Annotated in this window: 60 protein-coding genes (2 of these 60 cut by a window edge); 34 read left to right on the top strand and 26 right to left on the bottom strand. The window is 70.2% G+C overall.

Annotated elements, in window-relative coordinates; genetic code table 11:
* Positions 1-319, top strand: the 3' portion of a protein-coding gene (locus tag NB3_RS24050; protein ID WP_067807742.1) for an aspartate aminotransferase family protein. The gene continues 992 nt to the left of window position 1, outside the view; 319 of the gene's 1,311 nt are visible here — the last part of the coding sequence; its start codon lies beyond the left edge, outside the window; the stop codon is at positions 317-319.
* Here NB3_RS24050 and NB3_RS24045 read toward each other — a convergent pair.
* Positions 304-828 (bottom strand): nitroreductase/quinone reductase family protein, encoded by a 525-nt coding sequence (locus tag NB3_RS24045; protein WP_169810740.1) that lies wholly within the window; start codon positions 826-828, stop codon positions 304-306. The genes NB3_RS24050 and NB3_RS24045 overlap by 16 nt on opposite strands.
* Positions 829-931: 103 nt before the next feature.
* On the opposite strand from NB3_RS24045, the gene NB3_RS24040 reads away from it, so the two are divergent.
* A complete protein-coding gene (locus NB3_RS24040; RefSeq protein WP_067807846.1) occupies positions 932-1,300 on the top strand; it encodes an arsenate reductase family protein in 369 nt (122 codons plus the stop codon).
* A gap of 45 nt (positions 1,301-1,345) precedes the next feature.
* Entirely contained in the window at positions 1,346-2,026 is a 681-nt protein-coding gene (locus tag NB3_RS24035) for a TIGR00266 family protein (protein ID WP_067807741.1), read from the top strand.
* Here the strand turns inward: NB3_RS24035 and NB3_RS24030 are convergent, their stop codons facing one another.
* Complete coding sequence (locus NB3_RS24030; RefSeq protein WP_067807739.1) at positions 2,027-2,629, bottom strand: NUDIX hydrolase; 603 nt, start codon at positions 2,627-2,629, stop codon at positions 2,027-2,029.
* Positions 2,630-2,682: 53 nt separating this feature from the next.
* Here NB3_RS24030 and NB3_RS24025 point away from each other — a divergent pair, with 53 nt between their 5' ends.
* Complete coding sequence (locus tag NB3_RS24025; protein WP_067807736.1) at positions 2,683-3,063, top strand: nitroreductase family deazaflavin-dependent oxidoreductase; 381 nt, start codon at positions 2,683-2,685, stop codon at positions 3,061-3,063.
* A 72-nt stretch (positions 3,064-3,135) separates the two neighbouring features.
* Here NB3_RS24025 and NB3_RS24020 read toward each other — a convergent pair whose 3' ends face one another.
* The 4 genes from NB3_RS24020 to NB3_RS24005 all read right to left on the bottom strand — a co-directional run bounded on the left by NB3_RS24020 (position 3,136) and on the right by NB3_RS24005 (position 6,228).
* Positions 3,136-3,912 carry an AraC family transcriptional regulator gene (locus tag NB3_RS24020; RefSeq protein ID WP_244892049.1) on the bottom strand — a complete coding sequence of 259 codons (777 nt, stop codon included), beginning with the start codon at positions 3,910-3,912 and terminating at the stop codon, positions 3,136-3,138.
* A 91-nt stretch (positions 3,913-4,003) separates the two neighbouring features.
* Positions 4,004-4,291, bottom strand: a complete 288-nt coding sequence (locus NB3_RS24015) for a DUF427 domain-containing protein (protein WP_067807733.1) — start codon at positions 4,289-4,291, stop codon at positions 4,004-4,006.
* Positions 4,292-4,354: 63 nt separating this feature from the next.
* Positions 4,355-4,894, bottom strand: a complete 540-nt coding sequence (locus NB3_RS24010; protein ID WP_067807730.1) for an NUDIX hydrolase — start codon at positions 4,892-4,894, stop codon at positions 4,355-4,357.
* A 122-nt stretch (positions 4,895-5,016) separates the two neighbouring features.
* A complete protein-coding gene (locus NB3_RS24005; RefSeq protein WP_084823612.1) occupies positions 5,017-6,228 on the bottom strand; it encodes a DUF418 domain-containing protein in 1,212 nt (403 codons plus the stop codon).
* Between the two features lie 121 nt (positions 6,229-6,349).
* On the opposite strand from NB3_RS24005, the gene dop reads away from it, so the two are divergent.
* From dop to NB3_RS23940, 13 genes are all read left to right on the top strand, one after another.
* Positions 6,350-7,849: a depupylase/deamidase Dop gene (gene dop / locus NB3_RS24000; protein ID WP_063018112.1), complete on the top strand. Its 1,500-nt coding sequence runs from the start codon at positions 6,350-6,352 to the stop codon at positions 7,847-7,849.
* A gap of 195 nt (positions 7,850-8,044) precedes the next feature.
* Positions 8,045-8,239 (top strand): ubiquitin-like protein Pup, encoded by a 195-nt coding sequence (locus NB3_RS23995; protein ID WP_014986166.1) that lies wholly within the window; start codon positions 8,045-8,047, stop codon positions 8,237-8,239.
* The gene (gene prcB, locus NB3_RS23990) at positions 8,236-9,090 is read left to right on the top strand and encodes a proteasome subunit beta (protein ID WP_067807728.1); all 855 of its coding nucleotides are present in this window, start codon (positions 8,236-8,238) and stop codon (positions 9,088-9,090) included. The genes NB3_RS23995 and prcB overlap by 4 nt, the downstream gene beginning before the upstream one ends.
* 2 nt (positions 9,091-9,092) lie before the next feature.
* Positions 9,093-9,878, top strand: a complete 786-nt coding sequence (gene prcA, locus NB3_RS23985; protein WP_067807725.1) for a proteasome subunit alpha — start codon at positions 9,093-9,095, stop codon at positions 9,876-9,878.
* Between the two features lie 231 nt (positions 9,879-10,109).
* Positions 10,110-11,468: a Pup--protein ligase gene (gene pafA / locus NB3_RS23980; protein ID WP_174186519.1), complete on the top strand. Its 1,359-nt coding sequence runs from the start codon at positions 10,110-10,112 to the stop codon at positions 11,466-11,468.
* 433 nt (positions 11,469-11,901) lie between these two features.
* Positions 11,902-12,198: an MTH1187 family thiamine-binding protein gene (locus NB3_RS23975; protein WP_067807723.1), complete on the top strand. Its 297-nt coding sequence runs from the start codon at positions 11,902-11,904 to the stop codon at positions 12,196-12,198.
* A 397-nt stretch (positions 12,199-12,595) separates the two neighbouring features.
* Positions 12,596-13,591: a helix-turn-helix transcriptional regulator gene (locus tag NB3_RS23970; RefSeq protein ID WP_157111980.1), complete on the top strand. Its 996-nt coding sequence runs from the start codon at positions 12,596-12,598 to the stop codon at positions 13,589-13,591.
* Positions 13,588-14,565 (top strand): helix-turn-helix transcriptional regulator, encoded by a 978-nt coding sequence (locus NB3_RS23965; protein WP_067807720.1) that lies wholly within the window; start codon positions 13,588-13,590, stop codon positions 14,563-14,565. Before NB3_RS23970 ends, NB3_RS23965 begins: the two co-directional genes overlap by 4 nt.
* 22 nt (positions 14,566-14,587) lie before the next feature.
* A complete protein-coding gene (locus NB3_RS23960) occupies positions 14,588-15,637 on the top strand; it encodes a 2-dehydropantoate 2-reductase (RefSeq protein WP_067807717.1) in 1,050 nt (349 codons plus the stop codon).
* A gap of 64 nt (positions 15,638-15,701) precedes the next feature.
* Positions 15,702-15,959 (top strand): Sec-independent protein translocase subunit TatA, encoded by a 258-nt coding sequence (tatA, locus tag NB3_RS23955; protein ID WP_067807715.1) that lies wholly within the window; start codon positions 15,702-15,704, stop codon positions 15,957-15,959.
* Positions 15,960-16,057: 98 nt separating this feature from the next.
* Positions 16,058-17,011 carry a twin-arginine translocase subunit TatC gene (gene tatC / locus NB3_RS23950; RefSeq protein ID WP_067807713.1) on the top strand — a complete coding sequence of 318 codons (954 nt, stop codon included), beginning with the start codon at positions 16,058-16,060 and terminating at the stop codon, positions 17,009-17,011.
* A gap of 3 nt (positions 17,012-17,014) precedes the next feature.
* Entirely contained in the window at positions 17,015-19,717 is a 2,703-nt protein-coding gene (locus NB3_RS23945; protein WP_067807710.1) for a DEAD/DEAH box helicase, read from the top strand.
* Between the two features lie 164 nt (positions 19,718-19,881).
* Positions 19,882-20,571, top strand: coding sequence for a DUF4333 domain-containing protein (locus tag NB3_RS23940; RefSeq protein WP_067807707.1), 690 nt, complete (start codon positions 19,882-19,884; stop codon positions 20,569-20,571).
* 570 nt (positions 20,572-21,141) lie between these two features.
* Here the strand turns inward: NB3_RS23940 and NB3_RS23935 are convergent.
* Positions 21,142-22,107: a 5'-3' exonuclease gene (locus NB3_RS23935; protein WP_067807705.1), complete on the bottom strand. Its 966-nt coding sequence runs from the start codon at positions 22,105-22,107 to the stop codon at positions 21,142-21,144.
* An 83-nt stretch (positions 22,108-22,190) separates the two neighbouring features.
* Here NB3_RS23935 and NB3_RS23930 point away from each other — a divergent pair, with 83 nt between their 5' ends.
* A complete protein-coding gene (locus NB3_RS23930; protein WP_067807703.1) occupies positions 22,191-23,321 on the top strand; it encodes a M24 family metallopeptidase in 1,131 nt (376 codons plus the stop codon).
* Positions 23,322-23,366: 45 nt separating this feature from the next.
* Here the strand turns inward: NB3_RS23930 and NB3_RS23925 are convergent, their stop codons facing one another.
* A complete protein-coding gene (locus NB3_RS23925; RefSeq protein ID WP_067807701.1) occupies positions 23,367-23,798 on the bottom strand; it encodes a PPOX class F420-dependent oxidoreductase in 432 nt (143 codons plus the stop codon).
* A gap of 113 nt (positions 23,799-23,911) precedes the next feature.
* Here NB3_RS23925 and dprE2 point away from each other — a divergent pair, with 113 nt between their 5' ends.
* The 4 genes from dprE2 to NB3_RS23905 all read left to right on the top strand — a co-directional run bounded on the left by dprE2 (position 23,912) and on the right by NB3_RS23905 (position 27,372).
* Entirely contained in the window at positions 23,912-24,667 is a 756-nt protein-coding gene (dprE2, locus tag NB3_RS23920; RefSeq protein WP_067807699.1) for a decaprenylphospho-beta-D-erythro-pentofuranosid-2-ulose 2-reductase, read from the top strand.
* The gene (locus tag NB3_RS23915) at positions 24,664-25,929 is read left to right on the top strand and encodes a bifunctional cobalt-precorrin-7 (C(5))-methyltransferase/cobalt-precorrin-6B (C(15))-methyltransferase (protein WP_067807696.1); all 1,266 of its coding nucleotides are present in this window, start codon (positions 24,664-24,666) and stop codon (positions 25,927-25,929) included. The genes dprE2 and NB3_RS23915 overlap by 4 nt, the downstream gene beginning before the upstream one ends.
* Before the next feature lie 79 nt (positions 25,930-26,008).
* Positions 26,009-26,626, top strand: a complete 618-nt coding sequence (locus NB3_RS36370) for a DUF8020 domain-containing protein (protein ID WP_067807693.1) — start codon at positions 26,009-26,011, stop codon at positions 26,624-26,626.
* A gap of 2 nt (positions 26,627-26,628) precedes the next feature.
* Entirely contained in the window at positions 26,629-27,372 is a 744-nt protein-coding gene (locus NB3_RS23905) for a cobalt-precorrin-6A reductase (RefSeq protein WP_244892054.1), read from the top strand.
* Positions 27,373-27,402: 30 nt separating this feature from the next.
* Here NB3_RS23905 and NB3_RS23900 read toward each other — a convergent pair whose 3' ends face one another.
* The 5 genes from NB3_RS23900 to NB3_RS23880 all read right to left on the bottom strand — a co-directional run bounded on the left by NB3_RS23900 (position 27,403) and on the right by NB3_RS23880 (position 31,149).
* Complete coding sequence (locus NB3_RS23900; protein WP_067807690.1) at positions 27,403-27,933, bottom strand: PadR family transcriptional regulator; 531 nt, start codon at positions 27,931-27,933, stop codon at positions 27,403-27,405.
* 57 nt (positions 27,934-27,990) lie between these two features.
* A complete protein-coding gene (locus NB3_RS23895; protein ID WP_067807687.1) occupies positions 27,991-28,386 on the bottom strand; it encodes a hypothetical protein in 396 nt (131 codons plus the stop codon).
* A 32-nt stretch (positions 28,387-28,418) separates the two neighbouring features.
* Positions 28,419-29,978, bottom strand: a complete 1,560-nt coding sequence (cobJ, locus tag NB3_RS23890; RefSeq protein ID WP_067807684.1) for a precorrin-3B C(17)-methyltransferase — start codon at positions 29,976-29,978, stop codon at positions 28,419-28,421.
* A complete protein-coding gene (locus tag NB3_RS23885) occupies positions 29,975-30,610 on the bottom strand; it encodes a precorrin-8X methylmutase (RefSeq protein WP_067807831.1) in 636 nt (211 codons plus the stop codon). The genes cobJ and NB3_RS23885 overlap by 4 nt, the downstream gene beginning before the upstream one ends.
* A gap of 101 nt (positions 30,611-30,711) precedes the next feature.
* Positions 30,712-31,149, bottom strand: a complete 438-nt coding sequence (locus NB3_RS23880) for an Lrp/AsnC family transcriptional regulator (protein ID WP_043726335.1) — start codon at positions 31,147-31,149, stop codon at positions 30,712-30,714.
* A gap of 135 nt (positions 31,150-31,284) precedes the next feature.
* On the opposite strand from NB3_RS23880, the gene ddaH reads away from it, so the two are divergent.
* The gene (ddaH, locus tag NB3_RS23875; RefSeq protein WP_244892056.1) at positions 31,285-32,130 is read left to right on the top strand and encodes a dimethylargininase; all 846 of its coding nucleotides are present in this window, start codon (positions 31,285-31,287) and stop codon (positions 32,128-32,130) included.
* 13 nt (positions 32,131-32,143) lie between these two features.
* Here ddaH and cobG read toward each other — a convergent pair whose 3' ends face one another.
* Both cobG and NB3_RS23865 read right to left on the bottom strand, forming a co-directional pair.
* Entirely contained in the window at positions 32,144-33,346 is a 1,203-nt protein-coding gene (cobG, locus tag NB3_RS23870) for a precorrin-3B synthase (RefSeq protein WP_067807678.1), read from the bottom strand.
* Between the two features lie 26 nt (positions 33,347-33,372).
* A complete protein-coding gene (locus tag NB3_RS23865) occupies positions 33,373-34,392 on the bottom strand; it encodes an alpha/beta hydrolase (protein ID WP_067807675.1) in 1,020 nt (339 codons plus the stop codon).
* 293 nt (positions 34,393-34,685) lie between these two features.
* Here NB3_RS23865 and NB3_RS23860 point away from each other — a divergent pair, with 293 nt between their 5' ends.
* The 5 genes from NB3_RS23860 to NB3_RS23840 all read left to right on the top strand — a co-directional run bounded on the left by NB3_RS23860 (position 34,686) and on the right by NB3_RS23840 (position 41,967).
* Positions 34,686-35,759, top strand: coding sequence for a hypothetical protein (locus NB3_RS23860; protein ID WP_244892048.1), 1,074 nt, complete (start codon positions 34,686-34,688; stop codon positions 35,757-35,759).
* Positions 35,760-35,907: 148 nt separating this feature from the next.
* Positions 35,908-36,708, top strand: a complete 801-nt coding sequence (locus tag NB3_RS23855) for an SAM-dependent methyltransferase (RefSeq protein WP_067807672.1) — start codon at positions 35,908-35,910, stop codon at positions 36,706-36,708.
* Positions 36,709-36,717: 9 nt separating this feature from the next.
* Positions 36,718-37,158 (top strand): nuclear transport factor 2 family protein, encoded by a 441-nt coding sequence (locus tag NB3_RS23850; RefSeq protein ID WP_067807669.1) that lies wholly within the window; start codon positions 36,718-36,720, stop codon positions 37,156-37,158.
* Between the two features lie 538 nt (positions 37,159-37,696).
* The gene (cobN, locus tag NB3_RS23845) at positions 37,697-41,272 is read left to right on the top strand and encodes a cobaltochelatase subunit CobN (protein ID WP_067807666.1); all 3,576 of its coding nucleotides are present in this window, start codon (positions 37,697-37,699) and stop codon (positions 41,270-41,272) included.
* A gap of 170 nt (positions 41,273-41,442) precedes the next feature.
* Complete coding sequence (locus tag NB3_RS23840) at positions 41,443-41,967, top strand: DUF8020 domain-containing protein (RefSeq protein WP_067807663.1); 525 nt, start codon at positions 41,443-41,445, stop codon at positions 41,965-41,967.
* Between the two features lie 69 nt (positions 41,968-42,036).
* Here the strand turns inward: NB3_RS23840 and NB3_RS23835 are convergent, their stop codons facing one another.
* The 6 genes from NB3_RS23835 to NB3_RS23810 all read right to left on the bottom strand — a co-directional run bounded on the left by NB3_RS23835 (position 42,037) and on the right by NB3_RS23810 (position 46,038).
* Positions 42,037-43,389, bottom strand: a complete 1,353-nt coding sequence (locus NB3_RS23835; protein WP_067807661.1) for a cytochrome P450 — start codon at positions 43,387-43,389, stop codon at positions 42,037-42,039.
* A 118-nt stretch (positions 43,390-43,507) separates the two neighbouring features.
* A complete protein-coding gene (locus NB3_RS23830; RefSeq protein WP_067807659.1) occupies positions 43,508-43,876 on the bottom strand; it encodes an STAS domain-containing protein in 369 nt (122 codons plus the stop codon).
* A 382-nt stretch (positions 43,877-44,258) separates the two neighbouring features.
* On the bottom strand, positions 44,259-44,516 hold the full coding sequence (locus NB3_RS23825) for a DUF4235 domain-containing protein (protein ID WP_067807656.1): 258 nt from the start codon (positions 44,514-44,516) through the stop codon (positions 44,259-44,261).
* Positions 44,513-44,908: a DUF3618 domain-containing protein gene (locus NB3_RS23820; RefSeq protein WP_067807652.1), complete on the bottom strand. Its 396-nt coding sequence runs from the start codon at positions 44,906-44,908 to the stop codon at positions 44,513-44,515. Before NB3_RS23820 ends, NB3_RS23825 begins: the two co-directional genes overlap by 4 nt.
* Entirely contained in the window at positions 44,905-45,321 is a 417-nt protein-coding gene (locus tag NB3_RS23815) for a phage holin family protein (protein ID WP_067807646.1), read from the bottom strand. The genes NB3_RS23820 and NB3_RS23815 overlap by 4 nt, the downstream gene beginning before the upstream one ends.
* Positions 45,322-45,489: 168 nt before the next feature.
* Positions 45,490-46,038 (bottom strand): TerD family protein, encoded by a 549-nt coding sequence (locus NB3_RS23810; protein ID WP_067807643.1) that lies wholly within the window; start codon positions 46,036-46,038, stop codon positions 45,490-45,492.
* Between the two features lie 284 nt (positions 46,039-46,322).
* Between NB3_RS23810 and NB3_RS23805 the strand changes: the two genes are divergently transcribed.
* Positions 46,323-46,748, top strand: a complete 426-nt coding sequence (locus NB3_RS23805) for an RskA family anti-sigma factor (protein WP_157111978.1) — start codon at positions 46,323-46,325, stop codon at positions 46,746-46,748.
* Between the two features lie 141 nt (positions 46,749-46,889).
* Here NB3_RS23805 and NB3_RS23800 read toward each other — a convergent pair whose 3' ends face one another.
* A complete protein-coding gene (locus tag NB3_RS23800) occupies positions 46,890-48,041 on the bottom strand; it encodes a carboxylate-amine ligase (protein WP_067807637.1) in 1,152 nt (383 codons plus the stop codon).
* A gap of 139 nt (positions 48,042-48,180) precedes the next feature.
* Between NB3_RS23800 and NB3_RS23795 the strand changes: the two genes are divergently transcribed.
* Positions 48,181-48,513: a hypothetical protein gene (locus NB3_RS23795; RefSeq protein ID WP_067807634.1), complete on the top strand. Its 333-nt coding sequence runs from the start codon at positions 48,181-48,183 to the stop codon at positions 48,511-48,513.
* A gap of 67 nt (positions 48,514-48,580) precedes the next feature.
* The gene (locus NB3_RS23790; RefSeq protein WP_067807632.1) at positions 48,581-49,531 is read left to right on the top strand and encodes an FAD-dependent oxidoreductase; all 951 of its coding nucleotides are present in this window, start codon (positions 48,581-48,583) and stop codon (positions 49,529-49,531) included.
* 22 nt (positions 49,532-49,553) lie between these two features.
* Here the strand turns inward: NB3_RS23790 and NB3_RS23785 are convergent, their stop codons facing one another.
* Positions 49,554-49,931, bottom strand: a complete 378-nt coding sequence (locus NB3_RS23785) for a hypothetical protein (RefSeq protein WP_067807628.1) — start codon at positions 49,929-49,931, stop codon at positions 49,554-49,556.
* A gap of 208 nt (positions 49,932-50,139) precedes the next feature.
* Between NB3_RS23785 and NB3_RS23780 the strand changes: the two genes are divergently transcribed.
* The gene (locus NB3_RS23780; RefSeq protein ID WP_067807623.1) at positions 50,140-51,411 is read left to right on the top strand and encodes a PucR family transcriptional regulator; all 1,272 of its coding nucleotides are present in this window, start codon (positions 50,140-50,142) and stop codon (positions 51,409-51,411) included.
* Here the strand turns inward: NB3_RS23780 and NB3_RS23775 are convergent.
* Together NB3_RS23775 and NB3_RS23770 are read right to left on the bottom strand one after the other, a co-directional pair.
* Entirely contained in the window at positions 51,406-52,122 is a 717-nt protein-coding gene (locus tag NB3_RS23775) for a histone deacetylase (RefSeq protein WP_244892047.1), read from the bottom strand. The genes NB3_RS23780 and NB3_RS23775 overlap by 6 nt on opposite strands.
* 274 nt (positions 52,123-52,396) lie before the next feature.
* Positions 52,397-53,323 carry a LysR substrate-binding domain-containing protein gene (locus NB3_RS23770; RefSeq protein ID WP_067807620.1) on the bottom strand — a complete coding sequence of 309 codons (927 nt, stop codon included), beginning with the start codon at positions 53,321-53,323 and terminating at the stop codon, positions 52,397-52,399.
* A 117-nt stretch (positions 53,324-53,440) separates the two neighbouring features.
* On the opposite strand from NB3_RS23770, the gene NB3_RS23765 reads away from it, so the two are divergent.
* Together NB3_RS23765 and NB3_RS23760 are read left to right on the top strand one after the other, a co-directional pair.
* Positions 53,441-54,427: a YeiH family protein gene (locus NB3_RS23765; RefSeq protein ID WP_067807617.1), complete on the top strand. Its 987-nt coding sequence runs from the start codon at positions 53,441-53,443 to the stop codon at positions 54,425-54,427.
* 161 nt (positions 54,428-54,588) lie between these two features.
* Positions 54,589-54,984 carry a PPOX class F420-dependent oxidoreductase gene (locus NB3_RS23760; RefSeq protein ID WP_067807614.1) on the top strand — a complete coding sequence of 132 codons (396 nt, stop codon included), beginning with the start codon at positions 54,589-54,591 and terminating at the stop codon, positions 54,982-54,984.
* On the opposite strand, the gene NB3_RS23755 is transcribed toward NB3_RS23760, so the two are convergent.
* Positions 54,981-55,220: the 3' portion of a helix-turn-helix transcriptional regulator gene (locus NB3_RS23755; protein WP_067807610.1), read on the bottom strand. 24 nt of this gene lie beyond the right edge of the window; only the last 240 of its 264 coding nucleotides appear in the window; the start codon falls outside the window, past its right edge; the stop codon is at positions 54,981-54,983. The genes NB3_RS23760 and NB3_RS23755 overlap by 4 nt on opposite strands.

Here is a 55,220-nt window from a genome sequence, read left to right as displayed (position 1 = left end):
CGGCAAAGGTCTGCGCGAGCTGGCCGGTCGTCATCCGAGCGTCGGGGAGGTGCGCGGGCTCGGCTTCTTCTGGGCGCTGGAGCTGGTCCGGGATCACCGCGACCGGCAGCCGCTGATCCCGTTCGCGGCGACGGGCGCGGACGCCGAACCGATGGCCGCCGTCACCGCCGCGGCCAAGGCGCGCGGGCTGTGGCCGTTCAACGCAGGCAACCGCTTCCAGATCGCGCCGCCGCTGACCACGACGGCCGACGAACTGCGCACCGGCCTGGAGATCGTGGACGAAGTGCTCGACGTCGCCGACGGTTACGTCGACGGCTGAGCCGCCCGGTGCGGCGTCAGTTCCACCACCACGCCGCCCTGCTGCCAGGTCTGGTAGATGTCGGCCTTGGAGGGTGAACCGTCGGCCGTGAAGCCGATGCCGTTGTACTCGGCGTTCTGCTTGTTGTCCCGCGCGACGATCTCGTACAGCCGGAGCACCTCCGCCTCGGAGGTGTGGACCACCGGGTCGAACGTGCGAGGCGCGCCGCCTAAGGAGGCCCGCACCGGATCGCCCGCCTTCAGGTTCTTCACCCACGGACGCAGGGCGGTGCCGATCAGCAGACTGTCACCGTGCCGGGTGTAGGCCACCGGCACGTCGTACACCTTCCCCGACTTGCGCCCGACGACGTGCAGGATCATCAGCCGCTTGCCGACGATGCCCGACAAGCCTGGCACGCGCAGCAGCGTGCGCACGACCCGGTTCAGCACGCTCTGATACGCGGGGATGCGTTCGGGACCGGAGGTGGTCGGTGTGCCGTAGGGGTTCTCGGGCGACGGGTGCTCAGTCATGACTTCCAGTATCGGAGCAGGCGCCGCGGTCGGCGCTGTGAAGTCCGAGATCCGCCAGTGGGCGCGCGGCGAACCGGGCGCGCGCTCTCGGTACTCTGCGTGCATGACTTCCGGGCAGACCGAGATCTGGCACAACCCGCGGTGCAGCAAGAGCCGCAACGCCACCGCGTTCCTGAACGAGGCCGGTGTCGACTACACCGTGCGCAAGTATCTGGACCAGCCGCCGACGGCCGCCGAACTGCGTGAGGTGTTGCGGCGGCTGGACGCCGAACCGTGGGACATCACCCGCACGGGCGAGCAGGTCGCCAAGGATCTCGGCATGGCGAGCTGGCCGCGGACCGCCGCCGACCGGGACCGCTGGATCGACGCCTTGGTCGAACATCCGGGGCTGATCCAACGGCCGATCGTGCTCACCGCCGACGGCGGCGCGGTGGTGGCCCGCGACGACACCGCACTGCGCGATCTGCTCTGACAAGCGTTCCCGCCGTGTGGAACCCGGCCGGTAGGGTCGGCGGACATGAAAGTACAACTGCGCCACAGTCCCGCCGCCGCCGTCGCACGGTGCTTTCTCGCCGGAGGCGAGCCGATGCGGGTCGAGAGCGGCGCCATGGTGGCGCACTCGGCGGGAGTCACGTTGCAGGCCAAGGCAGAGGGCGGCATCCTGGCCGGGCTGAAGCGGTCGGTGCTGGCCGGCGAATCGTTCTTCGTCTCGACGTTCACCGCGCCACCGCAGGGCGGCTGGGTCGACGTGGCGCCCGCGCTTCCCGGCGACATGCTCAACTTGCAGATCACGCCGGATCGGCCTTTCTTCATCAGCCGAGGGGGCTGGATCGCCAACTCGCACGGCGTGCAGGTGGAGAGCAAGTGGGGCGGTTTCGCCAATCTGTTCGGCGGCGAAGGCGGGTTCGGTCTGCGCGCGCACGGCGATGGCGAGATCGTGGTGGGCGTGTTCGGCGCGATCGATGTGATCGATCTGCAACCGGGCGAGCCCATCACGATCGACACCGGGCACGTGGTCGCCTACGACCTGGCGATGAATTTCAGTATCCGCCGAGCGGTTTCGGGCCGATCGATCCAGTCGCTGAAATCCGGCGAGGGCTTCGTCTTCGACTTCACCGGTCCCGGCAGGCTGCTGTTGCAGACCCGCAATCCCGGTGCGTTCGCCGCCTGGGCGGCATCCGTCGCGTCGTCCAGCTGATCAGGGTCGCGTCCCGGCGTCCTCCGGTGGCCGGGCGCAGGTCAGCAGGTCGGTGATGAGCAGGCGAGTGTCCGGGACGAACGGCCAGTCCGGATCGGCCAGACGCGCCAGCAGCTCGGCGTCGTTCCACCACCATCCCGCGGCGATTTCGTCGGGTTGGTGGCGGATCGGCCCGTCGTAGCGCGCCTCGTACGCGAACAGATGGCAGCGCATCGGCCGACCGGCCCACTCGCCGTCCCAGGAGACGGTCGCCAGCGGTCGTCGGGAGACGGCGGCGAGGTCGGGCGTGACGCCCAGTTCTTCGGCCAGTTCGCGCACGGCCGTCCCGCGTGGCGCTTCGCCCGGCGCGACCACACCACCGGCGAGGCAGTCGTGCATACCGGCGAAAACCAGCTTGGTGTCGGTGCGGCGGTGCACGTAGACGCGTTCGCCGTCACCGGACCGCAGGAGCACGCCCGCGCTGGCGTGCCACAATCCGTCGCGGTAGACCGCTGACCGCTCCGCGGCGCCCACCGGGTTGCCCGCCGCATCGTAGACCGCGATCGTTTCGCCGCCCGGCTCTCCGGGGTGGGGCGGCTCGCGATGACGCGGCGGAGCGGACATGGGTCGAGAGTAACGTGAACACCGCACGCCACAGGGAGAGAGGATCGCCGCCCATGGTGCTTCCGCACGCACTGGCGAATTTCAACCGGCATGTCACCAACCCCACCGCGGGCCTGGTCGCGGGACGCGCGCCCGGCTTCGGCATCGTGCTGCACAAGGGCAGGAAGTCGGGACGGGCCTACCGCACCCCGGTCATGGTCTTCGACCAGGACGGCGCCTACCGGATCGCGCTGACCTACGGCCGGGATGTGGACTGGGTCAAGAACATTCGCGCGGCGGGCGGTTTCGCCCTGGAAACCCGCGGCCATGTCGTCGAGCTGACCGATCCGGTCGTGCGGCACGACCCGGCCGCGGCGTGGGCGCCGCTCGGCGTGCGGCAGGTACTGAAGACGATCTCGGCGGACTACTACGTCGAGGCCCGTCCGGCGGACTGATCGGCCCCGATCGCCCGCCGTCCACCGGCAACAGCGTCGTCGCCGGACCGTGCTCCCATCGCGCGGGTGCGGCTATTCGCCGGTGTGGCTCAGCACCGCGGGCGACAACCCGAACGTCCGGCGGCAGGTGCGGGTCAGGTCGGCGCCGTCGGAGAAACCCGCCGCGTGCGCGGCCGCTGTGAGATCGTCTCCGGCCAGCGCGCGGGTCCGCGCGATGTGCAGCCGCAGCCAAAGGATGTAGCGCCGCAAGGGGATTCCCATCTGCTCGGTGAACAGGTGGGACAGCCGGGGCGCGGGAATCCCCAGTTGTCGTGCGACGTCCGCGCCGCGCACCGACCCGGTGCGCACCAGAGCGGGCAGCAGTTGCAGGGCCGCCGTGATCACCGCGTGCCGCTCGCCCGATCCGGAGGCGTCGTCCTGGGGCAGCAGATCGTCGACGACCGCGGCGACCTGCGCGGTCAGATCGCCGCCACCGGCGGTGATGCCGAGGGTGTCGGCATCGTCGACCCATCCGTTGAGGTGGGCTCTGCGATCTGCCGCCGCGCCCGCGGCCGTCTCCGGGTCGAGGTAGACGGCCGTGCCGTGCGCGGCGCCCACGTCGATCCGGTGCGGTGCGTCGGTCGGCACGATGACGTGGGTGCCCTGCCTGCGGACACCGCTACCGTCCACCAGCACGATCGGCGTGCTCGCGGCGACGATCTGCACCGCGTGATGCGCGTGCAACTCCGTGGGACCGATCGATCCGGCGAAGGCGAGCACTCCCGGCCGCAGCAGCGCGAGGCCCGCTGGTTCGTCCGCCGCGCTTCCAGGCGCCATCGAGAAGCCGTTGGTGACCAGAGCCTTGATCATGGGATGCTCCCGGCTGAGACACTCGCGCTGAATCCTGGGATGAGCGTATCGGTTTCAGCCGGGCGGTATTCCCGATTCCTCCGATTACCGGTCAGCTCTCGGTCACCTCGACGCCGCGCCAGAACGCGACGTAGTCCTTGATCTGTGCCGCCTTGGTCTTCGGCTCCGGGTAGTACCAGGCGGCATCGGTGTTGCTGTCTCCGTCGACCACCACGGTGTAGTAGCTGGCGGTGCCCTTCCACGGGCAGTAGGTGTGCGTGTCGGAGGGCTGGAAGAACTCCGGCCGGATCGAGTCCGGCGGGAAGTAGTGATTGCCCTCGACGATGATGGTGTCATTGCTGGTCGCGAGGACGCGGCCGTGCCAAGTTGCCGTTGCCATCCTTCGATTCTGCCCCTGTTCCATCAGTGGGCGGCGGCCGAGCAGGTACGGCGGCAGGCGGGATCACTCGCGATACTCGGGCCGGTGGAGTTCGACGGCCAATGCCACGAGTTCGCTCAGGTACGCGCCGTCCGATCCGGCCCGCCGCATCGCTTCGGCCACGGGGAAGGCGCGCACCTCGAGGATCCGCTCGGCATCGTCCGGATTGGTCGGGGCGGAGTCGAGCACCACATCCGCGGTGCACCACAGCCACGCCTTGTGCGGATGGGGCTGCCACTCGCGATGCGGTGCGGAGCTGTTGCTCGTCGCGTGATGCGCGCCGAGCCATCGGATCGGCCCGACCGGCCGTGCTCCCGCCTCCTCCCGCAGTTCACGGCGCACGCAGGCGTCGATCGACTCGCCGCGTTCCCTCGTGCCGCCCGGAATCAGCCAGACGTCGCGGTCGTCACGGCACAGCACGATCTCGTCGCCGACGAAACAGACCACGTGGATATTGGTGACCAGTTCGTCGGACGGGAGCGCGGTGGAGAACCGCACATCCAGATCGCCCCACGCCCAGTGGGCCGGTGTGTGCAGCAAAGGGTAGCGATCGGCGAGCGTCACAGCACGACGGTAGCGGGCGCCGAGTGCCGTGTCCGCCGGATCGCCGCGGCGTGTGCGGCTGCGACAAGCGCAGGGCCGCAATGGAAATCGTGCTGCCCGCATCCCGGTGGTCGGCTCGGCGGTCAGTGTTCCCTGGCCAGTGTTCGGTAACTCACGTTCCAGAACCACTCCACCGGCCCCCGCTCGAAGCGTCGTAGCCACAGGTGCGCTCCGCACGCGATGATCAGCGACACGAGCAGGTAGACACCGATGGTGAAGGGGACGCGGTCGTCGGGCGAGACCCGCGCGGCGAGTCCGAAACCCCAGCCGTAGCAGAGCATCGATGCCACCAGGTTCTGCAGGATGTAGCAGCTGAGCGCGGTGCGGCCGATCTCGGCGAAACGCCGTCCGGCGAAACCGGGGCGGGGACGCCGCAGGTACCACTCGGCGACCGCGGCCAGAATGCCGAGAGCGACGAACGGGGCGCTGCCGTACCGAGTGAACAGGATGAGGTCGCCACCGCCCAGAATGCCGACGCCGAGGTCGATCGGCGCGGCTATCGCGAAACCGATGACCATCAGCCGCTTGCGCAGCCGCGCGCCCTCCGGCGCGAACACACCCGCACGGAACAGCCGGGCGCCGGTCAGGAACAGCGCGACCGACATCGCGAAGACGAAGATCGTCTCCGTCCGGAACAGCCCGGCGTTGCCGAGGCGGAACAGCGCCAGCTCCCAGAACGAGCCGTCAGCGTAGGGATTCGGGTCCAGGGCGCGACGCGACGCGGCGTCCGGTCCCGGCGCGAACGCCAGAGCCAGCGCGATCAGCGTCAACAGCGATACATGCGCGGCCGCCGCGCCGACCAGCCAGCGCCGCCTCGTCCGCGGCCCGGTGGCCAGCACGAAGGCGACCACGAGCCCGGTCACGGCGTAACCCATCAGGACGTCGTACTCGGCGACGAAGACGAAATTGACCAGACCGTCCAGGAAGAGCAGTCCCGCGCGCCAGGGATACTTCCCCGGCCAGCGGCGCCCTGCCTTCGTGGCGGAGCGTTGCTGGATGGCGAGGCCGATGCCGAACATGACGGTGAGCAGCCCGAGGAACTTGCCCTGCGCCAGCTGCTGGAGCACGCGCTCGGCCCAGGTCCAGCCACCGGCCTGCCCACCGAGGTCGTGCAGATAGCCGACCAGCCCCTCCGGGTTCGTGACGATCCAGATGTTGGTGGCGAGCGTGCCGAGGATCGCGATCCCGCGCAGCACGTCCAACGCGACGAGCCGGGCGGGTGCGGGCGGCGGCTCGGGCGCCTCGCGGTGCTGCTCGGTGGTCTCCACGGGGCGGGCGGCGATCGGCTCGGACATGTCCCGACTATCGCGCCGACCTGCGCCGCGAGGAGTCCTCCGGAAGTACCACCTGCGGTATGACATTGGACTCCGCCGGTCGCGGCGGGTCCGGCGGGGTGCGTGACCTAGGCTCGATGCCATGCAGCGCATCATCGGAATAGAGGTCGAATACGGCATCTCGACCCCGACCGAGCCGTCGGCCAACCCGATCCTCACCTCGACCCAGGCGGTCCTGGCCTACGCCGCGGCCGAGGGCGTGCCGCGCGCCAAGCGCACCCGATGGGACTACGAGGTGGAGTCGCCGCTGCGCGACGCGCGCGGATTCGACCTGAGCCGGATGAACGGGCCCGCGCCGGTGATCGACGCCGACGAGGTGGGCGCGGCGAACATGATCCTCACCAACGGCGCCCGGCTCTACGTCGACCACGCCCACCCGGAGTACTCCGCGCCCGAGGTCACCGACCCGCTGGACGCGGTGATCTGGGACAAGGCGGGCGAGCGGGTGATGGAGGCCGCCGCGCGGCACGCCTCCAGCGTGCCGGGAGCCCCGCGCCTGCAGCTGTACAAGAACAACGTGGACGGCAAGGGCGCCTCGTACGGCACCCACGAGAACTACCTGATGAGCCGGGACACCCCGTTCAACCAGATCATCGTCGGGCTCACGCCGTTCTTCGTGTCCCGCCAGGTGGTGTGCGGGTCCGGCCGGGTCGGCATCGGCCAGTCCGGCGACCACGCCGGCTTCCAGCTGTCCCAGCGCTCGGACTACATCGAGGTCGAGGTCGGCCTGGAGACCACGCTCAAGCGGGGCATCATCAACACCCGCGACGAGCCGCACGCCGACGCCGACAAATACCGCAGGCTGCACGTCATCATCGGCGACGCCAACCTGGCCGAGATGTCGACCTACCTGAAGGTCGGCACCACCGCCCTGGTCCTCGACCTGATCGAAGCGGGCGAGGATCTGTCGGACCTGCAGCTGGCGCGCCCGGTCACCGCGGTGCACACGATCAGCCACGACCCCACGCTGCGGGCGACCGTCGCGCTCGCCGACGGCCGCGAGCTCACCGGCCTGGCGTTGCAGCGGGTGTACCTGGACCGGGTGATCAAGTTCGTCGACCGCACCGGCAACGACGACAAGCGCGTGCAGGACATCATCGAGAACTGGGCCATGGTGCTGGACCTGCTCGAACGCGACCCGATGGAGTGCGCGAACCTGCTCGACTGGCCCGCCAAGCTGCGCCTGCTCGAGGGCATGCGCAGCCGCGAGGGCCTCGGCTGGGCGGCCCCGAAGCTGCACTTGATGGACCTGCAGTACTCCGACGTGCGCCTGGACAAGGGCCTCTACAACCGCCTGGTCGCGCGCGGTTCGATGAAGCGGCTGATCAGCGAGCAGCAGGTCCTCGACGCCATGACCAATCCGCCCACCGACACCCGCGCCTACTTCCGCGGCGAGTGCCTGCGCCGCTTCGGCGCCGACATCGCGGCGGCCAGCTGGGACTCGGTGATCTTCGACCTCGGCGGCGATTCCCTGGTCCGCATCCCCACCCTCGAACCCCGCCGCGGCACCAAGGCCCACGTCGGCAAACTTCTCGACGGCGTGACCACGGCCGCCGACCTGGTGGAGCAGCTGACGACATGACCTGCGGCATCGCCCACCGGCCGGACCACGGGTTTCGCGCGAGGCGAGACGGGGCGAGACGAACACCGCGCACAAAATAAGCACGCTGTCGGGGCTGGTAGGTAGTGTTGAGGGACGAGCACGGACAATGCTCATGATCGGGATCGTGCTCACCATGTGTCCCGGTCATGATGAGGACAGAGGAGGTCGGCTGCCATGGCACAAGAGCAGACCAAGCGCGCCGGGGGTGGCGACGAGGACGAGGGTCCCGACGGTGTAGACGCCGCCGGTCAGGAGCGCCGCGAGAAGCTGGCGGAGGAAACCGACGACCTGCTCGACGAGATCGATGACGTGCTAGAGGAGAACGCCGAGGACTTCGTCCGCGCGTACGTGCAGAAAGGTGGCCAGTGACAGTCGGTGACCCCTCGCGTCTCCACCTGGGGTACGCCCTTTCTTCCTTCTCCGACTATCTCCGTATGCATGCACCGGATCTGTTGCCAGGCAACAGGTTCGCCCAGGGTGCCGCCGGAATCCCCGGCGGCACTTCCGCGAAGGAGATCGCTCCGCACGGCACCACCATCGTCGCGGTGAGTTATCGCGGCGGTGTGCTGATCGCGGGCGACCGGCGAGCCACGCAGGGGAACCTGCTGGCCAGCCGGGATATCGAGAAGGTGTACATCACCGACAGCTATTCCGCGGCAGGCATCGCAGGCACCGCGGGCATGGCGGTGGAGATGGTGCGGATCTTCGCGGTGGAGCTGGAGCACTACGAGAAGTTGGAGGGCGTGCCCCTGACCTTCGACGGCAAGGCGAACAAGCTGTCGAAGATGGTGCGCGAGAACTTGCCCGCGGCCCTGCAAGGCCTGGCGGTGGTGCCGATGCTGGTCGGCTACGACCTGGACGCCACCGACCAGGACAAGGCGGGCCGCATCGTTTCGTTCGATGTGGTGGGTGGACGTAGCGAGGAGCGTTTCGGGTACGCCGCGGTCGGTTCCGGCTCGATGTTCGCGAAGTCTTCGCTGAAGAAGTTGTACGCCAAGGGAATCGATCAGGATCGCGCGTTGCGCATCGCCGTCGAGTCGCTGTTCGACGCGGCCGACGACGACACCGCGACGGGCGGCCCGGATCTGGTGCGCGGCATCTTCCCCACGGCGATCGTGATCGACGAGGAGGGCGCGGTCGAGGTGACCGAGTCGCGGCTGGCCGAGATCACCCGCGGCATCGTCGCCGACCGCGAGGCCGCCGAAGAAGGGAGCGCCTGATCATGACGTTGCCGTACTACGCGTCGGCCGAGCAGATCATGCGCGACAAGACCGAGCTCGCGCGCAAGGGCATCGCCCGAGGGCGCAGCGTCGTGGTCTTGACGTATGACAAGGGTGTGCTGTTCGTCGCGGAGAACCCCTCCGCGACGCTGCACAAGGTGAGTGAGCTCTACGACCGCATCGGATTCGCCGCGGTCGGCAAGTACAACGAGTTCGAGAATCTGCGCAGGGGCGGCATCCTGCAGGCCGACATCCGCGGGTATCAGTACGACCGCCGCGATGTCACCGGCCGCGCGCTGGCCAACGCCTACGCGCAGACGCTCGGCACGATTTTCACCGATCAGCTCAAGCCGTACGAGGTGGAGATCTGTGTGGCGGAGGTCGGCTACCCGGAACAGACCGCCCAATCGGTGCTGTACCGGATCACCTTCGACGGGTCGATCGTGGACGAGCGGGAGTTCGTGGTGATGGGCGGCACGACCGAGCCGATCGTCACCGCGTTGAAGTCGTCCTACCAGCCGGGTCTCGACCTGGCGTCGGCGGTCGGCGTGGCGGTGCGCGCGCTGCAGGCGGGCGTTCCGGAAGGCGCGGAGAAGGAGAAGCGAGTGCTGGGCGTCAGCTCGCTCGAGGTCGCGACCTTGGAGCAGGCGCGGCCGCGCCGGGCGTTCCGGCGGGTGCCCAACGCGGCGCTGGAGCGTCTGCTGAGCCCGGCGGAAGCCGCCGCGGAGGAGTCCGGCTCCGAGCCGGAGGAAAAGCCGTCGGCGAAGGAGACTCCGTCGGCGGAGTGATCCGGCGGGAGTGATCTCAGCGGCCGACGAACTCGACGGCCCGCGAACGACGCCAGGTTCGCGGGCCGTATCGGCACGTCCGAGACGGGCGCGAACTGTCCATCCTCCGGCGAAACCGGCCTCTCACCGGGGTAAATTCCGACAAAGCGGGCCAAATCGTTGTGAAGACGTATGCATCCGGGTTGTTCGGTGCCCCACGCAACACGCCGACATGGCTGTAATGTCGATGGTGTGCAGCGACGAATTATGGGGATCGAGACCGAGTTCGGTGTGACATGCACCTTCCACGGTCACCGTCGACTGTCCCCCGACGAGGTGGCCCGGTATCTGTTCCGCCGGGTGGTGTCCTGGGGCCGTAGCTCGAACGTGTTCCTCCGCAACGGTGCTCGGCTCTACCTCGATGTCGGGTCCCATCCGGAGTACGCGACCGCGGAATGCGACAACCTGGCGCAATTGGTGACCCACGACCGTGCGGGCGAGCGGGTCCTCGAAGAGTTGCTGATCGACGCCGAGCAGCGTCTGGCCGAAGAAGGCATCGGCGGCGACATCTATCTGTTCAAGAACAACACCGACTCCGCGGGCAACTCCTACGGCTGCCACGAGAACTTCCTCGTGGTGCGGGCGGGGGAGTTTTCCCGGATCTCCGACGTGCTGCTGCCGTTCCTGGTCACCCGTCAGCTGATCTGCGGCGCGGGCAAGGTGCTGCAGACGCCGAAGGCCGCTACGTTCTGCCTGTCCCAGCGTGCCGAGCACATCTGGGAGGGCGTCTCCTCGGCGACCACGCGCTCGCGGCCGATCATCAACACCCGCGACGAGCCGCATGCCGACGCGGAGAAGTACCGCCGCCTGCACGTGATCGTCGGCGACTCGAACATGTCCGAGACCACCACCATGCTCAAGGTCGGCACGGCCGCCTTGGTGCTGGAGATGATCGAGGCGGGCGTCTCGTTCCGCGACTTCGCGCTGGACAATCCGATCCGCGCGATCCGCGAGGTCAGCCACGACCTGACCGGTCGTCGTCCGGTGCGCCTCGCGGGCGGCCGGCAGGCCAGCGCCCTGGACATCCAGCGCGAGTACTACGCCCGCGCCGTGGAGCACCTGCGCAATCGGGACCGCGATCCGCAGATCGACCAGGTGGTGGATCTGTGGGGCCGCACCCTGGACGCGGTCGAGGCACAGGACTTCGCGAAGGTCGACACCGAGATCGACTGGGTGATCAAGCGCAAGCTGTTCCAGCGCTACCAGGACCGGTACGGCATGGAGCTGTCCGACCCCAAGATCGCCCAGCTGGATCTGGCCTATCACGACATCAAGCGTGGACGCGGCGTCTTCGACCTGCTGCAGCGTAAGGGTCTGGCCAAGCGCGTCACCGAGGACGAGGCCGTGGACGCCGCGGTCGACACCCCGCCGCAGACCACCAGGGCGAAGCTGCGCGGTGACTTCATCACCGCGGCCCAGGAGGCCGGGCGCGACTTCACCGTCGACTGGGTGCACCTCAAGCTGAACGACCAAGCGCAGCGCACCGTGCTGTGCAAGGACCCGTTCCGCTCGGTCGACGAGCGCGTCGACCGCCTGATCGCGTCCATGTGATTGCTGTGTTTGTTTTTCCAGCGCCTTCGGCGCTGGGTGTTCGCGGCCCCTTCATGGCTCGCGTGTGCGCGACCGCCGCTTGCTCCTTCGTCGCGGACGCGGCGGCCGCGCACACGCGAGCCGGGCCGCGAACGGAGGATGCTCGGTCTCGCTTCGCTCGAAAGTCGTGGTCGGGGTGCGTTGAGCGCGTTGGCGTCGAAGCTCGCTACCGAGTGCGCGCGGTCTGCGGTGACTGGTAGCGGTTCGGTCTCGCTTCGCTCGAAAGACGGGTTGCGGTGCGCCGGGGCTTCGGTGCCTGGTGTTTCGATCTCGGCATTCCGACCGGCGACAGTCCGGTGTGGCGGATTGGTTTCGGCCTCTGCCTCCGGTGCCGGCCGTGTGTCGTCGCTTCGTGGTTCGGGACACGAGTCGCGCCTGCGTGCATGATCGAGACATGATCATCGCCTTTTCCGTCACACCGCTCGGTACCGGCGTCGATGTCGGGCGCGCGGTCGCCGAAGCGGTCCGCGTGGTGCGCGCCAGCGGACTGCCCAATCGCACCGACGCCATGTTCACCACCATCGAGGGCGAATGGGACGAGGTGATGGCCGTGGTGAAAGAGGCGACCGACGCCATCCTCGCCGTCGCGCCGCGCTGCAGCCTCGTGCTGAAGGCCGACATTCGCCCCGGAGTAACGGACGCGATGACCGCCAAGGTGGAGAAGGTGGAGCGCTACCTGGCCGAAGGCTGAGGACCCGCGCGTTCCGGCCGAGCCGGTGGTGCACCTCCGCAGCGCGGTACCGATCCTTGTCGCTGCCGCGCCCGGTCCGCTCCTCGGGCGTGAATCCAAGGCCAAGGCCGCCACCGCGAAGTCGTATACCAGCCGAAGCGATTGCCCGAGCGGCAAACGCCGAGGTCGGGACATGCATCTTCCAGCGTGCCCAGCGCACCTTACTACGCCTTTCGAGCGAAGCGAGACCGAGCATGCGCGGTTCGCGGCCCGGCTCGCGTGTGCGCGGCCGCCGCGTACGCGACGAAGGAGCAAGCGGCGGTCGCGCACACGCGAGCCATAAAGGGGCCGCGAACACGCCGCGACGAAGTCGCGGCCGAAACAACACAGCCTGGCCGGGCAGATTACCCTCTATCGGGTGGCGATATCCAAGGTCGAGCGGCTGATGAATCTGGTCATCGCGCTGCTGTCGACCCGGCAGTTCCTGACCGCCGAGCGGATCCGGGAGAGCGTGGCCGGCTACGAGGACTCCGCCAGCGACGAGGCGTTCAGCCGCATGTTCGAGCGGGACAAGAACGAACTGCGTGATCTGGGCATCCCGCTGGAGGTCGGTCCGGTGAGCCGGTACTCGACGACGGAGGGCTACCGGATCAACCGCGATGCCTACGAGCTACCCGACATCGACCTGACCGATCAGGAGGCCGCCGCCGTCGCCGTGGCCGTGCAGATGTGGGAATCGCCGGAATTGGCCGCCGCCGCGGAAGGCGCGCTGCTCAAACTGCGCGCGGCGGGCATCCACGTGGAAACCGACGCCGCCGTGGCATCGGTGCCCGCGGTTCCGGCCCGCGCTCGCGGCTCGGAACCCGTGCTCGGCAAACTCTTGGCCGCGATCGACGCGGGCCAAGCGGTGCGGTTCGAGCACCGCGGCGCGATCAATGCCCCCTATCTGATGCGCGACGTCGAACCGTGGGGTGTCGTCACCCATCACGGCCGCTGGTACCTCGTCGGGCACGACCGGGACCGGGACGCCGTGCGCAGCTTCCGGCTGTCGCGCATCGGCGACGATGTGACCCCGTACGGCCCGCGCAACACTGTCCACAAGCCGGAGGGCCTCGATCTGCGCGCGATCGTCGACCAGGTCACCAGTAGCGCGCCGGTCAGCGGCACGGCCACGGTGTGGGTGGCGGAAGGGCGCGGGCGGGAGATCCGCAGGCTCGGCCAGGTGACCGGGGAGCGCGTCGTCGGCGGCCGTGCGGGCACCGTGGTGGAGCTTCCGGTGCGATCCCGCGATTGGGTGGCCCGGCTGATCACCGGCTTGGGGCCGGACGCCGTGGTGCTCGCCCCCGAGTCGCTGCGCGCCGACGTCATCGCGCGGTTGCGTTCGGTCTTCGACCGCACGGAGGTGCGGGCATGAGTTCGCGGCTGTCGGTGCGACTGTCCCGGTTGCTGAACATGATCCCGTATTTCATCGCCCACCCCGGCATCAGCGCCGCCGAGGCCGCCGCCGATCTGGGCGTGACCACCAAGCAGTTGATGAGCGATCTCAATCAGCTGTGGATGTGCGGACTGCCCGGGTACGGCCCGGGTGACCTGATCGACTTGTCGTTCTCCGAGGAGAGCATCGAGGTCACCTTCTCCGCGGGCATCGATCGTCCGCTGCGGCTGACCTCCACCGAGGCGACCGCGCTGCTGGTCGCGCTGCGCTCGATCGTCGACATGCCCGGCATGGTCGACCCGACCGCGGCCCACGCGGCCATCGCGAAGATCGAGGCGGCGATCGCCGGTGGCGCGGAGTCCGCCGAGAACGGCCGGTCGCGCACCCCGCCGCCGGAGGCGCCCGCGGTGGCGGCCGTCCGATCGGCGCTGGCGCTGGGCCGGGCGCTGCGGCTGGTGTACTACTCCGCCAGTCGCGACGTGGTGTCCGAACGGATCGTCGATCCGATCCGCATCGTCCTCGTGGACGACAACAGCTATCTGCAGGCCTGGTGCAGGCAGGCCGAGGGAGTGCGGCTGTTCCGCTTCGACCGGATCGAGGCCGCGTCCGCGCTGGAGGAACTCGCCCGTCCGCCCGTGCACGCCACCGACGCGACGGCGGGCCTTGATCTGTTCCAGGACGATCCGGCGGTACCTTTGGCGCGCTTGCGGATTCACGCCGACTACGCGTGGGTTCTGGATCAGTACCCGATGCATCGGCTTGCGGCGCATTCCGACGGCAGCTTGGAGGCGACCATGCGGTTCGCCACGCTGGACTGGATGGCCCGCCTGCTGCTCGGTTTCGGCGCAGGCGTGACCGTTCTCGGCCCGCCGGAGCTGGTGGCGGCGGTGCGTGAGCGGTCGAACGCCGCGCTGGCCGCCTATGAGGAAGCCGGATATCCGGCGGCCGGATGAGGAAGGCACAGGCCCTACCGGCATGAACAGTCGTGTGTTTGTGGTGGGCGCCGGCAGCATCGGCAACTTCGTCGGCGGCAAACTCGGCGTCGCCGGCGCGGAGGTCACCCTGGTCGGCCGCAAGCGGGTGCTGGACGAACTCGGCGCGTTCGGGCTTCGGCTCACCGATCTCGACGGCGGTGACGACGCGCTGCCGCCGGACCGCTTCCATCGCGCGACCGAACCGGATGACGTCGGCTCGGCGGACCTGGTGCTGGTAACGGTGAAATCGGCGGCGACGGCGGAGGCGGTGCGCGAGCTCGCGGGCAAGATCCGGCCCGGCACCGTGGTGCTCAGCCTGCAGAACGGCATCGGCAACGATTCGGTGATCCGCGAGATCCTGCCGCACTGCGTCGTCCTGGCCGGAATGGTGATGTTCAACGTCGTGCACCACCCCGGCGGGCATTTCCATCGGGGCACCGAAGGCGGTCTGGCGGTACAGGACGATCCGGCCCTTGCGCCGTTCCTCGACGTCTTCGAGCGCGCGAGGCTCGGCTTGCGCCGGTATCCCGACCTGCGCCCGGTGCAGTGGGCGAAGCTGCTGCTGAATCTGAACAACCCGATCAACGCGCTGTCGGGGCGCCCACTGCGGGAGGAACTCGCCGACCGGGACTACCGCCGCTGTCTCGCGCTGACCCAGCGGGAAGCGCTCGATGTGATGAACAAGGCGCGAATTCGCCCCGCCCGGCTGACCCCGCTGCCGCCCCGGGTGATGGCGGCGCTGCTGACCGTGCCCGACGGCCTGTTCCGGCGGGTGGCCGGGCAGGTGCTCGCCATCGATCCGGTGGCGCGTTCGTCCATGGCCGACGACCTGGAGCTGGGTCGTAAGACCGAAATCTCCTGGCTGTGCGGGGAAATCGTCGAACTGGGCGCGATGGTCGGTATGCCGACGCCGGTGAATCAGCGGCTGACCGAATTGATCGTCGCGGCCGAGCTGGGCGGCAGGCGCGTGTGGAGTGGACGGGACCTGCTCGACCAATTGCGGGCCGCCACGGCGGGCGGCGCGCCGGAACGCCGGGCGAACGAGCGGTGACGGCGGCGTTCGCGCACGTCACCCTCCGGTAGCATCGAAACATCACAGTCTTGGGAGGTAGATCATGGGCAGTCTGAGCATCTGGCACTGGCTGATCATTGCGGTGGTCTTCGTGATGTTCTTCGGCGCGAAGCGGATGCCCGACGCGGCCCGCAGCTTGGGCCGGTCGTTGCGCATCTTCAAGAGCGAAGTCAGTCAGATGCAGAACGAGGGCAACGCGCCCGCGGGCGGCGCGCAGGCTCAGCAGCCCGCACCGCAGTTGCCCGCCGCACAGCAGTCGCCGCAGGCCACCGAGCCCCGCACCGAGCAGAAATCGGTCTGAGCGGAGCCGCTCGCGCCGGAGTGAGGAACAGCTCACTCCGGACTCAGTGCTGTTGCCGAGCCGTGCGAGGCACGTGAACCCAGGGGCGATCACCAACCATGCGAATCCCGTTCGATCCGCGGCGCAGTAAGCGCAGGACCAATCCCGACGGCACCATGTCGTTGGTCGAGCATCTGCAGGAGCTGCGTTACCGGTTGCTGGTGTCGATCGCGGCGGTGATCGCGACGACGGTGCTGGGGTTCCTGTGGTACGCGCACGGGTTCCTGGGCATCGAGAGCCTCGGTGAGATCCTGCGCGGGCCGTATTGCTCGCTGCCCTCGTCGGCCCGTGCGTCGCTGACCCCGGACGGCGAATGCCGTCTGCTGGCGACCGCGCCGTTCGAGCAGTTCACGCTGCGATTGAAGGTCGGCTTGACCGCGGGCGTGGTGCTGGCGGCGCCGATCTGGCTGTACCAGTTGTGGGCGTTCATCACCCCGGGGTTGTACGCGAAGGAGCGCAAGTACGCGGTCGGGTTCGTGTCCTCGGGCACGGTGTTGTTCGCCGCCGGAGCGGTGCTGGCCTACGTGGTGATCGCGCACGCGTTGAGCTTCTTGCTCACCATCGGCGACAACGTGCAGATCACGGCGCTGAGCGGATCGCAGTATTTCTCGTTCATCATCCAGTTGCTGATCATCTTCGGGGTCAGTTTCGAGACGCCGTTGCTGATCGTCGGGCTGAACCTGGTCGGCGTCCTGACCTACGAGCGGCTCAAGGCGTGGCGGCGGGGGATCACGTTCGGCTTGTTCGTGTTCGCGGCCATCGTGACGCCGCAGGATCCCTTCTCGATGCTGGCGCTGGCCTTGGCGCTGACCGTGTTGTTCGAGGTGGCGATCCAGTTCTCCCGGATCAACGACCTGCGCAGGGCGCGCAAGGAGCGCGAGGACCTGGCCGCGCTGTCGGACGAGGAGGCCTCCGAACTCGGCGCACCGGAGCCGATCGATCCGGCCGGGTCGATCGGTACGCCCGCGGAGAAATCCACACGACCGGTGTCGGACTACTCCGATACGCTCTGACGAGTGACAGTTGACCGGTCGCAGACGGGCGAGTTGGCCGTATTCTCCGCCGAACTGAAGTTCCGGCTGGATCCTTTTCAGCGCGACGCCTGTGCGGCGCTCGAAGAAGGCCACAGTGTCCTGGTCTGCGCGCCCACGGGCGCGGGTAAGACGGTGGTCGGCGAGTTCGCCGTGCACCTGGCGCTGGCGGCGGGCGGGAAGTGCTTCTACACCACGCCGATCAAGGCGTTGTCGAATCAGAAGTTCGCCGACCTCACCGAGCGTCACGGCCGCGACAACGTCGGACTGCTGACCGGCGACCAATCGATCAATCCGGACGCGCCGGTGGTCGTGATGACCACCGAGGTGCTGCGCAACATGCTCTACGCCTCCTCCGACGCGCTGCGCGGGTTGTCCTATGTGGTGATGGACGAGGTGCACTACCTCGCCGATCGGTTCCGCGGCGCCGTGTGGGAGGAGGTCATCCTGCACCTGCCCCCGGACGTGCGGTTGGTCAGTCTTTCGGCCACGGTGAGCAATGCCGAGGAGTTCGGCGCCTGGATGGAGACCGTGCGCGGCGACACCGCGGTGGTGGTCGACGAGACCAGGCCCGTTCCGCTGTGGCAGCACGTCATGGTGGGGCGGCGGATGTTCGACCTGTTCGACACCAAATCCACCGAGCAGAAGGTCTTGGTCGACGAAGACCTGGTGCGGTTCATCCGCCACCGCGAGGCGGCCGACCGGATGAACAACTGGGGCGCCCCGCGCAACGGTCGCGGCGGCCCGCGCCGGGATTTCCGCCCGCTGCCGCGGCCGGAGGTGCTCGCCAAGCTGGACGAAGAGGGCTTGCTGCCCGCGATCACGTTCATCTTCAGCCGGGCCGGCTGCGACGGCGCGCTCGCGCAGTGCCTGCGCTCGCGGCTGGACCTGAGCCGTCCGGAGGAGCGCGACGAGGTCGACGCGATCATCGAGAAGCACACCGGCGACCTGCCCAAGACCGATCTGGAGGTGCTCGGCTACTGGGAATGGCGCGAGGCGCTGCACCGTGGTCTCGCCGCGCACCACGCCGGGATGCTGCCCGCGTTCCGGCACACCGTCGAGGAACTGTTCGTCAACGGGCTGGTGCGCGCCGTTTTCGCCACCGAGACGCTGGCGCTCGGCATCAACATGCCCGCGCGCACCGTGGTGCTGGAACGGCTGGTCAAGTTCAACGGCGAGTCGCACGCGGAGCTGACGCCAGGTGAGTACACCCAGCTGACGGGGCGTGCGGGGCGGCGCGGCATCGACGTCGAAGGCCACGCGGTGGTGCTGTGGCAGCCCGAGGTGGACACCAGCGCGGTGGCCGGCCTGGCCTCGACGCGTACGTATCCGCTGCGCAGCTCGTTCCGGCCGGGCTACAACATGTCGATCAACCTCATCGATCGGATGGGCGCCGACGAGTCGCGCGCCCTGCTGGAGCGATCGTTCGCCCAGTTCCAGGCGGACCGCTCGGTGGTCGGGCTGGTGCGCGGCATCGAACGCAACGAGGGGGCCCTGCGCAAGTTGCGCGACCAGCTCGGCGGCGCCGAAGGCGGCTTCCTCGAATACCTGTCGCTGCGTGAGCGGATCAAGCAGCGGGAGCGGCAGCTGACCCAGCAGAGCCGTGCCGACCGGCGTGGCGCGGCGGTGGACGCGCTCGGCGCACTGCGGCGCGGTGACGTGGTGGCGATTCCGTCCGGCCGCCGCGCGGGGCTCGCGGTGATCCTGGAGCCGGACGCGACGCCGGGCGATCCGCGTCCGCTGGTGCTCACCGAGGACAAGTGGGCCGGACGGGTTTCGGTCGCCGATTTCCCGGTGCCCGCCGAGGCGCTCGGGCACATGCGGTTGCCGCGCCGGGTGGATCACCGGACCGCGCGCACCCGTCGCGATCTGGCCTCGGCGCTGCGCAGCACGGGCATCTCGGTGCCGGGCAGGCCACGCCGCGGCAGGCACTCCGCCGCGGCCGACGACCGCGAACTGGCCACCTTGCGCCGCAGCCTGCGCGCGCATCCGGCGCACGCCAGGCCCGATCGCGAGCAACTGGCCCGGATCGGCGAGCGCTACAACCGTCTGTTGCGCGAAACGGAGGCGATGCGCCAGAAGGTTGCCGCCACCACCAACTCGCTGGCGCGCACGTTCGACCGGATTCTCGGTCTGCTCGAGGAGCGCGGATTCGTGCACGAGAGCGAGGTGACCGCCGACGGACGCCGGTTGGCGCGCCTCTACGCCGAAAGCGATCTGCTGGTCGCCGAATGCCTCCGGAAGGGACTGTGGCGCGGCCTCGGCCCGGCGGAACTGGCGGCGGTGGTGTCGATCCTGGTGTACGAATCCCGCCAGGAGGGTGGCTATCTCGGCGCGTCCGGACCGACGGCCCCGATCCGCCGCGCGGTCGGCGCGACCATCGGCGTGTGGTCCGAGCTGCGGTCCGACGAAGCGCGGCACAAGCTGCCGCCCACCAGGGAACCCGATCTCGGCTTCGTCGACGGCGTGTACAAATGGGCGCGCGGCGATGGGTTGGCCGATTCGTTGCTCGCCAGCGGCGACCAAGGCGCGCCGCTGTCGGCCGGCGACTTCGTGCGCTGGTGCCGACAGGTGATCGATCTGCTCGATCAGATCCACGGCACCGCCGACGATCCCGAGGTCGCCGCTACGGCCGCCAAGGCGGTGCGGGCGATCCGGCGGGGTGTCGTGGCGGTGGACGCCGCCTGAGCGGCGCGAGCTACGGGCGCGCGGCGGGCGGCAATAGCAACACGGCGGATTCGATTGTGATTTGATTTCTTTCGCGTACCGACCGTGGCGGAGTAGTCGTGTCATGCGACGAGGCCCACGCGGGGGGCTACCGTGTGTACAACGATGCGAGTGGAGGCAAGCAGATGAGCGGCCCGTACGGACCGAACGACCCCGGGGAGGGACGCAACGATCCCACCCAGCAGTGGGGTGGACAGCAGGCACCGGGCGGGGCCGGTCCCACGCAGCAGTGGGGCGGTCAGCCGCAGACCCCGGCCTCGGCTCAGCCGACCCAGCACTGGGGAGATCAGCAGCAGCAGTGGGGTCAGCAGCCGCAGCAGCAGTGGGGTCAGCAGCCGCAGCAGCCTCAGCAACCGCAGTGGGGCCAGCAGCCCGCCCAGGGCCAGCAGCCGCAGTGGGGTCAGCCCCAGCAGCAGGACTGGGGCCAGCAGGGTCAGCAGCCGCAGTGGGGGCAGCCGCAGCCGCAGTGGGGTGCTCCCGGTCAGCAGCCGCCGCAGCAGGGCGGCAAGAACAAAGGCCTGATCATCGGGCTTTCGGTGCTCGGTGTCGCGGTGGTCGGCGCGATCGTCGCGCTCGTGCTCGTGTTGACCGCCAAGGACCAGCTGGACCAGGCCGCCGTGCAGGACGGCGTGAAGAAGGTGCTGTCGGACTCCTACGGCATTCAGGACATCAGCGACGTCTCCTGCCCGTCCGGCCAGGAAGTCAAGGTCGACGCCACCTTCGAATGCAGCGTGAAGGTCAGCGGCGAAGCCAAGAAGGTGACCATCAAGATCACCAAGGACGACGGCACCTACGAGGTCGGCCGCCCCAGCTGAGCTGTGTTTGTTTGGCCGCGCCTTCGGCGCGGCGTGTTCGCGGCCCCTTTGTGGCTCGCGTGTGCGCGGCCGCCGCTTGCTCCTTCGTCGCGTACGCGGCGGCCGCGCACACGCGAGCCGGGCCGCGAACGGAACAGGCTCGGTCGCGCTTCGCTCGAAAGACGTAGTTGTGGTGCGCTGGGCGCGTCGGTCGCGACACGCACTGCCAGCGCACGCGGGGGTGGCTGTCGGCATTGCAGTTGCTTGCTCCTTCGTCGCGCACACGCGAGCCGGGCCGCGAACGCGGATGCTCGGTCTCGCTTCGCTCGAAACCTGTGGTTGCGGTGCGCTGGGCGCGTCGGCGGTTGATGCGCGGACTTCAGTGGCCACCGGCCCCGGTGGTGTACGAGCGACATCGGTGAGTTCCGGCGGATGCGTGTTTTGCTGGAGCTTCGCGGCTTGTGTCTGAGGCGCCGGTTGCTCTTCGCGTTTGCTCGGCGGGCGAGACCGGCCAGGGCATCGAAATCGGGTTCGCTTCGCCGCTGGAACAGCCCTTCGCGGCGCGTGGGGCGGGCTTGTCGGCTGACTCGGTCAGGCGGTGCGGGCGGCTAGTGCCGTGATCAGGCGCGTGACCGGGCTTTCGGCGTTGTAGGCGGTGGCGAGGGCGCGCAGGCGGTCGGGGTCGGCCGGTTCGGTGGGCAGGACGTCGGCGCGGGACAGGGCAACTTCGGCGTCGCAGACCACCCGCACGACCGGTGCGGCGGCCTTCAAGTAGTCCTCGGCGGCGCGCAGCTTGGCGCGCACGCCTTGCGCCAGGTCGGCGCCGGGATCGTCGACGGCGGCAACCAGGGCGTCCAGGGAACCGAAACGGGAGATCAGGGCGGCGGCGGATTTCTCGCCGATGCCGGCCACGCCGGGCAGGCCGTCGGAGGCATCGCCGCGCAGCGTCGCCATGTCGGCGTAGGCCGGGCCCGCGTTGCGCAGCGGCACACCGTACTTCGCCGACACCTCGGCCGGACCGAACAATTCCGCCTTGGCCAGCCCCCGCCCGGCGTAGAACACCCGCACCGAGGGCGCGGGTTCGTCCCGGACGAGTTGCAGCAAGTCGCGGTCGCCGCTGACCACGACCACCTCGTCGGCGCGCTCCCTGGTCGCCAGGGTGCCCAGCACGTCGTCGGCTTCCAAGCCCTCCGCGCCGCCGGTCGCGATCCCGGCGGCGTCGAGCACCTCCAGGATCATCTCGACCTGCGGGGTGAGCGTGTCGGGCACGGTCTCGGCGCCGGGGGCGGCCTCCGGCGAGGTGTCCAGCCGGTGCGCTTTGTAGGACGGGACCAGTTCGACCCGATACGCCGGGCGCCAGTCCAGATCCAGGCACACGACCAGCCGACCGGGGGCGAACCTGGTGATCAGCGACGCCACCATGTCGGTGAAACCACGCAGCGCGTTCACCGAGCGCCCGTCGGGCGCGGTGATCTTGTCGGGGATGGCGTGGAAGGCGCGGAACCACAGACTGGCTCCGTCCAACAGCAACAGGGGCCCACCGGCAGCAGAGGTCACGGGCCGAGGCTACTCGGTCGCACCGACACCGCCCGGCGAAGTTGGGCGTTCGCCGGGCGGTCGCGGCGGGTAACGTCGGACGAATGAGCGCGCATACGGATTCGAGGTTCGCGGCGGACGTCTACGGAGCACGGCTGGAGCGGGCCGTGGAACTGATTCGGGCCGCCCATCTGGATGCCCTGCTGATCACCCCCGGCCCGGACCTGCGCTACCTGATCGGCTCGGCGGCCGAGTCGTTCGAGCGGCTGACCTGCCTGGTGATCCCGGCGGACGGCGCGACGCCGTCGGTCGTGATCCCGAAACTGGAGCTGGCGTCGCTGGAGGCCTCGGCGGCGGGCGAACTGGGGCTGCAAGTGCTGGAGTGGGTCGACGGCACCGACAACCCGTACGCGCTGGTGAAGTCCGCGCTGCACGTGGGTTCCCGGGTGGCCGTCGCCGATGTCATGCCCGCTCTGCACCTGCTGCCGCTGGCCGAGTCGTTCACCGGTCTTCCGGTGTCGGCCACACCCGTGCTGCGCGAACTGCGCATGATCAAGGATGCGGCCGAGGTGGACGCGCTGCGGCGCGCGGGCGCAGCGATCGACCGGGTGCACGCGCGCATGGGCGAGTTCTTGCGGGTCGGCCGCACCGAGGCGGAGGTCGGCCGCGACATCGAGGACGCGATCGTGGCCGAGGGGCATACCGAGGCGGCGTTCGTCATCGTCGGCAGCGGTCCGCACGGTGGGGACCCGCATCACCGCGTGTCCGAGCGCCGGATCGAGGCAGGTGACGTGGTGGTCATCGACATCGGCGGCTCGGTCGAGCCCGGCTACTACTCCGACTCCACCCGGACCTACGTCCTCGGCGAGCCCGATCCGGAGGTGGCCGCCCGATACGCCGAACTGGAACGCGCGCAGGCCGCGGCAGTCGCGGCCGTCCGCCCCGGCGTGACCGCTGCCTCGGTGGACGCCGCGGCGCGAAAGCCGTTGACCGAAGCCGGCCTCGGGCACGCCTTCGTGCATCGCACCGGGCACGGCATCGGCCTGTCGGTGCACGAGGAGCCCTACATCGTCGTGGGGAACGACCTGGTCCTGCGGCCCGGCATGGCATTCAGCGTGGAGCCGGGCATCTACTTCCGCGGTGAGTGGGGCGCGCGCATCGAGGACATCATGGTCGTCACCGACGAAGGCGGTGAATCGCTGAACCAGCGGCCGCACGGCCTGACAGTGCTGTGATCGGCGGCTGACGGCGGAGCCCGGCGGCGAGGAAGGCGCCGGGAGCTACGCGCCCGCGCCGTTGCCGTCGGCGGCCGGTGCGACCAGCGTGCTGCTGGACAGGACGCGCCGGACCTGAATGGCGATCACCACGCGGGTCGGGTTCTCCCGCGGCACGCGATAGCGACCCGCGTACCGCTCGACCGCCTCGGCGACGTCGTCGGGGGCGTCGAGCACCGTGGCCGGGCCTTCCAGCGTCAACCACCGGATGCCGTCGACCTGGCTGACCGCCGCATAGCCGGAGCGGCGCACGTTGCGCACTTTCACCGACCCGTCGTTGGTGATCACGCGCGCGATCCCGGCCTCTTGGTCCCAGGTGAAGCCCACCGCCACGACATGGGGCGTTCCGTCCGCACGCATGGTCGTCAGCGTGGCGAGGTGCCGTTCGGCGACGAACTCGAGGGCGGCGGGCGACAGCTCAGCAGTACTCGTCGGCATGCCCCGACCGTAGCCTTCGGCGCCCGTCGGCGCCGCACCAGCCCGGCGCGGGGGATGCGGCCGCGCCGGTGCGCGATGACGAGTCCCGCCGGGGCGAATGACAGACTGGGCGCATGGGAACGCGTGGTTTGCCCGACGGGACCGTGCTGCTGCTGGGCGGCCGGAGCGAGATCGGGCTCGAGGTGGCGCGGCGGCTGGCACCGGGACGAGCGGTCGTGCTCGCGGCCAGGCGCAGCGGCGAATTGGACGCGCAGCGCGCGGAGATCACGGCGGCGGGTGCGAGCGAAGTGCACACCGTGGAATTCGATGCCGACGACATGGCGAGCCATCCGGTGCTGCTGGAGAAGATCGCCGCCGAGCACGGGCCGATCGCGATCGCGGTGCTCGCCTTCGGCGTACTCGGCGATCAGCAGCGCGCCGAGCGCAATCCCGCCCACGCGGCGGCGATCCTGCACACCGATTTCGTCGCCCAGGCCGGTGTGCTCACCACGCTGGCGAATCTGCTGCGCGCGCAAGGCGCGGGACGGATCGTCGTGTTCAGCTCGGTCGCCGGTGTGCGGGTCCGGCGCGCGAACTATGTCTACGGTTCGGCCAAGGCGGGACTCGACGGCTTCGCCTCCGGTCTCGCGGACGCCCTGCACGGCAGTGGCGTCGGGTTGCTGCTGGTTCGTCCCGGATTCGTGATCGGGCGGATGACCGAGGGGATGTCTCCCGCGCCCTTCTCCAGCACACCGGATCAGGTCGCCGACGCGGTGGTGCGCGGCCTGCGCCGCGGCGCGAGCCGGGTGTGGGTGCCCGGGATCCTGCGACCGGTGTTCTTCGCGATGCGCCTACTGCCACAGCCGATCTGGCGCCGGATGCCCCGGTGAACGCGACGCCCGTCTCGTGGGCCGGCGCGCCGATCGCGGTCGTCGGCATCGGCGCCGACGGCTGGGACGGACTCGGTCGCGCCGCGCGGGAGGCCGTCGGCGGCGCCGAGGTCCTGTTCGGTTCCGCGCGCCAGCTCGCGCTCGTGCCGCCCGCCGTCGCGGCGCGCCGCGTGACGTGGCCGTCGCCCTTGTTACCCGCGTTGCCGGACTTGCTGCAACGGCACGGCGGGGCGCGTTTGTGCGTCTTGGCCAGCGGCGATCCGATGTTCTACGGAATCGGCGTCACCTTGGCCCGGTTGCTGGGACCGCAGGCGCTGCGGGTGCTGCCGCAGCCGTCTTCGGCCGCCATCGCCTGCGCCCGGCTCGGCTGGCCGCTGGCGCAGACACCGGTGGTCAGCGTGGTCGGGCGTCCGTTGGCGACGGTGCTACCGGAGCTGGCCGACGGAAGGCGGCTGCTGGTGCTCAGCTCCGACGAGCACACACCGCGGGACCTGGCACAGTTGCTAGGACGCCACGGTTTCGGCGGTTCGGAGCTGACGGTGCTCGAGCAATTGGGCGGCCCCGCCGAACGACGCCGCGCCGGAATCGCGAAACAGTGGGAACACCCGCCGGGCGACCCGCTGAACATCGTGGCGATCACCTGCTCGGCGGACCGCGACCAGCCGCGTGCCACCCGCCTGCCCGGCCTGCCGGACGAATTGTTCGGCGGGGACGGTCAACTCACCAAGCAGGAGGTCCGCGCGCTGACCCTGGCGGCGCTGGCGCCCGCTCCGGGGGAGCTGTTGTGGGATGTGGGCGGCGGTTCGGGCAGCATCGCCATCGAATGGTGCCGGGCGCATCCGGGCAACCGGGCCGTCGCGTTCGAGCGGCTCGAGCGCAGACGGCGCCAGATCGCCGGCAATGCCGATGCGCTCGGTGTGCCGCACATCCAAGTGCGCGCGGAGCTGCGCGCCGAACTCGCCGCCGACGCCGGAATCCTCACGCCCGACGCGATTTTCGTCGGTGGGGGCCTGACCCAGGACGGCGTGCTCGAGACATGCTGGGCGCGATTGCGTCACGGTGGCAGGCTCGTGGCGAACGCGGTGACGGCGGAATCGGAATCGTTGCTGCTCAACTGGGCGGGCGCCGAGGGCGGCGTGTTGCGGAAGTTCCAGATCTACCGCGCGGAACCGCTGGGGTCCTTCACCACCTGGCGTCCGCAGCTTCCGGTCACGCAGTGGTCGGTGGTGAAAACCGCGCAGGCGTTCCCCGTGGAGGGGTGAACACGTTACCGGTCACGCGGTAGGGTCGGGGCCGAGTTCCGGTCATTGGTCGGAAATCCGATTCCTGTTGGGGAGATAGATGAGATACAAGAAGTTCGCCGCTACCGCATTGCTGGCCGTCGCCGCCACCGGAGTCGCCGCCGGTACTTCCTACGCCGCTCCGGTGCCGCCCGCGGCGCAGGACCAGGCCGCCGCGGCGCCCACCGTGACGGGCACCGATCAGGGCGTCGGCTACGCGTTGCAGCTCGCGGACGCGGGCAAGTCGGTGGTCACCAGCGTGACCGGGGGCGCGTTCAGCGTCGACATCGACAACCGGTCGGTCACCCTGAAGAACGCCGGGGGCGAGACGGTCACCACCATTCCGCTCACCGCGACGGCCAAGGGCCAGGAGGTTCACATCGCCGCTGCCGTCGCCGACGAGGGCAGGCAGCTGACGCTGACGCCGCAGGTGGCGCCGACGGCGAACGCGCCGGTCGCCGCCGAGTTCATCGGCGCGCAGGAATGGTTCTTCGCCGAGTTGCAGCGCGCCTCGCTCGGCGCGCTGGTCGGTGGCCTGATCGGCGCCGCCGTCGGCATCGTGTTCTTCGGCGTCGGCATCCTGCCCGGCGCGGTGCTCGGGGCGCTGATCGGTCTGGCCGTCGCGGGCGGGCCGTCGCTGCTGAACGCGGGTATCGCCTACTTCAGCGGCCAGCCCTGAGAATCCTGATTCTGGGCGGCACCCGGGAAGCGCGGGAGCTGGCCCACATCGCTTCCGGCGAGCGAGGATTCGAGATCGTGTCCTCGCTCGCCGGTCGTGTGCGCGCGCCCTTGCTGCCCGAGGGTGACGTCCGCATCGGCGGCTTCGGAGGCGCCGAGGGACTGCGCGCCTGGCTCGCGGCCAACGACGTGGCCGCGATGGTCGACGCCACCCATCCGTTCGCGGCGGCCATCAGCGCCAACGCGGCGGAAGCCGCGCGAGTTTCGGGTGTGCCGCTGGTGCACCTGCGCCGGCCGAGGTGGGTGGAGCAGACGGGGGACAGGTGGACGCGCGTACCCGATCTCCCCGCGGCCGCGGCGCGCGTCGCCGCCCTCGGCGAGCGTGTGTTCCTGACCATCGGCAGGCAAGGCGTCGACGCGTTCGCGGGGCTCGCTCGGCAATGGTTCCTGATCCGTGCCATCGACCCGCCGGAGGGCGCGCTGCCGGTGCGGCACGAATTGCTCCTCGCCCGTGGGCCTTTCGCATTGGAAGACGAAGCGCGGCTGCTCGCGGAGCACCGGATCGATGTGCTCGTCACCAAGGACAGCGGTGGGGAGCAGACCGAGGCCAAACTCACCGCCGCCCGCGTCGCGGGTATACCGGTCGTCGTGGTGGACCGCCCGCCGCTGCCGAAGGACGCGCGGATCGTGGCATCCGCCGCGCAGGCGCTGGATTGGTTGCGCCACCGGCGAGCCCGGCACGGCTGACACGGTCCTGGCCGCCGCCGGCGGGAGGGATCAGCTGCCGAGAAGTTCCGGCAGATGATCGAACCAGTCCAGCACCGTACGTTCGTAGCGAATCCCGAAATCCAAAGTGGCGCGGGCGAACGCGGACTTGCCCTCCGGGTCCTCGGCGAGATACCGGGTGAGCCGGGCCTGATGGATCTCCCGGTTCGCGGCGATGATGCCGTCGAGGCGATCGCGATCGAGATGCTCGCCGAAGGAGAGCGTGAGCAGCAACGGCACCCGGATGGTCTCGCCACCCGGATCGCGGGCGATCCACTCCAAGAACGCTTCCCGGCCCGCCTCCGTGATGTGGTAGGGGGTGCGTTCCCTGGCTCCGGTCTCGCCCTTTTCGACGAGTCCCGCCGCGTCCATCGCGGCGAGTTCCCGGTAGACCTGGCTCTGCGTGATGGTCCAGAAATCGCCGATGCGGTCCTGCGCCTCGGTCACCAGATCCCACCCCGACATGGCGCCTTCGTGCAGAAATCCGAGCAACGACGCCGCTGTCGAGTTGAGTGGCTTGCGCTTGGTCGCGGTATCGGTCAACGACTGCTCCCTTCGCTCTCAACATTCCATAGTGGAATGTTACCTGAACGGGGCGGGTCAGGCGTCGCCGGTCAACTTGTCGAGCCGGGCGAGCACCTGCGCCATTCCCTGCTCCAGCCGTGCCTGTCCTTGTTCGAGCTGTTGCTGGCCGCGGGCGAGCGCGGCCTGCCCCTGTTCCAGGCGGACCTGCCCTTGTTCGAGCACGGTGACCCTGCGGGTGAGTTCACCCACATTCTCGCGCAGGTCTCCGACGTCGCGGTGCAGCTCGCCGACGGCGTGGTCGATGGATTCCGCGCGCCGGTCGATGCGGCCGATGCCGTCGAGTGCCTTCCTGGTCAGCGCCGCGAGTTCGTTGAGGACCTCGCCCTGCTCGTCGAGTGCCTGTTCGCTCGCGGTGGCCCTGGCCTCCAAGGCGCGGGCGCGCAGCGTCAGCTCCGACAATGTCGCGGCCAAGGTCCCTCCGATCTTCGGTGCGTCAGGCGATCCTACGCGCCGTCGAGGGCCGCGTCGCGCGCGCGACCGTACCGGCGTGAGGTGTAGACCCGGGTGCCCGCAGGGGTTTCCAGCGCCGTGGTGGTGGACGCGCCGATGATCAGCAGCGTGCGCATGTCCACCTCCGCCGGGTCGAGGTCGCCGAGCGGCACCACCCGGACCGATTCGGTGGGCCCGCCGACGTCGCGGCCGATGACGACGGGCGTGTCGGGCTTGCGATGCTCCAGCAGCAGATCCCGCATCGCGCTGACCTGCCAGGTGCGTTGGGAGGACGCCGGATTGTAGATCGCGATCGCCATGTCGGCCGCCGCGACGGCGGAAAGGCGTTGCGCCACCACCTCCCACGGCTTGAGCCGATCGGAGAGCGAGATCATCGCGTAGTCGTGCCCGAGCGGTGCACCCGCCCGGCTCGCCACCGCATTGGCCGCGGTGAGACCGGGCAGCACCCGCACGGGCACCTCGCGCCACTGCGGGTCGGCGGCTTCCTCCAGCACCGCCGCCGCCATCGCGAAGACCCCCGGATCTCCCGAGGAGACGACCGCGACCCGCGCGCCCCGCTTGGCCAGATCCAGGGCCATGGCCGCGCGCTCGGACTCGACCCGGTTGTCGCTGGCATGACGACGCTGGCCTGGGCGTTCCGGCACCCGGTTCAGGTAGGTGGTGTAGCCCACCAGATCGGTGGCCTCGGCCAGCGTCGCGCGCACCTCGTCGGTGGTCCACTCGGGTGCGCCGGGGCCGAGCCCCACCACCACGACCTCACCGACCCGCTCGGTCGTATCCGCCTCGCGGTCGCCGATGGTGTCGGCGTCCAGGCGGGGCAGCGGCGTGGTCGGCTCGGGACCCGGTACGAGGGTGATGGCGAAGTAGGGCACCTCGGCGTCGTCCACCGCGCTCGCGTGCAGCACGCGCTGTTCGGCGCTGCTCGCGCGCTCGACGTAGTACGCGCCGGAGAGTCGGCCGGAGTCCGTGAGGGCTTGGCGCACACCGGGATAGGTGCGTCCCAGTTTCATGATCGCGGCGGCGTCGGTGGTGCGCAGCCGCCGGGTGAGCTCGTCGACCGGCATGGTGCCGGGCAGCACGGTGAGCACCTGCTCGCCTTCGACCAGCGGCGTGCCCAGCGCCGCCGACGCCGCGCTCACCGAGGTGATGCCCGGGATGATCTCGGCTTCGAACCGGTCGGCGAGCCGCCGGTGCATGTGCATGTACGAGCTGTAGAACAGCGGGTCGCCCGCGGCGAGCAGCGCCACCGAGCGGCCCGCGGCGAGGTGCTCGGCCAGCCGCTCGGCGGCCTGTTCGTAGAACTCGTCGATCGCCCCTTGGTAGCCGCCGGGATGGTCGGTGGTCTCGGTGGTCACCGGGTAGACCAGATGCTCCTCCAGTTGGCCGGGGCGCATGTACGGCGCCGCGATACGGCGGGAGATGCTGCGGCCGTGGCGCGCGCTGTGGAAGGCGATCACATCGGCCGCGCCGATCACGTTGGCCGCTTTGACGGTCACCAATTCGGGATCGCCGGGACCGAGTCCGACGCCCCAGAGCTTGCCCGGAGTGCTCATTCCTGTTCGCTCGCAATCGCGTTCAGCGCCGACGCGGTGATGGCGCTGCCGCCGCGCCTGCCGCGCACGGTGAGGTATTCGACGCCGCCGAACTCGATCAGCGCGTCCTTCGATTCGGCCGCGCCGACGAAGCCGACCGGTATGCCGAGCACGGCGGCGGGCCGTGGCGCTCCCGCGTCGAGCAGGTCGAGCAGATGGAACAGCGCCGTCGGGGCGTTGCCGATCGCGACGACGGCGCCGTCCAGACGGTCGCGCCACAGTTCGAGGGCGGCCGCGGAGCGGGTGGTGCCCCGCGCCACGGCCAGCTCCGGCACGCGCGGGTCGGCGAGGGTGCACAGCACCTCGTTGTCGGCGGGCAGTCGTTTCCTGGTCACGCCGGAGGCGACCATGGTGGCGTCACAGAGAATCGGCGCGCCCGCGCGCAGCGCCGCCCGCGCCGAGGCGACGACGCCGGGGGAGAAGGCGATGTCCGCGGCGAGATCCACCTGACCGCAACCGTGGATCATCCGCACCACCACCTGCGCCACGTCCGGCGGGAATCCGCTCAGATCGGCCTCGGCGCGGATCGTCGCGAACGAGCGACGGTAGATCTCGGCCCCGTCGGTCAGATAGCTGGTACGTACGTCGGACATGCGGTCCACCATATGGGTGCGGGTCCGGACAGATCGGTCCGGGTCGGGCGCCGCGCATCCCGCGTCGGGCGGCAGCACATCGAGGGGACGGCGCCGCCGGATCAGGTCCGCGGACGCTCGAGAATCCGGGACATGACGATGGCACTGCGGGTGCGCCCGACTCGCGCGTTCTCCCTGATCCGTTCCACGGTCACCTCGATCTCGGCCATGTCGGTGGCCATCACGTGCACCAGCGCGTCGGCCTCGCCCGCGATCGTCCAGACGCCGACCACCTGCGGTATCGGTTCCAGACTTCGTTTGAGTTCGGCCGGGGAGATGTTGTCGCGGTAGTAGACCTCGACGTACGCCTCCGTCTTCCAGCCCAGCGCGGCCGGATTGACCAGCGCGGTGAACCCGGTGATCTGCTTGCCCGCGACCAGCCGGTCGACTCGTCGTTTCACCGCGGGCGCGGACAATCCCACCACGCCGCCGATCTCCTGGAACGAAGCGCGCGCGTTCTTCAGCAACTGCTCGAGAATCCGCCGGTCGAGGTCGTCCACGTCACACCTTCCCGAAGTTCGCGCAACAATTCGCCCGTTTTCCGTTGAAACGCGCAACGAATCGTCATTTCAGGCGCAATGCTATGCGACTTACCGTCGTGGCAGCCGCAAGTTCACTAGCTGCCGGGAGTTCCGTTGACGTCTGTAGCCACCCTCCCCCTGGAATCCGCCGCCCGCCGTTCGTCGCCGCGCCGGTTCGTGATGTGCCGTCCCGACCACTTCGACGTCACCTACTCCATCAATCCCTGGATGAATCCCGCCGAGCCCGTCGACCGCGCGCTGGCCGTCGAGCAGTGGGATCGATTGCGCGCCACCTACATCGAATACGGGCACACCGTGGAGGTGGTGCCCGGTGTCGCGGGCCTGCCCGACATGGTGTTCGCCGCCAACGGCGGGCTGATCATCGGCGACCGCGCCATGTCGGCTCGTTTCACGCATTCCGAGCGCGCCGCGGAGGGCCCTGCCTATCACGCCTGGTTCGCCGGTGCCGGCCTGCCGAACCTGGTGGCGGCCGAGGAATGCAACGAAGGCGAAGGCGACTTCCTCCTGGTCGGCGACCGGCTCCTGGCCGGAACGGGCTTCCGCAGCTCACGCGCCGCGCACGAGGAGGTGTCGCGCCACTTCGGATTACCCGTGGTGTCGCTGGAACTGGTCGATCCGCGCTTCTACCACTTGGACACGGTGCTGCTTCCACTGGGCGCAGACACCATCGCCTACTACCCGCCCGCCTTCAGCCCCGCGGCGCGCGCGGTGCTGGCGGAGCTGTATCCCGACGCGATCGTGGCCACCGACGCGGACGCGGCGGTGCTCGGATTGAACGGGGTCTGCGACGGATCGAACGTCTTCCTCAGCAGCGCGGCCACCGACCTGAGCGCGGCTCTGCGCACTCGTGGCTACCATCCGGTGGGGATCGAGATGTCCGAACTGCTCAAAGCCGGTGGCTCAGTCAAATGCTGCACCCTCGAGATCCACGGCAGGTGACTTGACCGGGACGTCAGGGTAGGCGGGGCGGCCGGACGGCATATCCTTCGCCGGTCGCGACGATATCGGTGACTTCGCCGCGGGGACGACCACAGCGGCGATCGCATCCGGACCAGTGCTGGCGCCCGGCCACCGCGACCTCCGCCGCGGATGTCGTCGGCGGTGGATCGAGCGGATCGGCCGGTCCCGGCCGGACGCGGCCAGAACCGACGGCGTCCGCCGCGTCGGTTCGGACGTCGGTGTGCGACTTCGCGCAGCCCGGCTGCCCGGCGCAGGCGCTGACCAGCAGCCACGGCGAGTCGGCGTCGAAGATCGAGCCCATCGGCGCGAGCACGCGCACCACCTGTTCGGCGGTCCACTCCGTCAGGTCGGTGATCACCAGGCTGCGCCACGGTGTGAGGAAGACCGGTCGTTCGACCGCGGCGACGAATTCGGCGGTGCGGGCGGGCAGGGAGCCGAGTCGCACACCGACGCCAAGGGCGACCGATCCGTCGTCCTGTTCCAGCCAGCCGATCGGAATATCCGGTGCCGCCGAGAATTCGAGTCTTTCGGCGCCAGGAGACAGGCCGAGGCGATCGACGACGCGTTCGGCTCCGTGTTCGATCTCGTGCAGCCGCCACCGGCCGGGGTCGTCGCCGCGCAGGTCCAGGAATTCGTGCGCGGCGGCCAGCATGACGTCCACAGCGTCGGCGGCCGACAGCCGCAGGCCGCTGTCGCCGCCCGCCAGCAGCAGCGCGAACTCGTCCGCTCCGACCGCGTGCACGCCGATGTCGGGGCCGAGCCCGCTGACGTCGCCGCGTCCGTCGTCGAGGGCGAACAGCACCCGGCCGGGCAACCCGGCCAGCCGCGACGCGGCGAGCAGGCCGGTGTCCAGCGCGGGAACCAGCGGGTGCACGTCGGCCCGGCCGCCGATCCGGCCGGACAGCGGTGAGGCGATGATGTTGCGCACCCGTTCGTGCGTGGCGCTCGGCAGCAGACCCGCTTCCGCGAGCCGGTCGCTCATCGCTTCCGCGTCGCGCACCCGGCGCAGTTGGACGTTGCCGCGCGAAGTGAGTTCGATGGCGCCGTCCGCCAGGTCACGCGCGGCCTCGGCCAGCGCCTGCAACTGGGCGGGCTCCAGGCGTCCGCCGGGCACGCGGACCCGGGCCAGCGGCCCGTCGGCCGCCTCGTGCAGCCGCAGCACGCCCGGACAGGAATCAGCAGCACCTCGTGTCATAGCGACTCCAGCCTACGGACGGCCGGTCACTGCCCGATCGATCGCACCCAGTCGACGACGGCGGCCCGGTATTCGGCGGTGTTGCGGGCCAGGTTGACCGAATGCCCGCTGCCGGGCAGCACGAAGGTGCGCAGTCGCGCCGCAGGGCCGAAGAACGGCGCTTCGGTGGCGCGCAGTGTCTCGGCATCCGCGCAGACGGCGTACGCCGGGCCGCAGGACAGCCGGTCCAGACTGCCGTTGACGACCAGGACCGGGACGTCGATGAAATTGGTCATCGGCGGAAGGGTGGAGGTCAAGCCGTCGGGATACTCGGTCGGCGAGAAGACCTCCGTGTTCGCCTCGTCCACCGCGAGAACCTCGGGGTCGGCCGTCTCCGGTGCGAAGAAACTGGCGGCGCGGGTACCGGGCCGCGTCGCGAGATAGCCCGCGTCGTACCCGCGCCCGGCGAATCGCGGATCCTCGGCGGCCTGGTGGTAGGTGGAGATGACGCCGAGCACCTCGGACACGTTGAGCGCGTGTGAGAAACCGGTGAGCAGGACGCCGTCGACGTCCTGGTACGTGGTCGCCTCCAGGACGTCGATGCCCGAGCTGAGCGAATGGCCTCCGGTGATGACCTTGCCGAACGGAGGCGCGCCCGCCAGACCCGCGCGCAGGGACCCGACGATGTCGTGCAGGGCGCGGGCGGAGACCGTCGCCGTCACCTGTGTGCTCGGCGGGCGGGTGCTCGCGCCGTTGCCGAGCCGGTCGACCACCAGCGTCGCGATGCCCGCGGCGTTCATCGCTCGCCGGAAGCTGTAGGTCTCCGGCGCGTAGGGGAAATCCCAATAGGTGGCGTTGTAGTTGGACCCCGCGATCAGCACCATGACGGTGTCGGTGGCGCGCGCCGTGGGAGTGCACAAGGAACCGGCCATCTCGCCGAGCGGAACGGGGATGGCGACCGATACGCAACGACCGGGCACGCTGTCCTCGGCGTGGGCGGTGCTCGGGGTCAGGCAGAGAAGGATCGCGGCCGCGGACGCGGCGATCGACCGTAGCGGGGTTCGCACGCGACGCAGGCTATGCGCACACATCGCCGGGCGCAATACCTCTCGGCGCCAGCCGCGGTTGCGTGTGACATCCGTAACTCCTTTTCCATCAACTGAATTCAGCGTGCGAGTCACAGTTTCGCGATCGGTCGTGTGCTCCGATCTTCGCCTGTTGACTGGCGAACGGCCGTACCGCGCACAATGATCCGTGGCTATCGCATAGTTGATGCCGCACGCGTGCGCCCGGCCGCGCCCGATACCGCTTCGGGACGGCGGATGTCCGGGACGGCGCGATGGACAAGGAGCGCGGGAACGTGGGTGCGACGGGACAAGGGGCGGGTACGCGAACGGTGCACTTCGTCGGGAGTTTTCCGGCCGAGAGCACGGACATCGCGATGCGGGCGATGCTGGACGGCGCGGGAACGCGATTGCGTACCTTGCCGACCGGGGAGACCAGGCGCTACGAGTTCTACATCCAGCCGATCATCGAAGACCTGGTCGGCCAAGGGGTTCTGGCCGTGAAGAAGCAGGGGACGTGGCGCTCGAGCCAGGAACGGACGATCCATCGCGTCGCTCGGGGCGCCGAATTACCGACCGAGACCATGCGTCTCGGCTATCTCGCGGAGGCGAAGGAGGCGCTGCCGATCTTCCGCGCGCTGCGCGCGGAGCGCGAGATGCCCGGCCTCGCATTGCAAATCGGTATGCCGACCGCTTTCACGCTGACGTTCATCGCCATGGGCGCCGCGGGCGTGCGACGGCATCGCCGCGCTTTCCTCGACGCCACCGTGCGGGACATCGCGGCCATCCGCGAGCTGGCCGGCGACGATGTGGTCGTGCAGCTGGAAGCCACCGCGGAACTGGTGCTGATGGCGAAGGCGCAGCCGTTGCACCGGCTGGCCGATCGGGCGCTCGGACTGGGAGAGGGGATCGCAGCGCTGGCCGCGGCCGCTCCCGAGGGCACCCGCTTCGGAGTGCACTTGTGCCTCGGTAGTCTGCGCAACAAGGCACGCGGCCGATTGCGCGATACCCGGCCGCTGGTCGATCTGGCCAATTCCGTCGTCCGGCACTGGCCGCGGGGGCGGGTGCTGGAATACGTGCACGGCCCGCTCGCGGCGGGCGATGTGCCCCCGGCGGAGAATGCCGAGTTCTATGCGCCGTTGGCGGACCTGGCCCTCGACCCGGGCACGAATTTCTACGCGGGGTTCGTGCACGACGTGCCCACCGAGGCCCAGCAGTCGCAGACGTTGCGGGTGATCGAGGAAGCGCTGGGCCGCCCGGTGGACGGCGTCGCCTGCGCATGCGGTTTGGGCCGCCGTCCTCGACCGGTGGCGGACGAGCTCATGGCGCGGGCGCGGGTGCTCGCGGCGGGCGGGACGCCCTGCGCCTGAGCCCGTGCGTGCGGATGCTGCCTCAAAGTGAGCTTCTGGCAACGTCATTCGATACGCCGGCGCTGTCGCGCGGCCGGGAATCGAGGCGATGGTGCGCGACTGTTTGTTAGGATCCTGGTCGGGGCGATCGGGAGGTACGGTGTCCGGCATGGAGCGAGCACCGCGGGGCGTCGATCCGAACCTGCCGAACTCCGCCCGGGTCTACGACTATCTCCTCGGCGGCAAGGACAACTACGAGGTGGATCGGGCGGTCGCGCACCGCATGCTGTCCATCGCCCCGGATACCAAGACCCTGGCGTGGTTCAGCCGCCAATTCCTGGTGCGGGCGGTCCAGTCGGCCGCCGAGGCGGGGATCCGGCAGTTCATCGATCTCGGCGCTGGTATCCCGACCTCACCGAATGTGCACGAGGTCGCCCACAAGGTCGATGCGTCGGCGCGCGTGGTCTACGTCGATTTCGACCCGGTCGTCTACGCGCACTGCAACGCCCTGCTGGCGCACGCCGACGGCGTGACGGCGATGCTCGGTGACGTTCGCCGTCCGGACGACATCATCGAGCGGCTGATCAGCGGGGGTGCGATCGACTTCGCGGAGCCGGTCGCGATCACGCTCGTCGGCGTCCTGCACTTCGTGATGGACGACGAAGGTCCCGCCCGGATAATCGCTCGGCTGCGGGAGGTCATGGCTCCGGGCAGCTATCTGGCGTTCACGCACGGCTCCGACGACAGCGATCCGGATTTCATCAGCCAGTCGTCGTCGGATACCGCGAAATCCTCGGCCCAGGTGGTCTATCGGTCCGCGGCCGTGGTCGAGTCGTTCTTCGAGGGGTTCGAGATGATCGAGCCCGGTGTGGTTCCCCTGCAGCAGTGGCTGGGCGACGACCTGCCGGAAACCGCGCTGGTGCTGCTCGGCGGGGTGGTCCGCAAGGCGCGGGACGCGCGCGCCGACTAAGGTCGGCGCATGTCCGAAATCGCCACTCTCGCCGACCGGCTCGCCATCGTCGATGTGATCACCAAGATGTTCGTGTACACCGACCAGAAGCGCTGGGCGGATTTGTCGGCGGAGGTGTTCACCGAAACCGTCGATTTCGACGGCGGGTTCGGCGGGCCGGTCGGCGAGCGTGCCGCGGCCGACATCATCGCGGACTGGCGCACCGGGCTTTCGGACCTCGACGGGGTGCACCACCAGTCGGGCAACCATCTCATCGATCTGGACGGCGACACGGCGCGCGTGCACGCCGACGCCATCGCGGTGCACGTCAAGAACGCCGCGACCGAGGGCAAGACGCGCACGTTCGTCGGCAGCTACTCCCTCGGGGTCGAGCGCACCGCGCAGGGGTGGCGGGTCAACCGGTTCCACTACCACCTGAAGGTGATCGACGGGAACGCCGACCTGGTCTGATCCGGCGACGGCCGATCGAACTGCTCAGCAGGCAGGCCGCGGTTGTCGACGGGGCGCCCTTGCAGGTCTCCACGCCGGCGTGGCCGGCCACCGGCGAGCGCAGGGAATCAGGGGCAGGCCCGGACTTCACATCGCTGCGCCGCCGGCTCATCGAGCAGTACCGTAAGCCGTTCGACCAGCTCTTCGGCGATCGGAGGTGCGAGCCCAGCTGGGTGACCCGGACGTGACGTTCGCGCTGACCAGCTCGTCGGCCCGGTCGTCCTCGCCAGGCTGGTCGGCCTCGAACCGATCACCCCGGCGGATTGCGCACGGCTTGGTGGACGACTTCTCGGCGGCCCGCGCGAGCGACCGCCCTGCGGCCGGGCGGCCGGGGCGCGCGGACGAGACCGATGCGGACGGCAGGTAGCATCGGCGTGCTCGGCGGACGACGAGGAAACCGGTGAAACTCCGGTGCGGTCGCGCCACTGTGGAAAGCCAGACCCTCCCCGGCGAGCAGCGAACCCCCGATGGGCGCGTCACCCGAGGAAGGCTGTCACCCGTGATTGTGCTGTTGTCCACGTCCGACACCGATCTGCTCAGCGCCCGCGCCAGCGGCGCCGACTACCGGTGGGGAAACCCGGCTCGTCTCCTGGTCGACGACCTGCCCGCCTTGCTCGACGGCGCCGACCTGGTGATCGTGCGCGTCCTCGGCGGCAAGCGGGCCTGGGAGGAGGGGCTGGAGGCGCTGCGGGCCAGCGGAATCCCGCTCGTCGCGCTCGGCGGCGAGATCGCCCCGGACGCCGAGCTGATGGAATGCTCCACCGTCCCCGGCGGCGTCGCGGCCGACGCGCACAACTACCTGGCCGCCGGTGGCCCGGAGAACCTGCGTCAGCTGCACAATTTCCTGTCCGACACCGTGCTGCTGACCGGCAACGGCTTCGAGCCGCCGATTCAGCTGCCCAGCTGGGGTGAATTGGATCGGGTCGCGGCCGAGCGTGCCGATGGGCCCACCGTGGCGGTGATCTACTACCGTGCCCAGCATCTGGCGGGCAACACCGCCTACGTCGACGCACTGTGCGCCGCGATCGAACGGGCGGGCGCGCAGGCGCTGCCGCTGTACTGCGCGTCGCTGCGCACCGCCGAACCCGAGTTGCTGGAAACCCTGCGCCGCGCCGACGCGCTGGTGGTGACGGTGCTGGCCGCGGGCGGCACCAAACCGGCCACCGCGTCCGCCGGTGGCGAGGACGAGGCGTGGGATGTCGGCGCGCTCGCCGACCTGGACGTGCCCATCCTGCAAGGGCTGTGCCTGACCACCGGGCGCGCCCAATGGGAGGCCAACGACGACGGCCTGTCACCGCTGGACGTCGCCACCCAGGTCGCGGTGCCGGAATTCGACGGGCGGATCATCACGGTGCCCTTCTCGTTCAAGGAATTCGACGCCGACGGCCTGTCCACCTACGTCCCCGACGCCGAGCGCGCCGCACGGGTCGCGGGCATCGCGACGCGCTACGCACGGCTGCGTCACATTCCCGCCGAACGCAAGCGCGTCGCCGTCATGCTGTCGGCCTACCCCACCAAGCACGCCCGCATCGGCAACGCCGTCGGCCTCGACACCCCGGCCAGCGCGATTCGCCTGCTCACCGAAATGCGCGCCGCCGGTTACGATCTCGGCGCGCCCGGCGAGATCCCCGGCCTGGACGAACAGGACGGGGACGCGCTGATCCACGCCCTCATCGCCGCCGGAGGCCAAGACCCCGACTGGCTGACCGCCGAGCAGCTGGAGGGCAACCCGATCCGCATCGGCGCGGCGACCTACACCGCTTGGTTCGACACCCTGCCCGCCGACCTGCGCGACGCCGTCGTCGACGCGTGGGGCCCGCCGCCGGGCGAGCTGTACGTCGACCGCTCCGCCGACCCGGACGGTGAGATCGTCATCGCCGCGTTGCGTTTCGGCAATGTCGTGCTCATGGTGCAGCCGCCGCGCGGTTTCGGGGCGAATCCCGTCGCCATCTATCACGATCCCGACCTGCCGCCCAGCCACCACTATCTGGCCGCCTACCGTTGGCTCAGCGCGCCCGACGGTTTCGGCGCCGACGCGATGGTGCATCTGGGCAAACACGGGAACCTGGAGTGGCTGCCGGGTAAGACACTGGGCATGTCGGCCTCCTGCGGCACCGATGCCGCACTCGGCGACCTGCCGCTGATCTACCCGTTCCTGGTGAACGACCCCGGCGAGGGCACCCAGGCCAAGCGCCGCGCGCACGCCACCCTGGTCGACCATCTGATCCCGCCGATGGCGCGCGCCGAGACCTACGGCGACATCTCGCGGCTGGAGCAGTTGCTCGACGAGCACGCCAATATCTCGGCCCTCGACCCGGCCAAGCTGCCCGCCATCCGCCAGCAGATCTGGACGTTGATGCGCGCCGCCAAGATGGACCACGACCTCGGCCTCACCGAGCGTCCCGACGAGGAATCCTTCGACGACATGCTGCTGCATGTCGACGGCTGGCTGTGCGAGATCAAGGACGTGCAGATCCGCGACGGTCTGCACGTGCTCGGCACAGCCCCGGCAGGGGAGAGCGAACTCGACCTGGTGCTGGCCATGCTCCGCGCCCGTCAGTTGTGGGGCGGCGAGCGCACCGTGCCCGGCCTGCGCGAAGCCCTCGGGCTCGACGAGTCGGGAGGCGAGGCGCGGGAGCGTGTGGACGCCGTCGAGGCTCGCGCCCGCGCCCTGGTCGCGGCCTTGCAAGCGGCGGACTGGTCACCGGAGGCGGTCGACGGCATCACCGACGACCCGCAGGTGCGGCTGGTGCTGCGGTTCGCGGCCACGGAAGTGGTGCCGCGGCTGCGGCAGACCGGCGTGGAGATCGACCGCGTGCTGCACGCGCTGGACGGGGGGTTCATCCCGGCCGGTCCGAGCGGGTCGCCGTTGCGCGGTCTGATCAACGTGCTGCCGACCGGACGCAACTTCTACTCGGTCGATCCCAAAGCCGTGCCGTCCCGGCTGGCCTGGGAGACCGGGCAGGCCATGGCGGAATCCCTGCTGGAGCGCTACCGCGCCGACCACGGCGAATTCCCGCGGTCGGTGGGCCTGTCGATCTGGGGCACTTCCGCGATGCGCACGTCCGGCGACGACATCGCCGAAGTGCTCGCGCTGCTCGGCGTCCGGCCGGTCTGGGACGAGGCCAGCCGCCGCGTCCGCGCGCTCGACGTCATCTCGCTCGCGGAACTCGGCCGTCCCCGCATCGATGTCACGGTGCGCATCAGCGGGTTCTTCCGCGACGCCTTCCCGCACGTGCTCGCTCTGCTCGACGACGCGGTGCGCCTGGTCGCCGACCTGGACGAGCCCGACGAGTCGAACTACGTCCGCGCGCACGCTCGGGCCGATCTCGCCGAGCACGGTGACCAGCGGCGCGCCACCACCCGGATCTTCGGCTCCAAGCCCGGCACCTATGGGGCGGGCCTGCTGCAGCTGATCGATGCGAAGAGCTGGCGCACCGACGACGATCTCGCCGAGGTCTACACCACCTGGGGCGGCTACGCCTACGGGCGCGATCTCGACGGCGCGCCCGCAGCGGAGGACATGCGCGGCGCGTATCGCCGGATCGCCGTGGCGGCCAAGAACACCGACACCCGCGAGCACGACATCGCCGACTCCGACGACTATTTCCAGTTCCACGGCGGCATGGTCGCCACGGTGCGCGCGCTCACGGGCAGGAATCCGGAGGCCTACATCGGCGACAGCACGCGCCCGGACGCGGTGCGCACCCGGACGCTGTCGGAGGAGACGGCGCGGGTGTTCCGGGCCAGGGTGGTGAACCCCCGCTGGCTCGAAGCGATGCGCAGGCACGGCTACAAGGGCGCGTTCGAAATGGCCGCGACCGTGGACTATCTGTTCGGCTACGACGCCACCACCAACGTGGTGGCCGACTGGATGTACGAAAAGCTGTCGGAGAGCTACGTTTTCGACGAGGTGAACCGAAAATTCATGGAGCAGTCCAATCCTTGGGCGCTGCACGGGATCGCCGAACGGCTGCTGGAGGCGGCGGAGCGGAAGCTGTGGGAACACCCCGAATCCGGCACGCTCGATCGGCTGCGGCAGGTCTATCTGGAGACCGAAGGGGAGCTGGAGTAGCGTCCGCGGTCATCGCATTTTCCGGATTCGTCACGAAAAACACTGGTGCGCAGGACATTTCGGACATCGCCAACTGTCCGAACCGGTGATGCGCAACGTCTATAATCGCTAGTGTTTCACGGCTGTACCCAGGTAACGACAGATCGATTCTGCTGAGGATGGGAAGGCTCATGACGTTCAGGAAATTGGTTGCGACCACGCTGCTGACCATTGCCGCCACCGGCGTGACCGCGGCGACCGCGTACGGGCAAGCGGACATCGATGGCGCCGCGGTGAGCGACGGCAACGAGATCGGCTACACCGCGACCGTCGCGCCGGACCGGTCGAGCGCCGCGGTCACGCTCACCGCAGGCTCGTTCACGGTCACGCCGCACGGAAGCATCGCGGTGCTCGGATCCGACGGATCGCTCGTGGCGTCCGTGCCGACGGCCGTGCAGTCCGTCTTCGGCCAGCAGGTCGAGGTGGCGCCCGATATCGACGCGACCGGCACGACGCTGACCTTGACGCCGGTGGGGGCCGCCGTCCCGGAACCCGGCGCGCCGCAGTTCATCGGTGACGCGACGACCACATTGGGCGGACTGGCGATCGGCTGCGCGATCGGGGCGCTGATCGGCCTGGTCTTCTTCGTCGTGGGGGTCTTCCCGGGCTGCGTGGTCGGCGGTCTCATCGGCGCCGCCGCGGGCGCCGTCCGGTAACGCGGGACCGACCGGTATCGGGGGATCGGCCGTGCTCAGCGTCGAGCGCGGCCGATTCGACAAGGGTTCCTAGCCCGCCTGGGTCATGCACGGCTCGACTGTGAAGTCGAGTCCGAAATTGTTCAGCGTCACCGGCAGGGGAGCGTCCGGGTTGGGGCGCGGCGTTGACCGCAACCGGAAGTCGGCCGAGGTCAGCAGGTGTGCCAGCAGGGTGCTGGTGACGAACAGCACCAGATTGCGGCCGGGGCAGTCGGCGGGGCCCGCGCTGAACGGCACGAGCTGGGGGTATCGCTCCGCGCGGCCGTCCAGCCAGATCTCCGGGACGAACTGGTCGGCGAACGGCAGCAGGTCGGCGTCCCGGTGGAACGCCGGGACCGCGATCATCAGCGCGGCGCCCGCCGCGATGGTGAAGCGCTCATCGCCCTCGCGCCACTCGGTGTCGGCGGTGATGTCGCGCAGCAGGATGGGGGTGGTCGGCCACAGCCGGACCGACTCGAGCACGCAGGCGCGCAGATAGCCGCGCAGGTCGACCCGCTCCGGATCGACGGCGTCGGCGAGCGCGCGGGCCTGGTGCTCGGGATGGGTGCTCAGCACCGCCAGCGCCCGGCTCAGCGCGATGCCCGCCGCGTCGAAGGCGAACAGCCAGTGCGGTATCTGCCCGACCGGATCGGTGGCCCCGCCCGCGGGAACCGCGGCCAGCGCCCCGGCGAGACTGTCCGCTGGAGCGGACTCCACGTGGCGATACAGCCGATTGGTGAACTGGTCGCGCTGCCTGCGGTGCGCGGGGGCCAGGAAAGACCAGTTGCCCGCCGAGCGCAGCCGGGACAGTTCGTCGGTGAGCACGGTGTCGTCGCGTCCGCGCTCGCCGAGCACGATCCGCCGCACCAGCCGCCACCAGCGCGTGGTGAACTGCCGCGCGTCCAGGTGGCCGCGGTGCAGGGCGGACAGGATGATCTCGCGCGCCTCCTCCGCGATCGCCTCGGCGAACGGCCCGGCCAGGCGATGCAGCGGCTCGGCCGAATCCAGCGCCGCCTCGTTCACCGCGCGGCGCTGGTCGCGGATCGGTCCCTCCGACAGCAGCACACCGTGCGGCTGGAACTGGCGCAGCGCGGCGCGCTTCTCCCGATTGGCCGGGCTGAACGGCATCGGCGCGTCGGCCAGCACCCGTCCTACGTCATGCGGATCGAGAACGACCACGATCCGGCGGCCCGGCACCACGAGTTCGACCGGTCCCGCGCCGAACTCCCGCCGCAGTTGCCGCACCCGCTCGATCGCCCTGGCGTCGGCTCCGGTGCGTTCCAGCAGGCCAAGCATCGGCCGGCGCCGTGCGATGACGCCCGAGGCGACCGAGGCGAATCCGAGATCCGCCAACGCCGCCACCGCGGGCACGCCCACCAATCGGTGTTCGCGGTTTTCTGCCATACGGCCTCCTCCCGGTGCGCACAGGTCGACACGGTGCCGACGACCGGTCACATACCCGGCGACGCGGGGTCGAAACCGCGGCGGGGGCCGAGCGGCGCCGATGCGGCGCCGGGGAGGCTCAGTTCGGCGCTTGGGTCTCGTTGACCGCGAGCGCGTCCTCGACGGAATCGAACACCGTGAGCAATCGGTCCAGCGCGGTCACCTCGATCGGCCTGCGCGCGGCGTCGCTTGGCACGACCCGCAGGCCACCGGAGCCGGTGGCCTCCGAGGCGGCCAGCAGGACGCTCAGCCCTGCGGAGCCGAGGAAACCGACGTTCGTCATGTCCACCACGACCGCGCCCGGCGCGTCGCGCAGCGCCTCGTCGAGCGCCGATTGCAAGCGGGGCGCCGACGCCATGTCTATCTCGCCGTGCACACTGACGACCACCGTGTCGTCCGCCGACCGCACCTCGACCTCCAGCGCTCGGGGCGCGCTTTCGGAACTCACAATCCACCTCCCGTGCCGGCGACGCGTCCTCGGCAGTACGCCACGTCGACCTCCGCTCCGGTTCGCGTCTCGTGCGCACCGGGTAGTGGCGCAGAGAGCGAGCATTCCGCGGCCAACTTACCCCATCGCGGCCGGGGGTAATCACACTGAGCGTCGGGTAGCCCCGCGGACCGCGCGGTATCGCGCGGCCGGGCGGGGCCGTCGCGCTGGTCGGGAAACAGCGATGGCGACGGGCTCCGGATTCGATGCTCGCCCGGCGGACGTGTGCGTCGTCACGACACGGCTGTGCGCGGGCGCACAGAAGAACCGCCGTGACCCGAGCAACCTCGAGTCACGGCGGCGCTGTTTCCAGCAGCGTCGGGACGCCGCCTCCGCAGTGGCCCTATTCCGGCCAGGTGCCGGTGAGCGATTCGTAGCCCGTCGCGCCCGCGCGGTCGATCGCGGCCTTCACCAGGCCGAAGACGGCCCCCTGCAATGCCGCGGCGAACAGCACCTCGCGCCAGGAATGATCCGGCGCGGTCGACGACGGAGCCTGCCGTTCGCCGGTGATCTGCTTCCACACCTTGGTGAACACGGCGTTCGCCGCGAGACCGCCCAGCACGCTGATCAGCAGGCCGAGTGGTTTGTACAGCGTCTTCATCGCCGCCTCCGCACGATCTGCCACACCAGGGCCGCGAGCACCCCCGCGCCGATGGCCGCGGGGATCGGGTAGGCGCGCAGTGCGCCACTGGCCTGCCTGCCGCGTTCGGCCACCGGCTCGGGTGTGGCCGCCACCGCTCGGTGGGCGAGGTCCGCCGCGCCCGTCCTGGCCTGCTCGGCCTTGTCCGCGACGGCGAGCGCCGCCTCGGACGCCGCGTGCTGGGTCGCCGCTACGGCCTCCTGCGCCTTCTCCTTGCCGCGCGCTGGCACGTCGAGCTTGTGGCCGAGCTCCTCGACCGTCCGGCCGAGATCCGCCCTGGCCTGATCGCGGTCGCGTCGCAGCGCCGCGACGTCGTCGGTGGGTCCTCCGGCCCCGGGTCGGCTGTCACTCATCCCCGCCTCCTGTCCTTGATCACCTCGATGTCCTCGCGCACGCCCTCGACCGCCTCGCGCGGGATCGGCGGATTCGCCTCCTCCACGCTCTTCTTCCCGGCCAGTCCGAGCACCGCCGCGACCACCAGCAGCGCGCCGGCGACGATCAGCGCGGACGCCCAGCCCGGCAGCACCTCGGTGAGCCCGAGCACCGCCGCGGCGACCAACGCCGCCCCGCCGTAGAACGCCAGTAGCGCCGCCACACCCGCCAAGCCGGCTCCGAGGCCGAATCGCTTGCCCTTCTCCCGCATCTCGACGCGGGCGAGCTGCAGTTCGTCACGGATGAGCCGGGACAGCTGGGTGGTGGCGTCCTCGACCAGCTCGGAGACCGACCGCGAGTTCGCGGGCGGGCGAACCTGTGTCGTCTCGGTCATGAGACCTCCTTCGGCATGTCACACCTCCTGCCCGGCGACTACCCGCGCGTCCGGATTCCAATCGGACGCGGTGGCCCGCGTCGGCGCGGCACTCGGCATCGCCGAAACGGGCTCGGAGGCTCGCGACGTATCGGAAACCGTTGCGGTGCAGGCGGAATCGCTACGGGGTCAGTCGAGGTAGGGGCCGATATGCGGAATCGCGTCGACCGGGTGCCTGGCTGGCAAGCCCGCGCCGATGTCCTGGAAATGCCACGCGCCGTCGGTGCGGCGCACTCGGCCGAGCACCAAGCCGGTGTGCGAGCCGCCACCGGTCAGCTCGTGGCGGGCGAGCTGGGTGCCCGCGACGGTGTCGATCACCCGGCAGTACGCGTTCGCGATCCGCTCGAACGTCTGGCCGGTGTAGCAGGTGATCAGGAACAGCACGGTCGTCACCTGCGCGGAGATGCGGGACAGGTCGACGGCGATGATCTCGTCGTCACCGGCGCCTTCTCCGGTCATGCTGTCGCCGTGCAGGCGGACGGCCCCGTCGGTCGAGCTGAGCTGCTCGTGGTAGACGACATCGACGAGCCGGTCCACGGCGAAGAGCAGGGCCGCGACGTTGAGATCGATCTCCTCGCGACGGCCGAAGAAGCGCGAACGCCCGGCCGGATCCCAGCCGAGCGCCACGGTGACATGCTCGAGCGGAACGCCACGCTCGTCACGGAGTTCGGTGCGCATCGGTGTCTCCTCCGCATCGGACGGCGAACAGGCCGGGACCATCGAAACGACTTCGGCGGACGAGCAGCGTACCCGTCTTCGCGTCGAATATGGCGAGAATCCAATCCGCGCGACGCAGCGCCGCGAAGTCAAGGCATGCGGGTTGGCACAGAGCAGGTGCGCCGAGACCGCCATGCAGGTCGATCCACGCACGGTCGCACGCTCGGGGAGTCCCCGGTCCGTGCGCGCCCCGAAGCCGCGGCGCGACCGCGCCCGGAGCGGCCGGTCGGAGCAGGTGACCGGCGATGACCGGTACACGGCCGTGCCGGGTGGATCTGGTCGATCTGGCGTACCCGTACGCGATGGACGCGGTGGCCCAGATCGAGCGCAGGCGCATCGAAAACCGGCTCGATATAGCCGATTCCGGGACCGCTGCGGCGTTCACGGCGGTCGTGCGTCGGATCCGGGAGACGCTGGCGGCGCTCAGCGCGACCGCCGCGGTGAATCCACCCCCTACGCTCGAGTGGAAGATCTTGCGGGCGATCGACGACTCGGCTCCGGAACCTCGGCGCGGTCGCGGTGCGCCGAGCGAGAGGTCCGGCCTGCGCCGCCTCGCGCGGGTGGCCATCGGGGCCGTGCGTGTGCCGCGCGGGTGGCCGAGCTTATCGCGCCCCCGGCGCCGGTTACGCTCGGCCGGACCGTGGGTGGACCGGGCGCGCGATCCCGGGTGACCGACCTGCCGAGTCGCGGGACCATGACCGTGCCCGTTTCGGACCGACTCGCTACGGTCGGGATCACGGTCGACGCGGTCGCCCCTGCCCGGATTGAACGGTGTCGCCGCGGGTGATCGCGGCGCACGGCCACCGGCGGACTCAGTTGAGCGGTGCTCCGGTCGCCGGTGTGGCGGGCGAATTGCCCGGCTGGTCGCAGCCTTGGAGGGTCGCGCGCGCCACCTCCTCGACGACGTCGCCGATCTCCCCGCGTGCCCGCAGCGCCGCGATCTGCCGGTGCGCGCCGTTGCCGCGCGCGAGCAGGCGGGCGAACGCCTCGTCGACGAAGCGGCGGTCGCCCGCTTCCTCCAGCGCGGGCGCGGCGTGGTCGATCAGCCGGACCAGCAGGTCGGGCACGGGCGCCACCGTTCCGTCACGGGGATCGACACCGTCGCCGGTCAGACCGGAACGTGCTGCTTTCCAGTACGCCGCCCGCAGCATTTCGGCGGACACCTGCGGCGCGGCGCGGCCCGCCGCGAGCGATCTCTCCGCCATGACGACGATGGCGCGCACCAGCGCGGCCAAGAGCGCGGTCTCCTCGACGGTGGCCGGAATGTCGCTCACCCGGATCTCGACGGTCGGGAACGAAACGGAGGGACGGACATCCCAATAGACCATCTGCTTGTCCAGGATGCTGCCGCTGTTGAGCATCATCGCGACCATGGCCTCGTAGTGACGCGCGGATTCGAAGTACGGCGGTGGTCCCGCGCTGGGCCAGCGGCGCCACAGGATGCTGCGCCAGCTGGCGAAGCCGGTCTCGGTGCCGCGGTAGATGGCCGAGTTCGCGGTCATCGCGAGCAGGTGCGGCAGCCAGGGCCGTAAGTGATTGCTGACCTGGATCGCGGTCTCGATGTCGGGGATGCCGATGTGCACGTGACAGCCCGACAGCCCCTGTTCGTGGGCGAGCATGCCGAAGTTCTCTTCGATGCGCTGGTAGCGCGGGGTCTCGGTGACCGGGAACTCGTGCGGGATGGTGGGCGGGATGCCGACCGCGAGCATACGGGCGTCGTTGCGCTCGGCGCAGGCGGCGATGCCGCGGCGCAGTTCGCGCAACTGCCCGTGCAGTGCCTCGATATCGGTGTGGACCGCGGTGCTCGTCTCCACCTGACAGCGGGTGAGCTCCAGTTGCAGGTCGATGCCGAGGTCCTCGGCGGTGCGCGCCACCTCGACATTGCGTGCCAGCGGTTCGCCGGTACGCGGATCGACCAGCAGGAACTCCTCTTCCACTCCGATGGTCAGCCGCCCATCGTCCATGTACCGGCAATACCCATGGGCGGGCGAGCTAGTCACCGCAGGGATCGCCCATCGGTAGCCAGCCGCGTGCGGCGTGGTTTGAGCGGCCGGAGGACGGCAACGCGGACGACAAGGGGGCTGCGGGAGAAGGAGTTGTCACATGTTTCGGATCGCCGCAAGTTTCGCCGTGACCGGGGGTTTCGCCGCGCTCGTCGCCGCCGGGGCTGGGGTGGCCGCTGCGGAACCAACACTGACGGCGGACACCAGGGAGGACGGCGCCATCGCGGTGGGCAGCACGCCGCCGTCGGAGACCTGGAACTGCGTGCTGGTCGGCTCGGCCGAGGAGGCCGGTCCCCGGGTGGACGTGGCCGGGACCGGGGAGACCCGCGGCGGCTTCGCGGAGGGCAGCACCGTGGCCGCGGCCTGTGCCGGGCCGCAGTGGCCGGTGGTGGCCGTGACCACCGGTGTCACGTCGCTGGAGGAGGCCGACTGATCCGCACCTCCCATGGGCGGTGCTGCGGGAACAGCGCGCGGCGGGTGTCGCTGGATAGTCTCGCCCCATGCGGATCGTCGTCCTCGGCTCGGGCATCTCCGGTCTGTCCACCGCGGCCGAATTGCTGCGGGCTCGGCACGAGGTCGTGGTGGTCAGCGCCGAGCCGATCACGGCGACGACGTCCTTCCTGGCCGCCGCGGTGTGGTTTCCGACCGCCGCGGGCCCGGCCGATCGAGTTCTGGCGTGGAGTGAGACGACCTTCGAGCACTTGGCGGGGCTGGCTGCCGCCGGCGCGCCGGGGGTGCGGATGTGCGCGTCCATGGCGTTGTATCGCGAGCGGCCATCGATTCCGGCGTGGTCGCGGTCGGTGCGCGCGTTCCGGCAGGCCGATCCGGCGGATCTGCCTCCCGGCTACGGATTCGGCTTCCGCTTCGAGGTTCCCTTGGTGGAGATGCCCACCTACTTGCCGTTCCTGAGCGCGCAGGTGGACGCGGCGGGCGCGCGCCGCGTGCTGCGTACCGTGCGACGGCTCGACGATCTCGCGGACCTGTCGCCGGATGTCGTGGTCAACTGCGCCGGTCTGCGCGCCGCCGAGCTGGTCGGCGATCCGCACGCGTATCCGATCCGCGGGCAGATCGTCCGGGTGACGAATCCCGGGCTGTCGGTGTCGGTCCGCGACGAGGCGCATCCGCTCGGCCGCGCCTACGTCCATCCGCGCGCCGACGACTGCGTTCTCGGCGGTTCGCTGGACACCGGCGCGTGGGACACCGCCCCGGACCCCGGCCTCACCCGATCGATCCTGCGGCGCTGCCGCGACCTGGTTCCCGGCCTCGCCGGCAGCGAGGTCTTGGACACCGTGGTCGGCCTGCGCCCTGGTCGCCGCGAAGTGCGCGTGGAACTGGACACCGCGGTGCTGCCCGGCGTACCCGTCGTCCACAACTACGGCCACGGCGGCTCCGGCGTCACCATCGGGCACGGGTGCGCGGTGGAGAGCGCCGCGCTGGTCGCCGCCCTGTGAGCGGCCGTCGATCCGGTCCGGATCAGTTGGCGTAGCTGCGCGCCACCACCGAGTTCAGCGTCTCCAGGAATTCGCTCAGCACGCCGGGCTCGACCCGCTCGCGCGCCGGGCGCCGCCCGGGAATATCCGTCGCGGGCACGGCGAGGCCCGCGTCGACACTGTCGCGCAGGACGGCGTGCACCGCTTCGATCGGGATGCCCGCCTGGGCGCATCGGGTCGCCGCGTGCTCGAACCTGCCCAGGGCGAGATTTCCCGCGGCCTCGGCCGCGTCGACCAGGACGAGGGCCAGTTCCAAGCCCATTCTGAGCAACGCGTCGGGACCGCCGCGATGGTCGCCACGATCGAATCTCGCGGACACTTCGGCGATGTCCCGATTTTCCTCGTGCGGGCCGATGTTCATGGCCCTCCCTCCGCGCGGCGACCCTGGTGCCACCGACGTTACGACGGGGATCGAAAGAATTCGACCGCGCGATTACGACTTGTGAGGCTTCACAGCGGCGCCCGGCGCGGTTCGGGTGGTGTCCCCAACCGAGGGCTCGAACCTCGGCACGCCGACCCGGTCAAGTTACCGTTGGGTACTTTCCGCGATCGGGGAGGGAAGGAGTCACATGTCCATCACCGATTCGGCAGGCCCGGATCTGACCCTGTCGGGCCGCCCGGCCAGTTCTTCACTGCGGGATGTGCGGAATCTGTCGCGCAAGATGGTCGGTCATTTCATCGAGACCGTCGCGCACTGCCGGACGCTCCCCGGTGAGGCGCTCAACGGCGACATCACCAACATCACCCGCCTGTGCCTCGAACTGGCCGTCAGCATGCTCGACGGCACCGACATCCCGGAGAAGACCCTCCTGCTGCGCAACGCCGCCGCGGGCTGGGCGCGGGAGGGCATTCCGATCGACACCATCCACCACGCCGTGCACGAGGGATTCAAACTCGGCTTCGACCTCATCGTCGCGAACGCGACCGCCGCGGACTTCGACAGTCTCAAGGAGATCAGCCGCCGCCTGCTGGAGATCCTGGACACCATCACCTCGACCGTCTCGCGGGCCTACGTGACCGAGTTGCGCGCCGTGGTCGGCGAGCACCACACGGCCGCGCACACCCTCGCCTCTGCCCTGCTCGGCGGGCACCCGACCTTCACCATGGCCCGCGAATGCGGAATCCAGATTGCCGACTCGTATTCCGTTGTCGCCCTGGCCATCCCGCCGCACCCGGAGGAGCGCAACCCGCATCTCGACGGTGCGGTGGTCGCGCGGCGGAAGCTGCGCAGGGTGCAATCCGAACTCGCCACCCGCTGCGGCGAAACGGTGTTGTCGCTGCTGAGCGTCGACGGCGGCACCATCCTGCTGCCGTCCGCGTCGCCGGAGGACAAGGCCTTGGACGAACTGGTGGACGGCCTCGGCCGCGCCGCGCAGGTGCCGATCGTCGCGACGGTGATCGCCGCGACCCCGGTCGAGGTGCCGACGGCCGCCGACCGCGCGCACGAGCTGCTGGACATGGTGCAGCGGCTGCGCTGGACCCGCGGGCTGTTCCGCTTCGACGACCTCGCACTGGAGTATCAGCTCACCAGGCCCGGACCGGGACTGGAAACCCTGCGCACCCTGCTGGACCCACTCGACGAGCATCCCGAACTACTCGAGACGCTCAAACGCCATATCGGCACGAACCTGAACCGGCAGCGCACGGCGCGATCGCTGCACATCCACACCAACACCGTGGACTACCGGCTCAAGCGCATCGGTCAGCTCACCGGTTTCGACCCCGCCCAGGCGTCCGGGGTGTGGTACCTGCGCGCGGCTCTGGTCGCGCGCAGCTACCGGGATTCCGAGGGCCGAGCCCCGATCGGCGCGTGGCCGGGAGCGGCCGCGGTCCCGTCATAGGCGCGCCGACTCGCCGTCGCCGAGCAGGGCATGGACCGTCTCCGGGGTCCAGTGCCGGTCGGCGCCGGGGCGAGTGGCGAGATACTCCGCGGTCGTCCGGGCGGACCAGCCGTGTGCCGCGCGCAGACCCGCCGCCAGATACCGCAGGTACGCGGCGGCGGGCGGATTGCCACGGACGTCGCGGTACCGCCAGGGGGCGGTGAAGGTGAGCACCGGGTACCCGGCGTGCGTGCCGGCGCAGACCACTGTTTCGTAGCGTCCTGGGCCGAGAGTCGCCGTGCCGTGCGCGATCGCCTCGCGGAGGTCCACCGCCGTTCCGGGAGGGCGGTACATCTCTTGCGCGACGATGTCGGAGAACTGCGCGGCGGTGAGCAGGTGGGCGTGCACGGCCATCTCGCCGGGGCAGCGGGGATCGTAGAACGCGCGGCCACCGGTCCAGGTCAGCGATTCGGTGGCGAAATACAGCACGCCGCGCAGCAGGAGGGGCATCGAGCGGATCGGATCGGCGTGGTCGCGGCAGCCGGGCAGGGTGAGCGTTCCGCCGTCGGGCCTGCCACCGCGAAGATAGGTGCGCAGCCTGGCCAGGCTCATATTCGAGCCGTACGCGGCGTACCAGACCAGATCCGTGCGTGGAACCGCGTTCCGGCGCGCGTCCGGTCGCATGCGGTGCGCCTCCGCGCCGCGTGTGCCTTCGGTGTGCCGCTCCCTCATGGCATACATTCTCGGCCGTTCGCGACGCCGCGCCACCTCCGTCCGGGTAACCGACGCCCGCCTGCGCTCCGCACCGGAACCCCGCGACGGGTGGAGTCCGCTCGTCGTGCCGCCCTCGGACGGACGTGCGGCGTGGTCGGCGGACGGTTGCCGGAGCGACCGCGCCGACCCTCCGCGAGATGCCGCGGATCCGGCGGCACGAGCCCGGTGTTGCGCGAATACAGGTCGCCGGACCGGCAGTGCCGATACACCGCAGGAACGAACGGTGGGGCACCTAGCCGGGCGCACCGCGTCGGCCGTCGCCCGCCGCGCACCGCGCCAGCAGTTCCGCCGGCCCGGACGGGGGCGCTTGACGACGCCAGATGGCGCGGAACTTGCGGGTGAGGACGACGGAATCCGCGGTCTTCACCTGCACGAGGGCTCCACTGTCCAGATCGGCTTCCGCGATCAACCGGCTGAGCACCGCGGGTGCGGCCCCGGCCCGGGCCGACGCGACGATGGCCGCCGCCGAGCCCAGTTCCGCGGCCGGGCGGGCGGGCTGACACTCCGCGCTCAGGATTTCCCACACGGTGTCGCGGGTGCCGGACCCGGGCTCGCGCCACAGCAGGGGAGTGGTGGCGAGCTCGCGCAACATCACCGGTCGTCGGCGGCGGGTCCACGGGTGGCCCGGCGCCACCACGACGACGAGTTCGTCCGTGCCGAGCACCCGGCTGCCCAAGCCCGGCGGCGGATGCGGCCCCTCGACGAAACCGATGTCCGCCCGTGCGTCGCGGACCAGTTCCTCCACTCGCCGGGTGTTGTCGACTTCGAGGGAGATCCCCACCTCGGGGTAGTGCTCACGTAAAGCGTTGAGCCATCGAGGCATTCGATGGTCGGCGATGGTCTTCGACGCGGCGATCCGCAGCCGCGGCACCTGAGTGGCGTGCAGGGCCGCCACACCCGCGCCGAAGGCTCGCGCCGCCTCGAGCACCGGTCGCGCATGCCCGACGACCGCGCGCCCCGCGTCGGTGAGCGCCGATCCGGTCGGGCCGCGATCCAGCAGCCGCAGCCGGAGCCGTCGCTCCAGGGCGCTGATCCGCATGCTCGCGGCGGGCTGGCTGATGCCGTGCCTGCGCGCCGCCGCGCCGAGGCTGCCCAGCTCCGCGACGGAGACGAGCAGGTCGAGCACCTCCAGATCGGGCGTTCCCGGCGGCAGCGTCATGGGCAGATTATGGGCGTCGTGGGCGGCGCGGCATCCCGCACCCCATCAGCGCGCCTTATGACGTGCTGTCATACCGACGGCTACCCGGACGGATCGGCTGCCGCGATCGTTGTCGAAATGACGCATCTTCGCCTGCACGGTCCGGGCCTGCTGGCGGCGGCCGGGCTCGCCACCGCCGCGACTTTCCTGGGCACGGTGTGGCCCGTCCTCGGCGCGCCCGTGCTCGCGCTCGCCGGTGGCGCGGCGTTCGGCTTGGTCGCGCGCCGCGTCGGCACCGAGCGCTTCGCTCCAGGGCTGGCCTCGGCTCAGCAGCGACTGCTCGGCGCCGCCATCGCCCTGCTCGGTCTCGGTTTGCCCGTCGGCGCGGTGGTCGGCGTGGGGCGCGGCACGATGGTCGTACTGATCGGCACCCTGCTCGTCGGCGCGCTGGCCGCGCTGGTCGTCGGCAGGTTGCTGGCCCTGGACCGGGAGTCCGCCCTCCTGGTCGCGGTGGGCACCACCATCTGTGGCGCCTCCGCGATCGCCGCAGCCACCGCGGTCATCAAACCCGATCGCGATCGCGTCGCCTACGCTCTCGGCACCATCTTCGTCTTCAACGTGGTGGCGGTGCTGGCTTATCCGCCGCTCGGCCACTTGCTCGGCATGTCCGAGGAGGCATTCGGTCTGTGGGCGGGCACCGCCATCAACGACACGTCGTCGGTGCTCGCCGCCGGGATGGCCTACGGCTGCGCCGCCGCGCGGTTCGCCGTCATCGTCAAGTTGGTGCGCAGCCTGGCGATCATCCCGCTGTGCGTCGGACTGCACCTCGGAGCCAGGGACGACTCCGGCGGCACGCCGCTGTGGCGCACGATCCCGCTGTTCGTGGTGCTGTTCCTGGCCGCGTCGGTCCTCGCCGCCACCGGTGTGGTCCCGTCGTCGTGGACTGCGGCCCTCGGTCACCTCAGCGCCTGGCTGATCGCCGCCGCCTTGGCCGCCGTCGGCGCCACCCTCACCCCGCAGCGCCTGCGCACCGCAGGACACCGACCCCTGTTGTTCGGCGGCATCCTCTCCGTTGTTCTCGCGATCTCCAGCCTGGCCCTGCAATTCGCCACCGGCTGGCGGTGAGCGGGGAAGCCGCGGTCGGGGAGTCGGGCGCCGAGGAATCCGGCATCTGTGCCGCGTAGCGGACGCATCACGGCCCCGGCTCGGCGCTACGTCCGTAGGCGTACTGGCGAACCGTTCCGCGGTCGGATGTCGTCGCTGGTGAACGGGCCTACCGTTGCCCTATGACGTGGAACGAGATGAGTCAGAGCAAATATGTGCGGCTGACGACTTTCAAGAAGGACGGGACGCCGGTCGGCGCACCCGTTTGGGTGGCTCCCGATGGTGACCGCATCGTCGTGTGGACCAATCCCGGGACCTGGAAGGTCAAGCGGATCCGTCGCAATCCGGACGTCACGCTGCAGATCTGCGACGGGCGCGGACGGCCGACGGGGCAGGAGGTCCTGGCAGGCAGCGCGCGCATTCTCGACGCGGAGGGCACGCAGCGCGTGCGCGACGTGGTCGCGGACAAGTACGGCGTCATCGGCAAGCTCGCCATTCGCGGGCACAAGCTGCTGCGCGGCGCGGACGCGTCCGTCGGGATCGCGATCGTTCCGAAGCCGGCGGACGATCCGGCCTAGGCCGACTCGGCGAGCGCCGCCGAGCGCCAGATGTCCGCGAGATCGTCGAGCGGGAGCGCCAGTGCCTGCGCCAGTGCCACCACGGTGCCGAACGCCGGGGAGGGCAATCGGCCGGTCTCGATCTTGCGCAGCGTCTCCGGTGAGATGCCCGCGGCTCGGGCGACGTCGGTGAGTTCGCGGTCCGCGCGGGCCGCGCGCAGGGCGGAGCCGAGGCGGCGGCCCGCTTCGATCTGCGC

Source organism: Nocardia beijingensis NBRC 16342 (assembly GCF_001612785.1).
GTDB lineage: Bacteria > Actinomycetota > Actinomycetes > Mycobacteriales > Mycobacteriaceae > Nocardia > Nocardia beijingensis.
This window is presented reverse-complemented; position numbering and strand designations above follow the sequence as displayed.

What these genes read in the sequence shown, in the direction of transcription:
- NB3_RS24045 (WP_169810740.1), bottom strand. Translation starts at nt 828, where the DNA reads ATGACTGAGCACCCGTCGCCCGAGAACCCCTACGGCACACCGACCACC.
- NB3_RS24040 (WP_067807846.1), top strand. Translation starts at nt 932, where the DNA reads ATGACTTCCGGGCAGACCGAGATCTGGCACAACCCGCGGTGCAGCAAG.
- NB3_RS24035 (WP_067807741.1), top strand. Translation starts at nt 1,346, where the DNA reads ATGAAAGTACAACTGCGCCACAGTCCCGCCGCCGCCGTCGCACGGTGC.
- NB3_RS24030 (WP_067807739.1), bottom strand. Translation starts at nt 2,629, where the DNA reads ATGTCCGCTCCGCCGCGTCATCGCGAGCCGCCCCACCCCGGAGAGCCG.
- NB3_RS24025 (WP_067807736.1), top strand. Translation starts at nt 2,683, where the DNA reads ATGGTGCTTCCGCACGCACTGGCGAATTTCAACCGGCATGTCACCAAC.
- NB3_RS24020 (WP_244892049.1), bottom strand. Translation starts at nt 3,912, where the DNA reads ATGATCAAGGCTCTGGTCACCAACGGCTTCTCGATGGCGCCTGGAAGC.
- NB3_RS24015 (WP_067807733.1), bottom strand. Translation starts at nt 4,291, where the DNA reads ATGGCAACGGCAACTTGGCACGGCCGCGTCCTCGCGACCAGCAATGAC.
- NB3_RS24005 (WP_084823612.1), bottom strand. Translation starts at nt 6,228, where the DNA reads ATGTCCGAGCCGATCGCCGCCCGCCCCGTGGAGACCACCGAGCAGCAC.
- dop (WP_063018112.1), top strand. Translation starts at nt 6,350, where the DNA reads ATGCAGCGCATCATCGGAATAGAGGTCGAATACGGCATCTCGACCCCG.
- NB3_RS23995 (WP_014986166.1), top strand. Translation starts at nt 8,045, where the DNA reads ATGGCACAAGAGCAGACCAAGCGCGCCGGGGGTGGCGACGAGGACGAG.
- prcA (WP_067807725.1), top strand. Translation starts at nt 9,093, where the DNA reads ATGACGTTGCCGTACTACGCGTCGGCCGAGCAGATCATGCGCGACAAG.
- NB3_RS23975 (WP_067807723.1), top strand. Translation starts at nt 11,902, where the DNA reads ATGATCATCGCCTTTTCCGTCACACCGCTCGGTACCGGCGTCGATGTC.
- NB3_RS23965 (WP_067807720.1), top strand. Translation starts at nt 13,588, where the DNA reads ATGAGTTCGCGGCTGTCGGTGCGACTGTCCCGGTTGCTGAACATGATC.
- NB3_RS23960 (WP_067807717.1), top strand. Translation starts at nt 14,588, where the DNA reads ATGAACAGTCGTGTGTTTGTGGTGGGCGCCGGCAGCATCGGCAACTTC.
- tatA (WP_067807715.1), top strand. Translation starts at nt 15,702, where the DNA reads ATGGGCAGTCTGAGCATCTGGCACTGGCTGATCATTGCGGTGGTCTTC.
- tatC (WP_067807713.1), top strand. Translation starts at nt 16,058, where the DNA reads ATGCGAATCCCGTTCGATCCGCGGCGCAGTAAGCGCAGGACCAATCCC.
- NB3_RS23940 (WP_067807707.1), top strand. Translation starts at nt 19,882, where the DNA reads ATGAGCGGCCCGTACGGACCGAACGACCCCGGGGAGGGACGCAACGAT.
- NB3_RS23930 (WP_067807703.1), top strand. Translation starts at nt 22,191, where the DNA reads ATGAGCGCGCATACGGATTCGAGGTTCGCGGCGGACGTCTACGGAGCA.
- NB3_RS23925 (WP_067807701.1), bottom strand. Translation starts at nt 23,798, where the DNA reads ATGCCGACGAGTACTGCTGAGCTGTCGCCCGCCGCCCTCGAGTTCGTC.
- dprE2 (WP_067807699.1), top strand. Translation starts at nt 23,912, where the DNA reads ATGGGAACGCGTGGTTTGCCCGACGGGACCGTGCTGCTGCTGGGCGGC.
- NB3_RS36370 (WP_067807693.1), top strand. Translation starts at nt 26,009, where the DNA reads ATGAGATACAAGAAGTTCGCCGCTACCGCATTGCTGGCCGTCGCCGCC.
- cobJ (WP_067807684.1), bottom strand. Translation starts at nt 29,978, where the DNA reads ATGAGCACTCCGGGCAAGCTCTGGGGCGTCGGACTCGGTCCCGGCGAT.
- NB3_RS23885 (WP_067807831.1), bottom strand. Translation starts at nt 30,610, where the DNA reads ATGTCCGACGTACGTACCAGCTATCTGACCGACGGGGCCGAGATCTAC.
- cobG (WP_067807678.1), bottom strand. Translation starts at nt 33,346, where the DNA reads ATGACACGAGGTGCTGCTGATTCCTGTCCGGGCGTGCTGCGGCTGCAC.
- NB3_RS23855 (WP_067807672.1), top strand. Translation starts at nt 35,908, where the DNA reads ATGGAGCGAGCACCGCGGGGCGTCGATCCGAACCTGCCGAACTCCGCC.
- NB3_RS23850 (WP_067807669.1), top strand. Translation starts at nt 36,718, where the DNA reads ATGTCCGAAATCGCCACTCTCGCCGACCGGCTCGCCATCGTCGATGTG.
- NB3_RS23840 (WP_067807663.1), top strand. Translation starts at nt 41,443, where the DNA reads ATGACGTTCAGGAAATTGGTTGCGACCACGCTGCTGACCATTGCCGCC.
- NB3_RS23835 (WP_067807661.1), bottom strand. Translation starts at nt 43,389, where the DNA reads ATGGCAGAAAACCGCGAACACCGATTGGTGGGCGTGCCCGCGGTGGCG.
- NB3_RS23825 (WP_067807656.1), bottom strand. Translation starts at nt 44,516, where the DNA reads ATGAAGACGCTGTACAAACCACTCGGCCTGCTGATCAGCGTGCTGGGC.
- NB3_RS23820 (WP_067807652.1), bottom strand. Translation starts at nt 44,908, where the DNA reads ATGAGTGACAGCCGACCCGGGGCCGGAGGACCCACCGACGACGTCGCG.
- NB3_RS23815 (WP_067807646.1), bottom strand. Translation starts at nt 45,321, where the DNA reads ATGACCGAGACGACACAGGTTCGCCCGCCCGCGAACTCGCGGTCGGTC.
- NB3_RS23810 (WP_067807643.1), bottom strand. Translation starts at nt 46,038, where the DNA reads ATGCGCACCGAACTCCGTGACGAGCGTGGCGTTCCGCTCGAGCATGTC.
- NB3_RS23805 (WP_157111978.1), top strand. Translation starts at nt 46,323, where the DNA reads ATGACCGGTACACGGCCGTGCCGGGTGGATCTGGTCGATCTGGCGTAC.
- NB3_RS23800 (WP_067807637.1), bottom strand. Translation starts at nt 48,041, where the DNA reads ATGGACGATGGGCGGCTGACCATCGGAGTGGAAGAGGAGTTCCTGCTG.
- NB3_RS23795 (WP_067807634.1), top strand. Translation starts at nt 48,181, where the DNA reads ATGTTTCGGATCGCCGCAAGTTTCGCCGTGACCGGGGGTTTCGCCGCG.
- NB3_RS23790 (WP_067807632.1), top strand. Translation starts at nt 48,581, where the DNA reads ATGCGGATCGTCGTCCTCGGCTCGGGCATCTCCGGTCTGTCCACCGCG.
- NB3_RS23785 (WP_067807628.1), bottom strand. Translation starts at nt 49,931, where the DNA reads ATGAACATCGGCCCGCACGAGGAAAATCGGGACATCGCCGAAGTGTCC.
- NB3_RS23780 (WP_067807623.1), top strand. Translation starts at nt 50,140, where the DNA reads ATGTCCATCACCGATTCGGCAGGCCCGGATCTGACCCTGTCGGGCCGC.
- NB3_RS23775 (WP_244892047.1), bottom strand. Translation starts at nt 52,122, where the DNA reads ATGAGGGAGCGGCACACCGAAGGCACACGCGGCGCGGAGGCGCACCGC.
- NB3_RS23770 (WP_067807620.1), bottom strand. Translation starts at nt 53,323, where the DNA reads ATGACGCTGCCGCCGGGAACGCCCGATCTGGAGGTGCTCGACCTGCTC.
- NB3_RS23765 (WP_067807617.1), top strand. Translation starts at nt 53,441, where the DNA reads ATGACGCATCTTCGCCTGCACGGTCCGGGCCTGCTGGCGGCGGCCGGG.
- NB3_RS23760 (WP_067807614.1), top strand. Translation starts at nt 54,589, where the DNA reads ATGACGTGGAACGAGATGAGTCAGAGCAAATATGTGCGGCTGACGACT.